At 31.8% G+C, this 43,562-nt stretch carries 46 protein-coding genes, 2 pseudogenes and 1 other annotated feature; of the genes and pseudogenes, 29 read left to right on the top strand and 19 right to left on the bottom strand.

Annotated elements, in window-relative coordinates:
• Positions 1–440 precede the first annotated feature (440 nt).
• The 3 genes and pseudogenes from B5E92_RS08690 to B5E92_RS08680 all read right to left on the bottom strand — a co-directional run.
• Positions 441–776 (bottom strand): annotated as a pseudogene (locus B5E92_RS08690) (relaxase/mobilization nuclease domain-containing protein); the annotation flags it as partial.
• Positions 737–1,066 carry a plasmid mobilization protein gene (locus B5E92_RS08685; RefSeq protein WP_002584958.1) on the bottom strand — a complete coding sequence of 110 codons (330 nt, stop codon included), beginning with the start codon at positions 1,064–1,066 and terminating at the stop codon, positions 737–739. The pseudogene B5E92_RS08690 and the gene B5E92_RS08685, both read right to left, overlap by 40 nt.
• Before the next feature lie 201 nt (positions 1,067–1,267).
• The gene (locus B5E92_RS08680) at positions 1,268–1,624 is read right to left on the bottom strand and encodes a helix-turn-helix transcriptional regulator (protein WP_002584957.1); all 357 of its coding nucleotides are present in this window, start codon (positions 1,622–1,624) and stop codon (positions 1,268–1,270) included.
• Positions 1,625–1,870: 246 nt separating this feature from the next.
• Here B5E92_RS08680 and B5E92_RS08675 point away from each other — a divergent pair, with 246 nt between their 5' ends.
• The 6 genes from B5E92_RS08675 to B5E92_RS08640 all read left to right on the top strand — a co-directional run bounded on the left by B5E92_RS08675 (position 1,871) and on the right by B5E92_RS08640 (position 6,573).
• Complete coding sequence (locus B5E92_RS08675; protein ID WP_003431289.1) at positions 1,871–2,056, top strand: cysteine-rich KTR domain-containing protein; 186 nt, start codon at positions 1,871–1,873, stop codon at positions 2,054–2,056.
• 16 nt (positions 2,057–2,072) lie between these two features.
• Positions 2,073–3,056 (top strand): 23S rRNA (adenine(2503)-C(2))-methyltransferase RlmN, encoded by a 984-nt coding sequence (gene rlmN, locus B5E92_RS08670; protein ID WP_052802844.1) that lies wholly within the window; start codon positions 2,073–2,075, stop codon positions 3,054–3,056.
• Between the two features lie 473 nt (positions 3,057–3,529).
• Positions 3,530–3,967 carry a sigma-70 family RNA polymerase sigma factor gene (locus B5E92_RS08665; protein WP_003502131.1) on the top strand — a complete coding sequence of 146 codons (438 nt, stop codon included), beginning with the start codon at positions 3,530–3,532 and terminating at the stop codon, positions 3,965–3,967.
• A complete protein-coding gene (locus tag B5E92_RS08660) occupies positions 3,951–4,193 on the top strand; it encodes a helix-turn-helix domain-containing protein (protein ID WP_002604473.1) in 243 nt (80 codons plus the stop codon). The genes B5E92_RS08665 and B5E92_RS08660 overlap by 17 nt, the downstream gene beginning before the upstream one ends.
• Positions 4,194–4,648: 455 nt before the next feature.
• The gene (locus B5E92_RS08645; RefSeq protein ID WP_002604472.1) at positions 4,649–4,822 is read left to right on the top strand and encodes a transposon-encoded TnpW family protein; all 174 of its coding nucleotides are present in this window, start codon (positions 4,649–4,651) and stop codon (positions 4,820–4,822) included.
• A gap of 77 nt (positions 4,823–4,899) precedes the next feature.
• Complete coding sequence (locus B5E92_RS08640; RefSeq protein ID WP_069989194.1) at positions 4,900–6,573, top strand: recombinase family protein; 1,674 nt, start codon at positions 4,900–4,902, stop codon at positions 6,571–6,573.
• Here the strand turns inward: B5E92_RS08640 and B5E92_RS08635 are convergent.
• From B5E92_RS08635 to B5E92_RS08615, 5 genes are all read right to left on the bottom strand, one after another.
• Entirely contained in the window at positions 6,566–7,168 is a 603-nt protein-coding gene (locus B5E92_RS08635) for a PTS transporter subunit EIIB (RefSeq protein ID WP_087301321.1), read from the bottom strand. The two genes, B5E92_RS08640 and B5E92_RS08635, sit on opposite strands and share 8 nt — an antisense overlap.
• A 138-nt stretch (positions 7,169–7,306) precedes the next feature.
• Positions 7,307–7,891, bottom strand: a complete 585-nt coding sequence (gene rbr / locus B5E92_RS08630) for a rubrerythrin (protein WP_087301319.1) — start codon at positions 7,889–7,891, stop codon at positions 7,307–7,309.
• A gap of 21 nt (positions 7,892–7,912) precedes the next feature.
• Complete coding sequence (locus tag B5E92_RS08625) at positions 7,913–8,302, bottom strand: transcriptional repressor (RefSeq protein ID WP_087301317.1); 390 nt, start codon at positions 8,300–8,302, stop codon at positions 7,913–7,915.
• 317 nt (positions 8,303–8,619) lie between these two features.
• Positions 8,620–9,477 (bottom strand): Cof-type HAD-IIB family hydrolase, encoded by an 858-nt coding sequence (locus B5E92_RS08620; RefSeq protein ID WP_087301315.1) that lies wholly within the window; start codon positions 9,475–9,477, stop codon positions 8,620–8,622.
• A 119-nt stretch (positions 9,478–9,596) separates the two neighbouring features.
• Complete coding sequence (locus tag B5E92_RS08615; protein WP_087301313.1) at positions 9,597–10,505, bottom strand: nucleoside recognition domain-containing protein; 909 nt, start codon at positions 10,503–10,505, stop codon at positions 9,597–9,599.
• A gap of 49 nt (positions 10,506–10,554) precedes the next feature.
• Here B5E92_RS08615 and hflX point away from each other — a divergent pair, with 49 nt between their 5' ends.
• The 3 genes from hflX to argF all read left to right on the top strand — a co-directional run bounded on the left by hflX (position 10,555) and on the right by argF (position 13,033).
• Entirely contained in the window at positions 10,555–11,781 is a 1,227-nt protein-coding gene (gene hflX / locus B5E92_RS08610) for a GTPase HflX (protein ID WP_204245251.1), read from the top strand.
• A 13-nt stretch (positions 11,782–11,794) separates the two neighbouring features.
• Positions 11,795–11,983: a hypothetical protein gene (locus B5E92_RS08605; protein WP_087301309.1), complete on the top strand. Its 189-nt coding sequence runs from the start codon at positions 11,795–11,797 to the stop codon at positions 11,981–11,983.
• A 63-nt stretch (positions 11,984–12,046) separates the two neighbouring features.
• Positions 12,047–13,033, top strand: a complete 987-nt coding sequence (argF, locus tag B5E92_RS08600) for an ornithine carbamoyltransferase (protein ID WP_087301307.1) — start codon at positions 12,047–12,049, stop codon at positions 13,031–13,033.
• Positions 13,034–13,119: 86 nt separating this feature from the next.
• Here the strand turns inward: argF and B5E92_RS08595 are convergent, their stop codons facing one another.
• Complete coding sequence (locus tag B5E92_RS08595; protein ID WP_087301305.1) at positions 13,120–13,743, bottom strand: hypothetical protein; 624 nt, start codon at positions 13,741–13,743, stop codon at positions 13,120–13,122.
• A gap of 161 nt (positions 13,744–13,904) precedes the next feature.
• Between B5E92_RS08595 and B5E92_RS08590 the strand changes: the two genes are divergently transcribed.
• Both B5E92_RS08590 and B5E92_RS08585 read left to right on the top strand, forming a co-directional pair.
• On the top strand, positions 13,905–14,678 hold the full coding sequence (locus B5E92_RS08590; RefSeq protein ID WP_087301303.1) for a metallophosphoesterase: 774 nt from the start codon (positions 13,905–13,907) through the stop codon (positions 14,676–14,678).
• The gene (locus tag B5E92_RS08585; protein ID WP_239404202.1) at positions 14,656–15,480 is read left to right on the top strand and encodes a MurR/RpiR family transcriptional regulator; all 825 of its coding nucleotides are present in this window, start codon (positions 14,656–14,658) and stop codon (positions 15,478–15,480) included. Before B5E92_RS08590 ends, B5E92_RS08585 begins: the two co-directional genes overlap by 23 nt.
• A gap of 65 nt (positions 15,481–15,545) precedes the next feature.
• On the opposite strand, the gene B5E92_RS08580 is transcribed toward B5E92_RS08585, so the two are convergent.
• The 4 genes from B5E92_RS08580 to vanR form a co-directional block, all read right to left on the bottom strand.
• Positions 15,546–16,262 (bottom strand): C39 family peptidase, encoded by a 717-nt coding sequence (locus B5E92_RS08580; protein ID WP_087301301.1) that lies wholly within the window; start codon positions 16,260–16,262, stop codon positions 15,546–15,548.
• Between the two features lie 113 nt (positions 16,263–16,375).
• Complete coding sequence (locus tag B5E92_RS08575) at positions 16,376–16,888, bottom strand: VanZ family protein (RefSeq protein ID WP_087301299.1); 513 nt, start codon at positions 16,886–16,888, stop codon at positions 16,376–16,378.
• A 97-nt stretch (positions 16,889–16,985) separates the two neighbouring features.
• Positions 16,986–18,086: a cell wall metabolism sensor histidine kinase WalK gene (locus B5E92_RS08570; protein WP_239406433.1), complete on the bottom strand. Its 1,101-nt coding sequence runs from the start codon at positions 18,084–18,086 to the stop codon at positions 16,986–16,988.
• Positions 18,067–18,759: a VanR-ABDEGLN family response regulator transcription factor gene (gene vanR, locus B5E92_RS08565; protein WP_087301295.1), complete on the bottom strand. Its 693-nt coding sequence runs from the start codon at positions 18,757–18,759 to the stop codon at positions 18,067–18,069. Before vanR ends, B5E92_RS08570 begins: the two co-directional genes overlap by 20 nt.
• Positions 18,760–18,915: 156 nt before the next feature.
• Here vanR and B5E92_RS08560 point away from each other — a divergent pair, with 156 nt between their 5' ends.
• From B5E92_RS08560 to B5E92_RS08525, 8 genes are all read left to right on the top strand, one after another.
• Positions 18,916–19,101, top strand: a complete 186-nt coding sequence (locus B5E92_RS08560; protein ID WP_087301293.1) for a MerR family transcriptional regulator — start codon at positions 18,916–18,918, stop codon at positions 19,099–19,101.
• A 227-nt stretch (positions 19,102–19,328) separates the two neighbouring features.
• A complete protein-coding gene (locus B5E92_RS08555; protein WP_239406432.1) occupies positions 19,329–19,688 on the top strand; it encodes a hypothetical protein in 360 nt (119 codons plus the stop codon).
• Between the two features lie 108 nt (positions 19,689–19,796).
• A complete protein-coding gene (locus B5E92_RS08550) occupies positions 19,797–20,420 on the top strand; it encodes a hypothetical protein (RefSeq protein WP_087301291.1) in 624 nt (207 codons plus the stop codon).
• Positions 20,414–21,034, top strand: a complete 621-nt coding sequence (locus B5E92_RS08545; protein WP_087301290.1) for a LytTR family DNA-binding domain-containing protein — start codon at positions 20,414–20,416, stop codon at positions 21,032–21,034. Before B5E92_RS08550 ends, B5E92_RS08545 begins: the two co-directional genes overlap by 7 nt.
• Positions 21,035–21,350: 316 nt before the next feature.
• Positions 21,351–24,161: a cation-transporting P-type ATPase gene (locus B5E92_RS08540; RefSeq protein ID WP_087301288.1), complete on the top strand. Its 2,811-nt coding sequence runs from the start codon at positions 21,351–21,353 to the stop codon at positions 24,159–24,161.
• An 11-nt stretch (positions 24,162–24,172) separates the two neighbouring features.
• A complete protein-coding gene (locus tag B5E92_RS08535) occupies positions 24,173–24,820 on the top strand; it encodes a TrkA family potassium uptake protein (protein ID WP_087301286.1) in 648 nt (215 codons plus the stop codon).
• Positions 24,821–24,834: 14 nt separating this feature from the next.
• Complete coding sequence (locus tag B5E92_RS08530) at positions 24,835–25,497, top strand: TrkA family potassium uptake protein (protein WP_087301284.1); 663 nt, start codon at positions 24,835–24,837, stop codon at positions 25,495–25,497.
• A 58-nt stretch (positions 25,498–25,555) separates the two neighbouring features.
• Entirely contained in the window at positions 25,556–26,404 is an 849-nt protein-coding gene (locus tag B5E92_RS08525; protein WP_087301282.1) for a S66 peptidase family protein, read from the top strand.
• A gap of 20 nt (positions 26,405–26,424) precedes the next feature.
• On the opposite strand, the gene argH is transcribed toward B5E92_RS08525, so the two are convergent.
• Both argH and B5E92_RS08515 read right to left on the bottom strand, forming a co-directional pair.
• Entirely contained in the window at positions 26,425–27,810 is a 1,386-nt protein-coding gene (gene argH, locus B5E92_RS08520) for an argininosuccinate lyase (protein WP_087301280.1), read from the bottom strand.
• Between the two features lie 37 nt (positions 27,811–27,847).
• On the bottom strand, positions 27,848–29,059 hold the full coding sequence (locus tag B5E92_RS08515) for an argininosuccinate synthase (RefSeq protein ID WP_087301278.1): 1,212 nt from the start codon (positions 29,057–29,059) through the stop codon (positions 27,848–27,850).
• A 155-nt stretch (positions 29,060–29,214) separates the two neighbouring features.
• On the opposite strand from B5E92_RS08515, the gene B5E92_RS08510 reads away from it, so the two are divergent.
• The 6 genes from B5E92_RS08510 to argB all read left to right on the top strand — a co-directional run bounded on the left by B5E92_RS08510 (position 29,215) and on the right by argB (position 36,295).
• Positions 29,215–30,366, top strand: a complete 1,152-nt coding sequence (locus B5E92_RS08510) for an AI-2E family transporter (RefSeq protein WP_087301276.1) — start codon at positions 29,215–29,217, stop codon at positions 30,364–30,366.
• 131 nt (positions 30,367–30,497) lie between these two features.
• Positions 30,498–31,211: an ABC transporter ATP-binding protein gene (locus tag B5E92_RS08505; protein ID WP_087301274.1), complete on the top strand. Its 714-nt coding sequence runs from the start codon at positions 30,498–30,500 to the stop codon at positions 31,209–31,211.
• A complete protein-coding gene (locus tag B5E92_RS08500; RefSeq protein ID WP_087301273.1) occupies positions 31,204–32,814 on the top strand; it encodes a hypothetical protein in 1,611 nt (536 codons plus the stop codon). The genes B5E92_RS08505 and B5E92_RS08500 overlap by 8 nt, the downstream gene beginning before the upstream one ends.
• Positions 32,815–32,876: 62 nt before the next feature.
• Positions 32,877–33,089 (top strand) — a binding site (T-box leader).
• A 48-nt stretch (positions 33,090–33,137) separates the two neighbouring features.
• Positions 33,138–34,175 (top strand): N-acetyl-gamma-glutamyl-phosphate reductase, encoded by a 1,038-nt coding sequence (argC, locus tag B5E92_RS08495; RefSeq protein WP_087301271.1) that lies wholly within the window; start codon positions 33,138–33,140, stop codon positions 34,173–34,175.
• 11 nt (positions 34,176–34,186) lie between these two features.
• Positions 34,187–35,404, top strand: a complete 1,218-nt coding sequence (gene argJ, locus B5E92_RS08490; protein ID WP_087301269.1) for a bifunctional glutamate N-acetyltransferase/amino-acid acetyltransferase ArgJ — start codon at positions 34,187–34,189, stop codon at positions 35,402–35,404.
• A gap of 18 nt (positions 35,405–35,422) precedes the next feature.
• On the top strand, positions 35,423–36,295 hold the full coding sequence (gene argB / locus B5E92_RS08485; protein WP_087301267.1) for an acetylglutamate kinase: 873 nt from the start codon (positions 35,423–35,425) through the stop codon (positions 36,293–36,295).
• A gap of 22 nt (positions 36,296–36,317) precedes the next feature.
• On the opposite strand, the gene B5E92_RS08480 is transcribed toward argB, so the two are convergent.
• From B5E92_RS08480 to B5E92_RS08470, 3 genes are all read right to left on the bottom strand, one after another.
• Positions 36,318–37,136, bottom strand: coding sequence for a metallophosphoesterase (locus B5E92_RS08480; protein WP_087301265.1), 819 nt, complete (start codon positions 37,134–37,136; stop codon positions 36,318–36,320).
• Positions 37,136–38,896 (bottom strand): ribonuclease J1, encoded by a 1,761-nt coding sequence (gene rnjA, locus B5E92_RS08475; protein WP_087301263.1) that lies wholly within the window; start codon positions 38,894–38,896, stop codon positions 37,136–37,138. Before rnjA ends, B5E92_RS08480 begins: the two co-directional genes overlap by 1 nt.
• Positions 38,897–38,977: 81 nt before the next feature.
• On the bottom strand, positions 38,978–39,844 hold the full coding sequence (locus B5E92_RS08470; RefSeq protein WP_087301261.1) for a DegV family protein: 867 nt from the start codon (positions 39,842–39,844) through the stop codon (positions 38,978–38,980).
• 178 nt (positions 39,845–40,022) lie between these two features.
• On the opposite strand from B5E92_RS08470, the gene B5E92_RS08465 reads away from it, so the two are divergent.
• Genes B5E92_RS08465 through B5E92_RS08450 form a run of 4 tightly spaced genes read left to right on the top strand, consistent with a single transcriptional unit; the run spans position 40,023 to position 43,413 of the window.
• Entirely contained in the window at positions 40,023–40,385 is a 363-nt protein-coding gene (locus B5E92_RS08465) for a GntR family transcriptional regulator (RefSeq protein WP_087301259.1), read from the top strand.
• Between the two features lie 2 nt (positions 40,386–40,387).
• Entirely contained in the window at positions 40,388–41,290 is a 903-nt protein-coding gene (locus B5E92_RS08460; RefSeq protein WP_087301257.1) for an ABC transporter ATP-binding protein, read from the top strand.
• Entirely contained in the window at positions 41,265–43,154 is a 1,890-nt protein-coding gene (locus tag B5E92_RS08455) for a hypothetical protein (RefSeq protein WP_087301255.1), read from the top strand. The genes B5E92_RS08460 and B5E92_RS08455 overlap by 26 nt, the downstream gene beginning before the upstream one ends.
• On the top strand, positions 43,147–43,413 hold the full coding sequence (locus B5E92_RS08450; RefSeq protein WP_087301253.1) for a hypothetical protein: 267 nt from the start codon (positions 43,147–43,149) through the stop codon (positions 43,411–43,413). The genes B5E92_RS08455 and B5E92_RS08450 overlap by 8 nt, the downstream gene beginning before the upstream one ends.
• Here B5E92_RS08450 and B5E92_RS15660 read toward each other — a convergent pair.
• Positions 43,347–43,562 (bottom strand): annotated as a pseudogene (locus B5E92_RS15660) (hypothetical protein); the annotation flags it as partial. The gene B5E92_RS08450 and the pseudogene B5E92_RS15660 overlap by 67 nt on opposite strands.

Raw genomic sequence — 43,562 nt, 5'->3', positions numbered from 1 at the left:
CAGGAAGGTCATATCGAACAAAGGATAAGATATCCATGATTGAGGATGATGATCATAACAACCAGAACTGGTGAAAATTAAACTAACACTTTTGGTAAATTTTATATTGACATTAACAATACATACGGGCTGCACATCGGTTTCGCTCCTGCCAGTCATCTTTTCTGGCGGAGATGCACAGCGCAGCGGATATAGCTGTCTTCCGCTGCGACCACCACAAATGTCCCTCGGACTGCCGTTCAACCAGTGTAGGCTTTATCCTCATATGAACTTTGGTCTTGCTGCTCAGTCGTGGCATGACAACTTGCCAACTCACAGCGTTACGGTCGTGCTATTGTCCCCTTTGGGTTTCCCCATCCAGGTTAGCCGTTGACCACAGGCATGAAACCTCACGCCTGCCGCTTGCTAAGCGGATTTACTCTGCCCCTTATGGGCGCACAAATCAAGTGATTATGCAGATGGTCTTTATCGACGTGAGTTGTCAAAACAAACTCATACTTGCCGCCTAATACCGCCCCGGCAAGTTCCATGCCGATTTTGTGCGCTTCTTCCGGTGTGGTTTCTCCCACCGCAAAGGATTGTATCAAGTGCCGCCCTAAATGTGTGCCGCGATCTCCGGCAGCTTCCCGCGTCCATGCAAACTCAATATCGGCGGTTTCCAGCCCGCAGCCGAAAGAGGACGCAAGCAGCTTCCCGTCTGTCTTTTCGGGATTTAAGATATAGTCTATCGCAGCCTTTAAGGTTGATTTAATAGGGTGCGTCTTTGTAACCGCCATATCTCGTCCACCGCCTTTTTAATGTCCTCTATATCCTGCCTGTAAACCGTCCCCGTCGCATTGGCGCGTTTTGCAATTTGGTTGATGTTCCGGCTCACCGCTTGCAGTTCCCGGATATATGCTTTTGTGTCGCTTCGGTCAACGACAAGAATATACCCGTCTATCGCCATTTTACGGAAGTATGCCCCATACTGCTTTATGGGAAGCTGCTTCATCTTCTCGTCGATCAGCCGCTTTTCTTCTTCCGTAACGTAAAACTTCATCTGTATATTTCTCTTTCGGTTTTCCATTTCCGCACCGCCTTTCGGTATAAGGGTTTGGGATTATCCCAACAAGCATTTTCCGCAAACGGGTACTCGTTTGCTGTGCTTGCTATCTACTCCATACCCCCACCGAAAGGCGGTATTTGTTGCGCGTTCCTTTGATTTTGGACGCAAAAAAAGATTGCAGCCGCCATGCGCTGCAATCTCCCGATTTCTCATATTGTGAGGTTAATCCTCTGCTTTTTCGACTTCCGTTATCTCCCTTGCTGTTGCGGTTACAATCCGTATGCCTTTATCGCTCATACCGTCCAGCAGCGCGTCAAGCTGCCGCCGCCCGGTGGATTTCTCCGCATTGCTGTTCGGGAAGAAAAATTGATCTACCGAAATATGATACCGGGTTACAAGGTCATAGAATACCTGTAAACTCGGCTGTTGTCCCTTGTTCTCGATATTCGCAAGGTAGCGCGGGGAAATATATAACTCGTCGCTTACCTTTTTGCGGCTCTCGCCGTATTCATTTCTCGCGGCTTTTATAGCTGCCCCGAAAGCCTTAAAGTCGTACAATGGTACGGGTCTTTTTGCCATTTTCATTCACCCTGTTACATTTTACAGTTCACCTTTCTTTTTGGATATGTCCACACAATTCATATCATTAGGTTAAATACTTCCTGTTGTGTATTGACAGTAGACTGATTTTCTGATAAAATAAAATTTATGTAAAAGGAGGCGGCGTTTATGTTGCATAGCATGCGTATTAGATAAGCATTGAAAAAAAGGATTTTCCCATTTTCAACATGGGCTTTTTTGTGTAAAAAGGACGAGTGAAATATAATGCTTAAAAAATATTGGATAAAATGTCCGATTTGTAACGGAAAGACGAGAGTTCAAGTATTTCATAATACTGTATTAAAAGATTTTCCTCTTTTCTGCCCTAAATGCAAATTGACGCATATCATTGATGTAGAAAAATTAGAGATTGTAATCAAAAATACAGAAAAACAAACTTTTATTATTTAGAAGAAAGGATATAAAAATGAAACGTTTACCTAAATATACGCCTGCGGAAGTACGGAATGATCCATACGGATTTACTTACAAAGAAATGTCGGAAGTTATTGGCGAGAATGAAGCAAAAGCCTTATATGAAGAATTATATAAGCAATTACCACGCAAAAAAAATCTATCAATGTTGGTAAAAAATATTTGCAAAAGCAGTGATACTGAAAAGTATGTTTACGAACTGAAAGACAACAAATACATTGAAACGGTTTTTATCAAGCGGCGAGATGGTGGAACTGTTTGCGTGAGCACACAAGTCGGTTGTCCTGTTGGTTGTATTTTTTGTGAGTCCGGGCGAAATGGCTTTGTTCGTAATCTAACATCGTCAGAAATCGTACAACAGATTATATTGTTGCGTCGAAAAGTAAACCGTATCGTTTTTATGGGTATGGGAGAGCCTTTATTCAATTATGACAACTTGATAAAAGCAATCCATATTCTCCGAGATAGATATGGGCTCAACTTTCCAACCGACGGCATTACCATATCAACAGTTGGTCCGGTCGATCAATTAAAAAAATTGCGCGAGGAACATCTTAAAATTCAGTTGACAATATCTTTACACGCAGCAACACAATCTGCAAGAAATCGTATTATTCCTCACATGCGCATATATGCTATTGAAGATGTTGTTAAGCAAGCCTTATCCTATTCTGAAAGGCATAATCGCAAAATTGTCTTTGCGTATTTGCTTTTACCGGGTATAAATGACCGGCCCTCAGATGTAAGACAACTTGCAAAATGGTTTCGGGGCAAAAAAGTTATGATTAACGTGTTACAATACAACCCAACAAGCAATTCAAGAATTAAAGCACCACAGAAACGGGAAATAGTTGCATTCAAACATCAATTAGAGCAAGCAGGACTTGAAGTTACTATAAGAGTTTCTCATGGCAGAGAGATTAACGCGGCTTGTGGACAGTTAGCTAACACATATAATAAATTCAAAAAAAAATGATTAAAAGTGCCAGACGCATAGACGCAGAGCCGATAACGCATTAGGTCAAAAAACCTATGTGTTATCGGCTTTTTTATTTAATATTGCGCAAAAGCCGCTGTTCCCTATTATAGAATGGATTGCGGGTAGTGTATTAAAGTCGCCCTTTTTTAAGGATACGGCGGTATCGGGGAGGTATCGCCGTGTCCATTTTTATTTACTGTAACCCGCCTAATGCTTTGCGGTCAAAAAAAGCTATGCTCCGCAAGCGGGATATTCCGGCTATGAGTATGAACTGTCAATACATCTAAATACTTCTTACATTTCCTTTGCGCTCGTCCGCGTCTTGCGGACGGGCGCATTTTGCTTTTTTCAACTTTTTTCTGAAAAACGCACTCAAGAGCCATCTCCCGAACGGGTACGGAGCGAAAGGGGCAGAGAGGACAAGCCCTTAACTCCCGTCCTCTACTCCACGCGGGAAGGAGGTGAACTCTATGGAGCTATCTTCTTCCGACAAGGAAAGAATACAACATCAGTACGACGCATTAGCAAAGAAAACTTTGGTTGGCGAAGCGAAAAGCCACCGCCGCACTCTTGCGAAACGCGCAGCACGCGAAGTACCTTTTTCGGATTTGAGCGAAAGCGAACTCGCGCAGCTTTTCACAACGGACGAATACAAAAGCGATTATTTCCGTTTTCAAGTGTCCGGCTTTGATGTACTCGTCAAAAATGAACTGCTTGCCGAAGCCCTTAACGCTTTGCCCGAAAGGAAACGCGACATTATCCTTTTGTCCTACTTCTTGGACATGAGCGACGCGGAAATTGCTGAACTGCTGAATGTTGTACGCACGACGGTTTTCCGGCACAGGAAATCCGCGCTTGCGAAAATCAAACAGTATTTGGAGGGAAAAGCAGATGATGAATACCGTTAGGAAATCTGAAAATCTGTTGCCGTTCCCTGTCATTTCCGCAGCGGCAAACGGCGACACAACCGCCATGTGCGCGATCTTGAAGCATTACGAGGGTTACATAGCGAAACTTTGTACCCGCACGCTGAAAGACGACGCGGGCAATACCTATTCCTATGTGGACGAGGAAATGCGTAACAGGCTGCAAGTGCGCCTTATTACCCGCACCCTTGCTTTTCATGTAGGATAATCTTTTAGCCCATGCGGGGAGCGTGTCCCCTTTCCACGCTTCCCGTTATGGGCTATTTGTCGTTCCGTAACAGCACATCGGAAACGGTGTACTGTTACAGGCCGACAAAGCCTATTGTTCCTTGACAAAGAAAGCGGCCTTTGGTGCGCAGCATAACAGGCAACGGGTACATTCCGTCTGTACCGAGCCGGGCGGCGGGTACGCCATGACCGCTTTTCCCCGTTGGGGAAAAGTCGAGCGAGAACTACCGCGCCGTAAAACAAGTTTAGCAGCTTGTGGGCGACGACATACAAGGCGGCACAATGATACTCCCGCGTTGAACACCCTCAAAGTATTGCGCGGCGCACCCATAAGCATGGGCCGGGGTGAAACTCCCGTGAGGTTGCAGCTAACAACCGCCCGTTTTGCCTTTTGACGAATATAGTTTATCCATACAGGAAAAGGAGGTTTTTCTAATGGATAAAAAACAGACAATTACAACCGAACGCAAAATAGGGAAAATCACCTATCTTGTTCAAGCGTTGCCGAGTGAAAAGGCAACCGATACAATCCATAAAAAGATTGAAAAACTCATTGTAAAGGATTTGCAGAAAAAGCCCGGAAATCCGGGCTTTTTAGCGTCCGAGTAGTGCATTAGGCGGCGGGATATGGTATAATGATAGCAACACATTATACCTGTTTATTCGGCTGTCGGAAAGGAGGACTAATGTTACAGTCGAATAAAATCACCGCCCTTTACTGCCGTTTAAGTCAAGAGGATATGCAGGCCGGAGAAAGCGGAAGCATACAGCACCAAAAAATGATACTTCAACGCTATGCGGACGAACACCATTTTTTGAACACAAAGTTTTTTGTGGACGACGGATTTTCCGGCGTGAGTTTTGAGCGCGAGGGGCTGCAAGCGATGTTGCAGGAAGTGGAAGCCGGACGAGTGGCGACGGTTATTACCAAAGACCTCTCCCGTCTTGGCAGAAACTATCTGAAAACGGGCGAACTCATAGAGATTGTATTTCCCGAAAACGGAGTGCGCTATATCGCGATTAACGACGGAGTTGACACAGCGCGGGAGGATAACGAGTTTACCCCCTTGCGGAACTGGTTTAACGAGTTTTACGCCCGCGATACAAGCAAGAAAATCCGTGCAGTTAAACAGGCACAGGCGCAAAAAGGCGAGCGTGTCAACGGGGAATATCCATACGGCTATATCCCAGACCCGAACAACCGCCACCACCTTATACCCGACCCGGAAACCGCGCCGATTGTCAAACAGGTTTTCGCTATGTTTGTTAGCGGCGTGCGTATGTGCGAAATCCAAAAATGGCTTGCGGAAAACAAAGTCTTGACGATTGGAGCGTTGCGCTATCAGCGCACAGGACAGGCGCGGTATCAGCGGGCAATGATCGCCCCCTATACTTGGCCGGACAAAACGCTCTATGACATATTAGCAAGGCAGGAATATTTAGGGCATACCATAACCGCGAAAACTCACAAGGTATCCTACAAGTCGAAAAAGACCCGGAAGAACGAAGAAGAACAACGCTATTTCTTCCCAAACACCCATGAGCCGCTTGTTGACGAGGAAACCTTTGAACTTGCGCAAAAGCGGATTGCTACCCGCCACCGCCCGACAAAAGCAGCGGAGATTGATATTTTTTCCGGCTTGCTGTTTTGCGCTGGTTGCGGACATAAGATGTATTACCAACAGGGCGTAAATATCGAGCCGCGCAGGTTTTCCTATTCTTGCGGCGCATGGCGCAACAGGGCAAGGACAGGCAGCGAGTGTACCTCTCATTATATCCGCAAAAACGTACTTCTTGATTTAGTGCTGGAAGATATGCGGCGGGTTTTGCAGTATGTTAAGGAACACGAACAGGACTTTATCTGTAAAGCTACCGAGTACGGCGACATGGAAGCGAGAAAGGCATTAGCGCAGCAGCAAAAGGAACTTTCCAAAGCACAGGCGCGTATGACCGAACTTGACACGCTTTTCCGCAAGCTGTACGAGGACAACGCATTAGGCAGACTGACAGATGAACGGTTTGTGTTTCTAACTTCCGGCTACGAGGACGAAAAGAAATCCCTTGCCGCAAGGATAGACGAGTTACAACAGCAGATCGCAACCGTTACCGAGCGAAAAAGGGATATATCAAGGTTTATTCAGATTGTCGGGAAATACAGCGACATACAGGAATTGACCTATGAAAACGTCCATGAGTTTATCGACCGTATTTTGATACATGAATTAGACCGGGAAACCAACACCCGGAAAATCGAAATCCATTACAGCTTTGTCGGACAGGTTGATACCGAGCAGGAGCCGACGCAAGTTGTCAACCATGACCGCCGTAACATGGTAGATGTAAAAAGTATCGCTATCTAACCCCAGCAAAAGTTAGACCTAATATAATTCCTAATATTTGTGTGGTTTCCATTTTTTTAGTTATTGACCAGACAATTCCTACTGGAAGTAATGGGAATATTGCTTCACTAATTAACCATAGAAAATGATCAAAGCTAGCTAAAAATGGATAAATATCTGTTAAGCTTTGAGTGCCATTATTAAAAAAATTAATTTCACTAATAATGTTTCTAAAACCTAAAATTAAACCGCCACAAATTAAAGCCGGAATTAATGGGGCAAAGATTTCACCGAGTATCGCAACTATTCTTTGAACATGGTTTTGTTTAGAATCATTATTTTTTATTGTTTCTTGGTCATTTTTTTCAATATTACTTATTTTAATAAAATCATTATAGAAATTAGCTACTTCATTACCAATAATTACTTGAAATTGTCCAGATTGATTAAATGTCCCCTTAACAGATGGAATAGATTCAATTTTAGAGATATCAGCAACACTTGAATCAATCAAGACAAAACGCATCCTAGTTACACAATGGGTTACAGCACGAATATTTGCTGTTCCACCAATATATTTTAATAATTCTTGAGCGTCATTTTCAAACTTACTCATTTTTCCTCCTAATAAAAATGAATTTCTTTACTAATATTATACATAATTTTAGTAAAGAAAAAAGGTCCTGTAAAATAGGACAATCGTTATTAATGATAGCTTATTTTACAAAGACCGTTTATTTAGCCATTATAGTTATTACCCTAAAAAGAAAGTATTAACTTCAAAATGTGCTTGAGGATGATCACAAGCTGGACATCTTTCAGGTGCTTCTAAACCTTCATAGATGAATCCACAGTTATTACATTTCCATACTACTGGTGCTTCACGTTTGAAAGTAGTACCATTTTCTAAAGCTTCTAATAATTTTAAATATCTAGCTTCATGATGTTTTTCAGCAATTGCAATACTATCTAAAACAGAAGCGATTTCTTCAAATCCTTCTTCACGAGCAGTTTTAGCAAAGCTTGGATACATTTCGCTATATTCTTCGTTTTCACCAGCAGCAGCTGCTTTTAAATTTTCAGCAGTGTTTCCAAGTAATACTGGGAAATTTCCTTCAGTATATACTGTTTCACCAGCTAAATCTTTATTTAAGAATTTCATTAATCTTTTAGCATGTTCTTTCTCTTGATTTGCTGTTTCTAAGAAGATATTTTGAATTTGTACATATCCTTCTTTTTTAGCGATTGAAGCATAGTAAGTGTAACGATTACGAGCTTGGCTTTCTCCTGCAAAAGCATGCATTAAATTATTTGCAGTTTTTGTTCCTTTAAGTGTCATAAGTAAATTTTCCTCCATATCCTAATTTTCTTTTTTTAAACAACATTCACATGTACCGCTGAAAACAATTTCTATTTTTTCAATTCGATGGTTTGTTTGTTGTTTTACAACATTACTAATTTTTTCATCCTGGTAATTAATATCAAAAACTTTTTTACAATTATTGCAGATAAAATGATAATGGTCACTTAAGTCCCCGTCGAAATGGACTATGTTTTGGCCAACATCAAGTTTTCTGATCATTTGGGCATCCGCTAAAAAGTTAAGGTTTCTATATACGGTACCTAAACTTAATTCAGGGTGATCCTTTTTTAAATCACTATAAATTGCTTCAGCAGTTGGGTGGTCATGTCTTGCAATTAAATTGTTGTAGATAAGTTCACGTTGCTTGGAATATCTAGTTTTTGGCATTGTTACCTCCTTTACATAAATAGTAATGGTTACTATTATAATATATTCTTTTGTTGGTTTAGTCAACTGTTTTGCATAAGTTAGAAACTTTAATCAATTTTAAAAAAGATATTAATATTAATGTTTATTTTATTAAATTTATAAATAACCCATTTGAAAAATAGTAATGTCTAAGAAAAGATACTTATTTTGCTCCTTTCGTTCGTTTATATTTTACATAAATAAGCATTATAATACAACTTTATGTATATAATAATGCTTTTAAAAATAAAAACAGATCAAAAACTATATCAAATAGTCTTTAATCCTGCTTTATTTTAATCATTTAATTCTGGGATAAATTTATATAATGCATCAGCAATACCATCTTCATCATTTGAACCAGTGATATATTGACTGATTTCTTTTAATTCATCAACAGCGTTAGCCATTGCAACACCTAAACCAGCATATTTAACCATAGAGGCATCGTTTTGACCATCACCAAAAGCAATCATTTCTTCTTGTTTATAACCCATTGGTTTTAAAACTGCATCTAATGCTTTAGCTTTATCAATTCCTTGAGCAGTAAATTCAAAATAGAAAGGACCAGTAAACATACAGCTTAGAGTATCTTTAAATGGTGCCATCATTTCTTGATAATTAGCTTGTAAATATTCAGGGTCGCTTGTAGTTAAAATTTTATTAATTTCAAAATCAGCGAACTTAGCTAAATCATCTACTTCACATAATTTATATTTACCACCACGTGATTCATATTCAAAAACATTGAATGGTTTACCATTAAAATTGATATAATTGTCATATACATTTGTTACATACATATATTCACCTTTATCAATCATTGGACGAACTCGATCAAATTTTTTCATATGTTCTAAGACTGCTTTACCTTCAGCAACTGATAATGGCTGATTAAACAATGTTTCCATTGTCTGACAATCAACGACCTTACTTCCGTTATAACAAACAAATAAACCATGATAACGATCCATTTCTAGTTCTTTTCCTAAATCAACTAATCCTGAAGTTGGCCGTCCTGAAGCCAAAATCAATTTAATTCCTTTTTCTTCTGCTTTAATTAATGCTTCTTTTGTTTTTGGCGTAACAATTTTTTCACTATTTGTTAAAGTGCCATCAACATCCATAATAATTACTTTATAACTATTTTCCATAATTCCACCTCGCTGTATCCATTATACTAAATTTCACAAATAAAATAATTGCTTTTATCAAAAATGAAAATATAAGTCAATTTTTCTGATATATAATAAAGTAATTTGATAAAATTATATCAAATACTCAAATATAAATAACAAAGTATAAACGAAAAAATACCATGGTATAAACGAGCTAGGAAATATTTTTTAAAACTATAATCGATTTCATCTAATAAATTATCAGTTTGCATCATTACACTTAACCCGCTAAATGATAAATTAAAACAAATCAAACTATAGACTAATGGCGTATGTTCAAACTGTAATAAACCAAGACTGCCGGAGCTAAATTCTAAAATTCCTAAAATAACAGCATTGATAAAGGAATCATTGATAAAGTGACTAATTGCATAACCTATAAATTGAAATACTAACATGTATCCTAAAATAAAAATAAATGCATAACATGATGATAAGATACTTTTTTTTAGGGCATCAACGAAATTTAAATGCGGTTGTTTTATTTTAGCGATTGCTTCTTGTAAACTTAAAAAAGAATAATGTTGACGATAGCATAGGGCTTTTATTATACTAGGTATTAAATGACAGATATAAATAACTAGTGGTATTTCTAAATTTAAAGATACAAAGATAAAAGAAATAGAGGCAAAAGAAGCAATGGATAATAAATGCTGCAGTTCTTGAAGGTTAATGTATTTTAGTTCATAGGCTTCTTTGATCATTTTTACATTGGTTGGATAACCACAAAAAAAAGAAATAAAGTATATTGAAGACATGATTGGTGATAATTTAAATAATGGTTTAAAAAACCATTGAATTATATAACTAAAGAAGTTCAATAAGCCAAGTAAAAGGCATAAGGAAATAAGAATCATAAATGGTAATAATGAAGGTAGTAGATTATTGATAACAATTTTAATTACGTTATTTGATAGTGCGACAATTTGAAACATATTAAAAAAAGAAAATAAAGTAATAAAAGCAACTAAAATCAAAGTAAAATAGTAATTAATTTTTTTCATAAGCTTTCCTTCTTGATTTTGATAATGTAAAATATAGTAGGGTGAAATAATGAAGGCATTAATTGTAGGTGTAAAATATTATAATATGAGCTATGATATCGATAAGTCTTTAGACGAGCTAGTCGAATTATGTAAAGCTTGTAATATCGAGGTAGCTAAAAAAGTTGTTCAAAATTTAGATAAAATTAATCCTTCTTTATATCTTGGAACTGGAAAAGTCCAAGAAATCAAAAATGATTTAGATGATATTGATATAGTTATTTTTGATGAGGAGCTTTCACCACTTCAAGTTAAAAATTTAACGGATATTTTAGATACTGAAGTAACTGATCGAACTGATTTGATTTTAAGGATCTTTGAAGTTCGGGCTCAAAGTAAAGAAGCTAAACTTCAAGTTGAAATTGCGAAAGGACAATATTTATTACCACGACTTGCGGGAATGAAAGAACATTTATATAGTCAACAAGGTGGTTTTGGATTTCGAGGTAGTGGTGAAAAGCAGATTGAATTAGATCGCCGTTTGATTGCTAATCAGATTACACAAGCTAAACGACAATTAGCTAAAATTGTCAAACAGCGTCAAACTCAAAGACGAAAAAGAAAAGATAATGAACTACCAGTAATTGCATTAGTTGGTTATACAAATAGTGGTAAAAGTACATTATTGAATGCTTTTTGTAATAATTCATCAAAACATGTTTTACAGAAAAATATGTTATTTGCAACTTTACAGACTGCTACTAGATATATTGAAATAAATAAATGTCCTTGTTTAATGAGTGATACAGTTGGTTTTATAAATCGTTTACCGCATCAATTGATTGATGCATTTCGTTCAACATTAGAAGAAGTATTAGAAGCTGATTTATTGATCCATGTTGTTGATGCTTCTAATGAAAATTATGACCAATGTATTGAAACTACTAATCAGGTATTAAAGGAATTAGGAATTAAGGATACGCCGATGATTTATGCTTATAATAAAATTGATTTAAATAAATATGGTTTAGTTATTCCTAAGGAGCCATACGTATTTATTTCGGCTAAGGAGCATATTGGATTAGATCAGCTAGAAAAAAACATCAGCGCTATCCTCTTTAAAGATTATGCTATTTATCAATTAAATATTCCATATCAAGATGGTGAAGTATTTAAGTATTTACATCAGCATTGTTTAGTGTTAGAATCTGAGTATTTAGAAAATAGTATTTATATGAAAATATCTGCTCATCCTGGTTTTATTGTTAGATATAAACAGTATTTATTAGAAAATTAAAGGAGGTCTTATCATGGATGATAAAAAACTCTTTCGTCTAGATTTATCAATTGCAGTGGAAGCTTCATCGGCTCAAGAAGCATTTGATATTCTAGTTACTGATGAAACATTGCATCAAATTAGAGAATTGGTAATTAAATCTAAAGATAACATTAAGGAAATGTTCGAAAAAGAAGAAGATAAACCGGCAATAATCAATTAGTTGATTATTGCTTATTTTTTTGCTAGAATTAAAAATATTATTAATGCCAAGGGAGGTTTTAAAGTGAATTTACACGGAAGAAGTTTTTTAACCTTAAAAGATTATAGTAAAGAAGAAATTAGATATTTACTAGACTTAGCTCATCAGCTAAAAAAAGAAAAAAAAGAAGGACGCTTAGGGGATCGTTTAAAAGGAAAAAATATTGTTTTATTGTTTGAAAAAACATCAACTAGAACAAGATGTGCCTTTGAAGTAGCTGGTCATGATGAAGGAGCTAATGTAACATTTTTAAGTAATTCACAAATGGGGAAAAAAGAATCAATTGAAGATACAGCTAAAGTATTAGGAAGAATGTATGATGGAATTGAATTTAGAGGTTTTGAGCAAAGTACTGTTGAAGCTTTAGCTAAACATTCAAAGATTCCAGTATGGAATGGTTTAACTGATGTTGATCATCCAACACAGACATTAGCTGACTTTTTAACAATTGAAGAACATTTAGACAAACCATTAAATGAAGTAAAATTTGTTTTTACCGGTGATATTCGTAATAATGTATGTTATGGATTAATGTATGGTGCTGCTAAAATGGGAATGCATTTTGTGGCATTAGGTCCAAAAGAATTAGAAATGGATCCTGAAGTAGTAGCATATTGTCAAAATGAAGCTAAAAAATCAGGAGGATCTTTTACAGTTAGTGATAATGTCGATGAAGCTGTTAAAGATGCTGATGTTATTTATACAGATATTTGGGTATCAATGGGGGAACCTGAAGAATTATATCCAAAACGAGTTAAAATGTTAACGCCATATAAAGTAACTAGAGAAATGATGGCTAAGACAGGTAATCCTAATACTTTATTTATGCATTGTTTACCATCTTTCCATGATTTTGAAACAACATTAGCTAAAGAAAAATATGAACAAGGTATCGATATTCGTGAAGTTGAAGACGAAGTCTTTAGAAGTGAAAATTCGGTAGTATTTGATGAAGCTGAAAACCGGATGCATACTATTAAAGCAGTTATGGTAGCAACTTTAGGAAAATAAAAGCGGGACATTGAAATGAACCCTGTTATTTGGACATACAAATAATGGAGGTTTATTTCGTTCCGCTTTTTTAGAGGAGTCAATTATTATTTAGAGAAGTCTTCTTTTGTAATCATATCTAATAAACCACGATAATTATACGTTGCATAGATACTAGCTGAAATAGTGCGGACAGGAACTTTATTTTTGACAATATTCATTGCTTTAGGTTCTAAAAATGAAATCTGTGGTGCTAAATATAAGGCATCACAGTCTAAATAACTGCTGTCTAACTGATAGAAACCAATCGGAATGATTTCATAATTTAGATGTTTCAAGGAGATTAATTCAGCAAGTTTAGTTGCAAAGAATGTTGATGATAGACCACCAGAACAACAAAGAACAATTTTTACTGGAAATTGTTTTTGATGTTTTGTTAAGGCTTCATAGAAATCATAAAATAATTTTTGTCCTTGTGAGAGATTTACTAGTTGATAATGGAGATAAAATAACATATTTTCATCTTCATCGACTATTTGTTCTTCAATAATTCCGCTAGTCCAAATGACGATGGCACCTTTAATGTTATGGTAAATGAAATTAATTTTTTTACCACGATCATCAATATCAGTAGTAAAACATTCCATTTTCTGATCATATTTATTTTGATTACCAACTATCCATTGAAAAAACAATTCTAAATTGATATCTGAGTAAAATTCATCAACCATATTAACCCCTCCTTTAAAAATAAGTATAAACAAAAATTAAGAAAAAATGTGATTTTTTCCAAAATAGAAACCGCTTTCATTAAAAACCATAAACTAAAACCAATGACAGTTACTATAATTAGTTGTATAATTTTAAATATCAATTATAGTTAGGTGAGAAAATGTCAAAAAGAATCTATGTAGTAAGTGATATCCATGGATATTATGATTTATTTATTAAATTATTAGAAAAAATTAACTTTAATCAAGATGATTTATTATATATAATCGGTGATATTTGTGATCGTGGGCCAGATACATTAAAACTTATATTTTATATTCAAAAACATGATAATATAATTTTATTAAAAGGAAACCATGAATACATGATGCAAGAAGCTTTGTATTATGGTATTTATTATAATGATTTCGATTATCCTAGTAAAGCTTTAAAAATATGGATGGCAAATGGCGGTAATACGACGATGCAAAGTATTCGCAGCTATTTACAAAAAGATAAGTTAACCCACGATGATTATCGAGTAGTTAGAGATGCTTTTTTAAAACAGCTTTATGAATATTTAGTCAATTTACCAAATTATTTAGAAATAACGGTAAATAAAAAAAGATTTATTTTAGTACATGCCGGAATTAATCCACGTTATCCTCTAGAAAAACAACGGGTTCAAGATTTATTATGGATTAGAAATGATTTCTATTATGCTCGTGGTGATTTAACTAAAGTATATATTTTTGGTCATACACCGACAGTTTTATTAAATGAAGATCGTAGTTTTAATATCTGGTTTGATACAGTTAATCAAAATAAAATCGGAATTGATGGTGGATTGGCTTGTGGCAGTATTTATGGCCAGTTAAATTGTTTATGTTTAAATGATGGTAAAATTACAGTTATTAAAAAGGAGGGAGCGAATGATGAGGGGAGCTTTTTATAATTTAATTAATTTTATAAATACAACTAATGTAAATGATGTTTATGCTAATGCAGCTAGAAAGATCTTACAAAATATTTATTTAATACCTGAATGTACAATTACAGATGTTGCGGATTTATGTTTTGTTTCAACTGCTACGATATCCAGGTTATGTCGAAAGTTGAATTATGAGTCTTTTGCAGATTTTAAAATGGATGTTACGATGAATTTAAATTATTTTAATCGTGATACTTTAAGATTACAATTTGATCATCAGTTACCAAAAAGGGAATATTTACATAAAGGGAAAGAAGTTTTTAAAGCTCATTTTGATAATATTTTAGATAATCTACAAAAAACATATGATAGTGTTTCATATGATGACTTAGATTTTATTGTTGATAAAATTCATGAAGCTAATAATGTGTGTTTCGCTGGTAATTTTTTTACCCAATCAGTATCAATGCAGCTGCAAATTGAATTATCATATTTAGGAAAAGAATGTAGCGGAATGTATCCATTAGAACAGCAGGTTGTAATAATTGAAAGCTTAGATGAAAACGATGTTATTATTGTTTCTAGTATTGCCGGAGGATTTATGATTGATCATCCGGATGTTATGAGAGTTATTTCTAAAAGTCCAGCTTATAAAATTGTTATTTCACAATTAGATGATTTTGTTTATAGTGATAAAGTAGATATGATCTTAAAAGTAGGCACTGATCATCATTCATTGATTGGGAAGTTTTCAATAACTTATATTTTTGAAGTATTGGAAGCATTATATCATTTAAAATATGGAACTGAAGCAAAAGGAAAGTAAACTAAAATACAGCATTAATACATACCTTGTCAAGTAGATAAGATATGTATTACATGCTGTATTTTTTATAATAAAGAATAAGACCACATAGCTTTGATTTGCCATGATAATCGTTCATAACTCCATTGTCGCTGGCTGTTTTCACGACTATTTGGATCATTGACGATAAAATTATTATCTTTAACTTTAGTAATAACGATAAAATGACCAGTATCGGTAAAATCTCCAGGACGAACACTACAAATAATTGGGTGTCCCTGATTAAGTTCGTTGATCATAGCAGCTTTATTTAAAGTAACTGGAGTTGCTTTTAAACCAAAATCACGACAACCTTCCTGCATTAAAGACCATGATGTCTTACTGCCTTCAAGATAATTATTATTTTGTGCATAGTTAGCAATATAACGGGGATTATATTCGATGTTGCCAGTCAAACCAACACTAACCATAGCTAGACAAGTAGGTCCACATCCGGCAGTACCGATTATTTCATCACCATATTTGTTAAAAGCCCAGCGTGAATCCCATTGGATATATAAAGGAATTCCATCAGGACTTGCCAATTCAATAGGTTCATTATTTTGTTTAGTAGTATAATTATCTTTTAATTCGCTAGCTTGTGGATTTTTAGCGACAAAATCTATTATGTATTGGGGACAATCAGTTGTTTGGGTTATATCATTATCATTTTGATAAAGTAGTGGTGGGATTATTTGAAGAAATAAATAGCCAATCAATAATATAGCGATAAACCCAATAAACGCTGGAATTTTTTTGATCATAGATTCATTGAGAAATATTTTGTGATAATTGAATAAATGATGATTGTCCCCAAAGCTAAAATAATTAGTAAGATATTTTTATAATTTGTTTTCTCTGTCATAATAAAGCTCCTTTACATCATGATAAAACGTGGATAATACGTGTAAACAGATAAGATACTCATTGTAGTAAAACTAGATAAAAATAAAGTTGTAACTAAATTAGAACTTTTTAATTTTTTAATTACTATATAAATCAAGATACCGAAGATACAGCCAATAGCATTTAAAATAATATCATTGATATCAAAAATACCCCATCTAGTTGCTAACTGGATTAGTTCAAACGATAAACTAGTACATGTTCCAATAAAAATAATATGCCCATTACTTAAAAAACTAAAATAATATTTTAGAATAATACTTAAAGGGATAAATAGAACAATGTTACCTAAAACATTAACAATTAAATTAAATGTCAATCCTAAATGCTGGTATTCACGAAGAAAAGAAAATAATTGTAAATTAATATTATTATGATAAATAGCTCCGTTTTTTAAAATTATAATTTTTATCAATAAAGCTAGATAAAGGATTGAACATAGAAATATAAGTATTTGATATAGTTTATTCTTTTTATTTTCCAAATTATTCCCTCCTAACAAAAAAACTATTCGACATGATTATAATATCAAAGTCGAATAGTTAATGTTTTTTTATTCTCTAAAGAAATTCTTACAAAAATCATACAGTGGGCAATTTGATAGTAAAAGTAATTCTACCATCATCAATAGCAGCGCTTATAGTACCATGATGTAATTCAACAATTTTTTTTGTTATTGCTAAACCTAGTCCAGAACCACCAGTTTTACTATTACGAGACTCATCAAGCCGTACAAATGGTTCGAAAATGTGGTCAATGTTATAGGTTTTATTTTTATCAATTGCATTGGAAACAGTGATGATGATATCATCATTTTCCTGTCTAGCACCGATTATAATATCAGAATTTTCAATGCTATAATTTATGGCATTTCGAATTAGATTATCAAAAACTCGTTCAAATTGATTAATATCAATTTGGACTTTTAAATTTTCAGTAATTTGAGTAAGGCAATTCAAATTTTTTTCTTGATATAAAGGCATAAATTCATATGAAATCTGTGCTAACATAATTGATAAATTAACGGTTTCTGTTTCAATTACCGTATCACTAAGATTATATTTAGCGATTGAAAAGAATTCTTCAATTAATTCTTCTAAGCGAATTGCTTTATCATAAGCAATTTTAGTATAATCAGCTCGTTCTTTAGCTGATAACTCTGGTTGATTAACTAATAAGTTAAGATAACCAATGATTGATGTTAGTGGTGTTTTTAAATCATGGGCTAAATATAATAACAAATCATTTTTTTGTTGTTCAGCTTGTTTAATAGCGTGTTTGTTTTGTAATGATTCGCGCTTGATTTGATTCATTTGATCTTCAATTTCTTTTAATTCATATGGTAGTTTGATCATAGTATCATTATCAGCAACTAATATTTTACCAGCTTCAAGCATTTTTTCGATATATTGCATTGATTCACGATAACGAAATGAAAAGATAATGATTGCATTAACAGCAATCATAGTAATAAAAATAGTGACTAAATTATCTTTAATTACTTGTGCTAATTGATAGACTAAATCATATTCCTGCCAAATATATAAGTGATATACTTCATAAGAATATAATAATAAAATAATAAAAGCGATGGATGTAATACTTACAGTAATAGCTATTTTTTTGATTAGACTAGCAGTTAAACTTTGTTTAAAATGAGAATTATTCAATTGTGTATCCAACACCCCATACAGTTTTTACAAACTTTGGTTTACGAGCATTCTCGTGCATTTTTTCGCGTAGTCTTGCAACATGGGCCATTACAGTATTATTGTTATCTAAATATTTCTCTTGCCAAACAGCTTCAAATAACTCTTCAGAACTTACTACAGTGCCACGTTTTGAACATAAATACCATAAAATGGAAAATTCAATTGGTGTTAAATTTAACGGTTGATCATAAAGGGTACATTTATGAGTATCATTATTGATCATTAACCCATTAAAATCATATACTTGCTGATTAGTAGATATATCATTTGTATTATAGCGCGTATAACGACGAATTTGAGTTTTGATACGGGCAACTAATTCTAATGGATTAAATGGTTTAGTTAGATAATCATCAGCACCTAATGTTAAACCGTTGATTTTATCCATATCATTACTCTTAGCCGTTAACATAATAACTGGGAAAAAATATTTTTGTCGTATTTCTTTTAATAAACTAAACCCATCTAAATCAGGCATCATCACATCAAGAATAGCTAAATCATAGTGATTTTTATCTAAACTATCTAATGCCTTTTTACCATGATAATATTTATACACCTGATAACCTTCGTTTTGTAAATATAATTCAATTAAGTCAGCAATAGACTGTTCATCATCAACAACTAAAATATTATAAGCCATAATACCACCTCGATTTCATCTTAGCTTAATTTACTAAAAAATACAAATAATTAAAAAATATTTAAGAAAATTGTAAGAAATAAAAAAATAACATGAAAAACTATTGACGATATAGTTACTATATAGTGTTAAATATGGTTAAAGGAGATGAATATTATGAAAGCACATGATGTAGAATTAATGGTAGGAATTCCTAAACAGACTTTATTGTATTATGAAAAAGAGGGATTGATTACAGTAGCAAGGGATGATAATAATTATCGTAATTATAGTCAAAATAATATTGAAATTTTAAAGTTAATTAAGCTGTTACGAGAAAGGAGATATCAATTGATGAAATAAAGTTAATATTGGATAATAAACTTTCAATTAGAGAGGCTTTAGAAAAGAAAAAATAATTTATTGAACATAATAAAATAGAATTAGATAATATTGATCAAAAGATCAATGATTATATAAAAAGAAATCGGGTTAAAGTTAGTTTTAATAATCAATCAATTACTAATTGGGTTGATAAAGAAACATTATTTTGTAATCAACGTAGTATCGATTAAAACGGTATAAAGATCATGATTGATGAAATAAAAGAAATTGATTTATCAATGTGTAGTGAATTAAGACCGTTAGATATTATTCGGGTTTATTTAAATTATTATGTTGATATTGATATTCGTACTAGTTATGATACCTATTCATTTCAAATATTGAATAATGATAGTATAGTTATGTTATTCAAATATTTTAAAAAGAATAATTTAAAAATAAATGATCCATTAGATTTAGTAACTCTTTATCAAAATAAAGATGCAGTAGCGTTAAATAAGTATTTAGATATTCATTTTAAAAAGTGGGCTAAAAAATATCATTTAGATAATCCAAGAAATACCGATTCTCTTTTTTCTAGGTTTAAAAAAGATGATGAAAATTAATGTATTTAATTTTTTATAACGTTGATGTCATCAAAATCGCCGTTTATGCCTAAGTCATTTTCTTTAGTTTTTTAATGAATATAATGAAGGTGTAAGGAGGGATTTAGGATGAAAGAAAAAGTTATTATTGGTGAAAGGATTGGAATCAAAACTATTTTAGCGGGATATGTAGAATGGAGCATATTTGGCTTGATGGGGGCTGTTGGATTTTATAATTTGGTTGGACGTTATTTTATTAGTGATTCTAGAGTTAATTTGTTAGTATCATTGATTATTTTTATAGTAGTTGTGTTATTAGCAACCCCACTTTTTGGAGCAAATGAGTATTTAGAGTTTTCTAATGAAGAGGTATGTCATTATCGAGCTGGTAGTTATTTACAAAAGTGGTATCGAGCTATTATGATAATAATGAAAAAACCTGATTTGTGTAATTTGGAAATAAAAACTAGTGAAATTTATAGTGTACAATTATCTTATGTACGTTTTACGATGCTTTATGGACAAGCTGGTTATCAGTTAAAAATGACATTTTTATTAAAAGATGGTAGTTTGTTTTCTGTTTTACCAGCAGGTATTGATGATATGAAAAAAGGAAGATTTGAACAGGCATTTTCATTATTAGAGGAAAATGGGGTAATAATTGTTGATAAATTTAATTTAAGAAGTGTTTTAAATGATAAAAACAGTTTCTATTTGCATATTAAAGAAATTGAGGATTTGAAAAAGTGTTAAAGGTATTGTTAGTTTGTCAAAAGGAAAGTAATGAAATGTTGAAATCATTACTTAAAAATAGTTTAGAAACTGTTGAGTTTATCGATGAAGAAATGGTAGATAATAATTGTATTATAATAAAAGAAATAGATGATAATATTGATGGAATTTCTAATTTAGTTAATTATCAGGGGCTTGTTTTTATGGTTAGTGATGGTAAGTATATGTTTGAATTATTAGAGTATAAACCGCTAGCATTTATTCGTAAGGATCATTTGCAAGAAGATATTGATTTTATTAGAGGTCAGTTAGAATATTTTAAGCAAGGATTAGAGTCCTATATTGATTTTAAATCAAGCTATCAAACGGTAAGAATGAAAATTGATAATATTGTATATATTGAATCTTTTGCTCATTATTTAATTATTCATAGTAAAAGTGCTAATGTGCGAGTAAGAGAAAAGCTCTCTACAACGTTAGATAAGTTAAAACCATATGGTTTTATTCAGGTTCATAAGTCATATTTAGTTAATAAGCATTATTTAAAACAAAAAAATAATCGTGAATTGAAATTAGAAAATGGGATAACTATTCCTGTTGGAAAGAAATTTCAACAAGTAATTAAAGATCTTTAGTACTAACAAAATGTTAGTACTTTTTTAATATTAAAGTTTCAATCTTTATACATTCTTAATATCTTGCGTGCTAAGATATGGTTCGTTGAATAAGTGGTGGAGTCTGTCATAAAGCGATTGCTTTATTTATTCAATGTAAGATTACTTAAATAACGGTATTTAAAGTTAAAAGAATTCAGGTAAATTACTATTAGTATATGTTAAATCTTTTATCTTTGACAGACCTTGAAAGGGGGAAGAATTTTATTTAGTGGTAATTTAAGTTAGAAATTTTTAAATATTTATTTAGTTATTATAGTAATTAGGAGAGTTTTATATGGTTTTAAATAAAAAAGACGAATTAGTTGAAAGCCAAATTATTTACATGACACCGGTCGAAGCATACAAGTCAATGGAAACTAGTATGGAAGGATTGTCAGATATTCAAGTAAGTCAACGATTAGAAAAATATGGTAAAAATGTAATCACCAAGAAAAAGCAGGATTCATTATTTAAAAAGTTTATATCGAACTTTACAAGTTTGATGGCACTGCTTTTATGGTGTGGTGGAATCATTGCAATTATATCTGGTAGTGTTGAACTTGGGATATCTATTTTCTGTGTCAATTTAATAAACGGCTTTTTTTCATTTTTCCAAGAATTTAAAGCAGAAAAGGCTACTGGTGCTTTGCAAAAAATGATGCCTTCATATGCAAGGGTAGTTAGAAATAATCAAGAGGTAAAAATATTAGCGGAGGATATTGTCCCTGGCGATATTATGATTTTAGAAGAAGGGGATCGGATTAGTGGTGACGCTAGAATTTTACGTTGTAGTGATTTTAAAGTTGACCAATCAACTTTAACCGGTGAAAGTAATCCGATTCGAAAAAATTATGAAGCTTTAAAAGAAGAAACTAGTTATCTTGAAGCTGCAAATATGATTTTTACAGGAACGACTGTTTCTTCAGGAACTTGTCATTGTGTTGTAGTTAAAACTGGTATGGCAACTGAATTTGGTAAGATTGCCGATTTAACACAAAATACTAAAAAGACATTATCCCCATTACAAAAAGAACTTAATATTTTAACTAAACAGATTGCTGCAATTGCTTTAAGTGTTGGGATTGCATTTATGTTGATTGCTGTTTTCATTATCCAAGATCCAATCATGGAATCATTTATTTTTGCTTTAGGAATGATCGTAGCTTTTATTCCTGAGGGTCTTTTACCAGCGGTAACTTTATCACTAGCACTTTCAGTTCAAAGAATGGCTAAAGAAAATGCTTTAGTTAAAAAATTATCAGCAGTAGAAACTTTAGGTTGTACCAATGTGATTTGTTCAGATAAGACCGGTACTTTAACTCAAAATGAAATGACGGTTAATCATTTATGGACGTTTGAAAGCAAATTAGATGTTAGTGGTGAAGGATATAGTAGTGAAGGTAATATTCATGATGGTGATAATATCATCACAGTTAATAAAAGTAACACTTTAAGATTATTATTAAGTGGAGCTGCATTATGTTCAAATGCTAAGTTGGTACCACCAAGTAAAAACAGTGCTAATGCTCGTTATACTGTTTTAGGTGATCCTACAGAAGCATGTTTGGGTGTTGTCGCTAAAAAAGGTGGCATTGACTATAAAAAGTTAAATCAAGAGTATCCTCGAATTTTAGAGTTGCCATTTGAGTCAAATCGTAAGAGAATGACAACAATTCATCAATTAAAGGAACCATTTGAAGGAAGTAACCGGATTGCTTTTATTAAAGGGTCTCCAAAAGAAGTGATGGAACTTTGTAATAAATATTATAGTGGTGGTAAAGCTAATCAAATAAGTGAAGATGATCGTCAAAAAATTATGGCAGCTAATGATTCATACGCTAAACAAGGTTTAAGGGTATTAGCGGTTGCCTATCGATCTTTATCACACAACGATCCAAGTTTGCCAAGTGCAATTAGGGAATATACCCCAGAAAATATTGAACGTGATTTAACATTTCTTGGTTTAGTTGCGATGCAAGATCCACCTCGCAAAGAGGTTAAAGAAGCAGTTGCTTTATGCCGTAGCGCTGGAATCAAGATTATTATGATAACTGGTGACTATGGATTAACAGCAGAAAGTATTGCTCGTAAAATTGGGATTATTCAAAGTGAAGACGCTAAAATTATTTCTGGTGTTGAACTTGCAAAAATGGATGATGACCAGTTAAAAGAAGTATTAAAAGGTGAAGTTGTATTTGCACGTATGGCTCCAGATCAAAAATATCGAATTGTTTGTGCCTTACAGGAATTAGGAAATATTGTTGCGGTAACTGGTGATGGAGTTAACGATTCACCAGCATTAAAGAAAGCTGATATTGGTGTTGCAATGGGTATTTCTGGTACAGATGTAGCTAAAGAAGCAGCTGATATGATTTTAACAGATGATAACTTTGCTTCAATTGTTAGTGCTATTAAAGAAGGACGGACGGTATATAATAATATTAGAAAATTCTTACGTTATATTTTCGATAGTAATACGCCAGAAGCTGCTGCTCCTGCGTTATATCTATTTTCTGGTGGTTTAGTTCCTTTACCATTAACGATCATGCAGATTTTAACGATTGATATTGGTACTGACATGGTTCCTGCTTTAGGACTAGGTGCAGAGCATGGTGAAGATAATATCATGAATCAGCCACCACGTTCATTAGATGAGCGGTTATTAAATAAATCAGTAATTATTAGAGGATTTCTTTGGTATGGATTATTGCTTACTGTATTTGCTTTAGGTGGTTATTTCTTAGTCAATTACTTATATGGCTGGCCAAATGTTTCATTGGCTCCTGAAGGAACTTTTGTTTATCAAAAAGCAACGACAATGATGTTAGCAGGTGTTGTTTTTGGACAAATTGCAATGGCTTTAAACAATCGTACTGAAACAGAGTCAGTTTTAAAGCGGGGTATTTTTTCTAACCATTATATAAATCTTGGTTTTGTAGTTGAAATAGTAATTTTACTATTAATTGTTTATGTGCCTTTTTTTAATGGTGTTTTTGGTACAGCACCACTAGGAATTTATGAATGGTTATATTTAATCCCAATTCCATTTATTCTATTTGGAATTGAAGAATTAAGAAAGAAAATTGTGAGAAAAAGAAAAAAATAAAGGAGAAGAATATGAAAATAATAATTGTTGGCTGTGGGAATTTTGGAACCCGTTTAGCGAAATATTTAAATGGATTAAATCATGATGTTGTTATTATTGATAACCGTCAGGAAACGTTTAATAATTTAGATGATAACTTTACTGGGAAAACTATTTTAGGTATTGGTTATGACAAAGATATTTTAGAAAAAGCGGGTATTAAAACAGCAGATACTTTAGTTAGCTGTTCAAGCAGTGATGCAGTAAATGCAGTAGTAAGTCATATTGCTCATAATATTTATCATGTTCCTAATGTAATTGCCCGTATGTATGATAATAAAAAAGCTCGAATTTTTAGATCAATGGGAATCCACATTATTTCAGTAACAGGATTAGGTGTTGAAAGAATTATGGATTATATTGATACTAGTCGTTTGCAGGTAATTAAAAAAATCGGTGATGATAGTGAAATTAGAGTTGTAAAAATCAAAGCTGGTTTATCAATGATTGGTAAAACAGTTTTAGAAATTACTAGTCATGGCGAATTTGAAGTAATTGCTATTGAACGCTATGGAACAACTATGATTCCTTTAAAAGATACTAAAATTATGGAAAATGATGTTGTCTATTTTACTGTATTAGAAGAATCAATCAATGAATTTAAACAAGCTATTTTATAATTATGGAGGATAATATGAGAGTAATTATTATAGGTGGTGGCCAGGTAGGAACTTATATTGCTGGTTTGCTATATGAAAATCATGATGTTAAAGTAATTGAAAATCGTCCTAAATCAATTGAAAATTTTAAAAACTATAATCTACCAGAAGAATTACTAGTTGTTGGTGATGGTACCGATGTTGATGTTTTAGAAAAAGCTGGTATTAGAGAATGTGATGCTTTGGTCTGTGTTACTGGTCTTGATGAAATAAATTTAACAGCAGCAATGGTTTCTAAATTTGAATACGATGTACCACGAGTAATTGGACGTGTTAATAATCCTAAAAATGTCTGGTTGTTTAACTCAGGAATGGGAATTGATACTAAGATTAATCAAGCAGATATTATTGGTCATATGATTGCTGATGAAATGAATTATCAATCTTTAATGACTTTATTAAAATTATCAAAAGGTGATTATTCAATTGTACGTATTCGAGTAGATTATCATTCTAGTTACGTTGGAAAAACAGTATCTCAACTTGATATGCCTAATAACGCTTTATTGATCGCTATCTACCAAGACGATGAATTATTAATTCCTCATGGTGATACAGTAATTGAAGCGGGACAGAATATTTTAGCTTTTGGTGATGATCAGGCAATTGAAAAATTGAATCAAATTTTTACTAGTTAATATAATCTTAAAAAATTAGTTTTTATGCTATAATAAAGGTTCAAGGCAGGTGGATAAAATGTTACAACAAGGTGATAAAATAAATATAATTGCCTGTTCTAATGGCCTTTTAGATAGCCAAAGCAAGCAGATTGAAAACCTATATATGATTTTAAAAAAAGCTGGATTAATACCGGTGTTAAGTCCATATCTTTACCGTCAAGAATCAGTATTTGCCACTGATGCTAAAAATCGTGCTAAAGTGCTTATGGATAGTTATAATGATAATGAAATCAAAGCAATATTTGACGTTTCTGGAGGAAATATTGCAAATGAAATACTGGATTTACTTGACTATGATTTGATTAAAAGAAACCCGAAACCATTCTGGGGTTATAGTGATTTAACAACTGTTATTAATGCTTTATATCATCAAACTGGTCAATGTGAATATTTGTATCAAATTAGAAATATTCTTTTAAAACAGCAATATGATGATTTTAATAATAGTGTATTTTTAAATCAAAATGATTTATATGATTTTTCATATTGTTTTATTCAACAGACCCAGATGTCAGGAGTTGTAGTTGGTGGTAATATTCGCTGTTTTTTAAAGCTGGCTGGAACTAAGTATTTACCGGATTTTTCTAATCGAATTTTATTTTTAGAAAGCTATAGCGGTGATGTTGCGTTAATGACTACTTATTTAACCCAGCTAAAACAAATGGGAGTTTTTCAAAAAATTTCAGGATTGTTATTAGGAACCTTTACTGAGATGGAAAGAAATAATGAATATCCTGATATTGTAGCTTTAGCAACTAGAATTATTAATGATAAAAATCTAGCGATTGCTAAAACGGATGATATTGGACATAGTCGAAATTCAAAGTGTTTAATTATTGGTAAAGAATATCGATTAAAAAAATAGGTCAAGAAATATTTCTTGACCTATTTGCTTGCAAATTCAGCTAAAAATTGTTCATTTAAAGCAATTACTTTTTTCATAGCCTCAATTCCTGGGGCACCGATTGTATTTCGTTTATTAACACAAGTTTCAACGCTTATTGCTTCATAAATATCTTCATCAAATACATCACAAATAGCTTTAAATTCATCAATAGTTAAATCATCTAAATCTTTATTTTGTTCAATGGCATATAAAACTAATTTACCAATAATACCATGAGCATCTCTAAATGGAACGCCTTTATTAACTAAATAATCAGCGGCATCAGTAGCATTAGTGAAACCACCAGTAGCTGATTTACGCATTTTTGTTTTATTAAATGTAGTTGTTTTTAACATATCATTTAATAATTGTAAACATCCTTTAGTAGTTGTTAGGGCGTCGAAAAATAACTCTTTATCTTCTTGCATATCTTTATTATATGCAAGTGGTAGACCCTTCATTGTTGTAAGTAAGCTAGTTAAAGCACCATAAACACGTCCAGTTTTTCCTCTGATTAATTCAGCAATATCAGGATTTTTTTTCTGTGGCATGATTGAAGATCCAGTTGAAAAAGTATCATCCAGTTCAACAAATTGATATTCATTAGTATTCCAGATAATTATTTCTTCACTAATTCTTGACATATGCATCATCATTGTCGCCATGGCACTTAATAATTCGATTAAATAATCACGATCACTTACGCCATCAATACTATTTAAACATGGACCGTCAAATCCTAATAATTCAGCAGTATATTCGCGATCTAGAGGATAAGTTGTTCCCGCTAAGGCTCCAGATCCTAATGGACAGACATTCATACGTTTATATATATCTTCTAAACGACTGCTATCACGTTTAAACATTTCAAAATATGCGCCCATATGATGAGCTAAAGTAATTGGCTGGGCTTTTTGTAAATGAGTAAAGCCAGGCATTATTGTATCGATATGTTCTTTCATGATGTCATTAATAGTAATTAATAAATCATGAATTAAAGTATTTAACATCAAAATTTGATCGCGGGTATATAAACGCATATCCAAAGCAACCTGGTCGTTACGACTACGACCAGTATGTAATTTTTTACCAGTATCACCAATACGATCAATTAAAGTTGATTCTACAAAACTGTGAATATCTTCTTGAGTATTGTCGATTTTTAATGTGCCATTTTCAATATCGGCTAAAATCTGTTGTAATGCTGTTTCAATTTGTTGACCTTCTTTTTTAGTTAAAATCCCTTGTTTGGCAAGCATCTTAACATGAGCGATACTACCTTGAATATCTTGACGATAGAATGTTTGATCAAAACTGATTGATGCATTAAAGTCATAGACTAATTGATTGGTAGGTTTAGTAAAACGTCCACCCCATAGATTCATAAATTTCCTCCTTATAATAAAAGGGCATTAGCCCTTTTTATTTTTTATTATTTAATTTCATTGCTCTAACTTTAGTTGAAAGTCCATATAAAGTAATGAATCCTTCAGCATCATGATGATCATATAAATCACCAGTAGCAAAGCTTGCGATATCTTCATCATATAATGAATATGGTGAAGTAGTACCTTCTTTAATAATATTACCTTTATATAATCTAAATTTAGTTGTTCCGCTAACAACTTCTTGAGTTTTATCAACAAAAGCAGTTAAAGCTTCTCTAAGTGGTGAAAACCATTTAGCACCATAAACTAATTCTGCAAACTCTACAGATACCAAGCGTTTATATTTTAAAGTTTCACGATCAAGAACTAATTCTTCTAATTGGCGATGAGCTTCCATTAAAATAGTTCCCCCTGGAGTTTCATAAACACCACGAGATTTCATACCAACAACACGGTTTTCAACGATATCTACAATACCAATTCCATGTTTTCCACCTAATTCATTTAATTCTTCTAAAATAGCAGTTAGTGATTTAGCTTTACCGTTAATTTTAACTGGGACCCCTTTTTCCCATTCAAGTACGACATGTTCTGCTTCATCAGGTGCTTTTTCTGGTGAATTAGATAAAACTAATAAATGGTCATAATTTGGTGTATTTTCAGGATTTTCAAGTTCTAATCCTTCATGAGAAATATGCCAAATATTACGATCACGTGAATAACTTGAATCAGCTGAGAATGGTAAATCAATACCATGTTCTTTACAATATTCAATTTCAGATTCTCTAGAATCCATTGTCCATTTTGGATCACGCCAAGCAGCAATGATTTTTAAATCAGGTGCTAAGGCTTTGATACCAAGTTCAAAACGAATCTGGTCATTTCCTTTACCAGTAGCCCCATGACAAATTGCAGTAGCCCCTTCTTGTCTAGCTACATCTACTAATACTTTAGCAATTAAAGGTCTTGCAGTAGCAGTTCCTAATAAGTATTTATATTCGAAGACAGCATCAGCTTGAACAGTAGGCATAATATAGTCTTTAACATATTCATCAACTACATGTTTTACATATAATTTAGTTGCGCCACAAGCTTTTGCTCGTTCTTCAAGGCCGTCTAATTCATCGCCTTGTCCAACGTCGATACAACAGCAGATTACTTCATAGTCATAATTTTCTTTTAACCAAGGAATAATTGCAGTTGTGTCTAATCCGCCAGAGTAAGCAAGAATAACTTTTTCTTTCATCTAAAATTCCCCCTTAAAGTAACATTAAATTATCATTATAATAAACTAAAGTGTTTAAAATTGCAATGCTTTATCGTAATAATAACCATTTTATTAATTGTTCATATTATAGTAATAATGATAAAATAAAATTATCTAAAAATCGGGAGGGCTTTATGAATAAAATAGAAATAGATTATAAAAAAACATTAAAACTTGTCATAATTGCCATTATTGCATATTGGATTTTGAATCATTATCAAATAGTATTATCTTTGTTAAGTAAATTACTATCAGTTTTAATGCCATTTATTATTGGGTGCATGATTGCTTTTGTTTTAAATGTTTTAATGATAAGAATTGAAAAACAATTATCAAAAGTTATTGTAAATCCTAAGCTTAAAATCCTTAAGCGGGTTTTAAGTATTCTTGGTTCAATTGCTCTGGTTGTCGGAGTAGTGGCCATTATCATTATTTTAATTATTCCAGAACTTGTTAGCGCTATTAAAGTGATTGCTCTTTCTTTACCGGAAGTAATTGATAATTTACAAAACTGGACGGATAGTCATAGCATCTATTTACCACAACTAGAAAATCTGATTAATCAAATAGATGTTGAAAGTCTAGGAAATGAGTTATCAAAATTTGCTAAAACAGAATTTAGTGGTGTGCTTGATTCGACCATTGATATATTAGCTGTTATCGTAAATGGGATTGTAAATTTTGTTTTAGGACTAGTTTTTGCAATATATATCTTAATGTCTAAAGAAACATTAAAGGATCAGACTAAAAGATTAATTAATGCTTATCTACCAAGCAAAGTAGCTGATAATATATTTGAAGTAGCACGACTTTCTAGAACTACTTTTTCTAATTTTATTATTGGACAAACAGTAGAAGCTTTTATCTTAGGAGCGCTATGTACAATTGGAATGATTATTTTAGGATTGCCATATGCTCCAATGGTGGGTTCTTTAGTAGGAATTACAGCCTTTATTCCAATTATCGGTGCTTTTATTGGTGGGGCAATTGGAGCATTTATGATCTTTACGGTTGATTATATGCAAGCTTTTATCTTTATTATTTTCCTAGTTATTTTACAACAATTAGAAGGTGATTTGATTTATCCACGAGTAGTTGGGTCTACAATTGGCTTACCTTCAATTTGGGTTTTATTTGCAGTAACGGTTGGTGGTAGTTTATGGGGGATTACCGGAGTTTTATTAGGAGTACCAATAGTATCTGTAATTTATTCTTTAGTTAAAATACAAGTAAAAAATAGAGAGAAGCGACTGAAAGTTAAGGAGAATGTAGAGGTTATCGAATGATAACCTCATTTTTATTAAGATTCTATTAAAGTATATATTGGGGTGTTCTAAATGATATTTTAATGTGCTATAATCTATTTAGAAAATAATCTAAATAGATTTTTAGATTTGATAATTTGAGGGGGACTTATATGTTAAAAATTGAAAATTTAAGTAAGACTTTTGGTAGTAAAAAAGCAGTTGATAATTTATCACTGCATATAAAAAAGGGGCAAATATATGGCTTCATTGGTCATAATGGGGCTGGGAAAACTACAACATTAAAAGCAATTGCCGGAATACTACAATTTGATCAGGGTGATATTTTTATTGATGGTAAATCAATAAAAAACCAGCCGCTTGAATGTAAAAAAATCATGGCTTATATTCCTGATAATCCTGATTTATATGAGTATTTAACAGGGATTAAGTATTTAAATTTTATTGCGGATGTTTATGGTGTTAGCCAGCAAGATCGTCAAGAAAGAATAAAAAAATATAGTGAGATGTTTGAAATTGCTGATTCATTAAAAGAACCTATTAGTGCTTATTCACATGGGATGAAACAAAAATTAGCAGTTATTTCAGCATTGATTCATGATCCTAAATTGATTATTATGGATGAACCGTTTGTTGGTCTTGATCCTAAAGCTTCTCATTTGTTAAAAGAATTGATGCATGATTTATGTCAAGCAGGTGGCGCAATCTTTTTTTCAACCCATGTATTGGAAGTTGCTGAAAAACTATGTGATCAAATTGCAATCATAAAAAAGGGAAAATTAATTGTTTCTGGAAATACTCAAGAAGTCATTGGTGATGATTCGTTAGAAGAAGTATTTTTAGAGTTGGAGGATGACCATGCTTAAAACATTAGTGAAAATTCGTTTTCAGGGCTTGTTTTTAAAGTCAATGATGGGAAGTAAAAAGAAAAAACTTAGTATTGGAAAGATGATTTTATTTTCGTTGCTTTTTATCTATTTAGGAATTGTCCTGGTAGCTGTTTTTGGATATTTTTTTGATTTAATAATCGAACCATTTATTGCAAGTGGTTATGAGTGGTTGTATTTTGGATTAATGGCTTTGGTTGTTATTTTGTTTTGTTTTTTGGGGAGTATTTTTTATACTCAACAGGAAATATATGGGGCTAAAGATAATGATTTGTTGTTATCGATGCCAATTAAAACAAGAGATATTTTATTAAGTAGAATTTTAGTAGTTTTACTTTTGAATTATGTTTATGAAGCTTTAATTGCTTTACCGGCAATTATTGTTTATTATTTACATCAGCCTTTTAATGGTTTGCAAATGCTTATTTTTATAATTGTTTTTGTAACTTTGCCATTATTTGTTTTAGCATTAAGTTGTGTTTTTGGCTGGTTAATAACAATGATTTTAAAGAAGATACCTAGTAAAACTTTTATTACGATGGTTTTATCATTAGGAGTATTGGTAGCGTATTTTTATTTAGTAAATAAAATGCCTGAATATCTAGCTTCTTTAATAACAAATGGTGAAACGATCGGTGAAATTGTAGAAAGTAAATTATATCCAATTTATCACTTAGCTAAAGCTATTAGTGATATGAATTTATTTAGCCTGATTGTCTATTTATTAACGGCTTTAATACCGTTTGTACTTGTGATTTATTTATTGTCATTAAATTTTATTAAATTAACGACTTCAAAATCAGGAGTAAAGAAAGGAAAATTAAAACAAACAGATATTAAAACTAATGGTTTGAAAAAATCATTATTTATGCGTGAGTTAAGACATTTTACCTCTAATCCAATGGTAATGATGAATTCAGCTATTGGAATTGCTTTTACAATTTTTTTAGCTGGGGCTTTAATTGTAAAAAGCAATGATGTAAAAATTATTGTTCAATCAATATCTCCTTTATTACAAGGAACATTAAATGAGTGGCTCGTTGCTGGTTTGTGTTTAGTAATTATAGGGGTTAGTTCTTTTAACTATATTAGTGCTAGCTTGATTTCCTTAGAGGGAAATCGATTATGGATCATTAAATCATTACCACTTAAAACTAAAGATATATTAGATAGTAAATTGTTATTGCATATCGTACTTTGTATACCACCAGCAATTATCTTCTCTTTAGCGGGAATATATGTTTTTTCGCTTAATATTGTTGATGCATTAATAGTGATTTTGGTACCAGTGATCTTTATCGTTTTTGAAGCAATTTTTGGTTTATTGATAAATTTATGGAAACCAAAATTTGATTGGGTAAATGAGACAATTGTTGTTAAACAAAGTATGGCTGTAATGATTGCAATGCTTGGAACAATGGCTTTTGTTGTCTTGGTTGCCGGTGGTTATATTCTATTATTTAATGAGTTTATTAGTGCTATTAATTATACGTATTTAATTGCAGTAATTCTAATTGTTTTGGATATCTTTGGCTATTATTTATTGAATACCTGGGGTGCTAAACAATTCGCTAAATTTTAAGCTTGTAAATAAGAAATGTTAAAATTTGTTTGACAAAATCATTTTCCGTATTATAATATTAGTCAAACTCGATGACTAAAAGAGTAGTCTTAATGATGGTTTTAGCGAGCTAGCGTTGGTGGAAGGTTAGTAATCTAGTTAAGATAAAGCGCATTTACGAGAGGAAAGTGGGAAATAATAGTATCACTTTCGGGTTATCGCCCTTATCGATGAAAGTGGTCATAAGGTCAACTTATGATAATTAGAGTGGTAACGCGGTTAATTTCGTCTCTTGGTTCAAGAGACGTTTTTTATTTATATTAAAGAAATGGGGGACTAACAAAATGATTAGAGTAGGTATAGTAGGGGCAACTGGATATGGTGGTTGTGAACTAGTACGATTTTTATTAACACATAAAGACGTTGAGATTAAATGGGTTTCATCAAGGACATACACTGATCAAGAGTATAGTTCTGTTTATTCAAGTTATTTTAAATTATTAGATCAAAAATGTGTTGATGAAAATATTGAAGATTATTTAGATGATGTTGATGTTGTATTTTTTGCAACACCACAAGGGGTATGTGCTAAAACAGTTAATGAAAATGTCTTGAATAAAGTCAAGGTGATTGACTTGAGTGCTGATTATCGTATCAAAGATGTTGCAACATATGAAGCCTGGTATGGAATTAAGCATGCTTCACCACAATTTATTGATGAGGCTGTTTATGGATTATGTGAGATTAATCGTGAAAAAATAAAAGCAGCTCGTTTAATTGCTAATCCAGGATGTTATCCAACTTGTTCAATTTTATCAATATATCCACTTGTAAAAGCAAATTTAATTGAAACAGATACGTTGATAATTGATGCTAAAAGCGGAGTTAGCGGTGCTGGTAGATCTGCCAAAGTTGCTAATTTATATTGTGAAGTTAATGAAAGTATCAAAGCTTATGGGGTAACAACACATCGCCATACACCAGAAATTGAAGAACAGCTAGGCTATGTAGCTAATAAAACTGTTTTATTGAATTTTACACCACATTTAGTACCGATGAATCGTGGCATTTTAGTAACAGCTTATGCTAAATTGAAACCAGGTGTTAGTAAAGAAGATGTTGAAAAAGCTTATCAATGTTATGATGATGAATATTTTGTTAGGGTATTAAAACCAGGAGTTGTTCCTGAAGTAAGAAGTGTTAAGGCAAGCAATTTTGTTGATGTAAATTATCAAATTGACCCACGTACTAATCGCGTTATTATGATGGGAGCTATGGATAATTTAGTTAAAGGTGCTGCAGGGCAGGCTATTCAAAATATGAATATTATGTTTGGTCTTGATGAAAAAGAAGGTTTAATGTTAGCACCAGCAATTTTATAGGGGGAATAGAAATGAAAATAATTGAAACAGGAACTGTTACTTCACCAAAAGGGTTTTTTGGTGTTGGTGAACATGTTGGTATAAAGAAAGAAAAGAAAGATTTAGCTTTAATCTATAGTACTGTAGCTGCTAAAGCTGTGGGGACATTTACTCAAAACGTTGTTAAAGCGGCACCAGTATTATGGGATAAAATGATCGTTGAAAATTATGACCATGCTCGAGTAATTGCAATCAATAGTGGGGTTGCTAATGCTTGTACTGGTCAAGAAGGAATCGAAAATAATGAAGAGTTTGCTAAAATAGTAGCTGATAATTTTTCAATTAATAAAGAAGAAGTATTAATTTGTTCGACAGGAGTAATTGGTAAACAATTACCAATGGAAGTTATTAAAAATGGGGTTGAACAAGTTAAACCGTTATTAAAAGAAGATGGTGGGATGGATGTAGCAACAGCTATTTTAACTACAGATACTAAAGCTAAACATCTTGCTGTGGAAATTGAATTAGGTGGTAAAACAGTAACTATTGGGGCTTGCTGTAAAGGTTCTGGAATGATTCATCCTAATATGGCAACAATGCTTGGTTTTATTACTACTGATTGTAATATCTCTAAAACTTTATTAAATAAGGCTTTAAAAGAAATTATTCCTGATACATTTAATATGATTTCAGTTGATAGAGATACTTCAACTAATGATACGGTATTATTATTAGCTAATGGATTGGCTGATAATCCGGAAATTAATGAAGAAAATACTGATTATCAAGTATTTAAAGAGGCTTTATATTATGTTAATGAATTTTTAGCTAAAGCAATTGCTGGTGATGGAGAAGGGGCTACTAAATTATTAGAAGTACAGGTACATGGTGCTAATAGTATTAATCAGGCTAAAGTGATTGCTAAAAGTGTTTGTACATCACCATTAGTTAAAACAGCAATCTATGGTAATGATGCCAATTGGGGAAGATTGCTATGTGCAATGGGTTATTCAGGGGAACAATTTGACCCATATAATGTTGATTTAAAAATTGCTAGTGAGTTTGGAACATTACAATTAGTAGCTATGGGGATGGCAACTGATTATAGTGAAGAATTAGCAACAAAAATCTTGTCGAGCAGTGAAGTAAAAGCAATTATTGATATTCATAATGGAAATTATCAAGCGACAGCATGGGGTTGTGATTTAACATATGATTATGTAAAAATCAATGCTGATTATCGCTCATAGTTAATAAGGGGGAAATATATGGTACAAACAAGAACGATTGAACAAAGTAAAGCCCAAGTATTGGTTGATGCTTTAAGTTATATTCAAAAATTTAATGGGAACATTGTTGTTATCAAATATGGTGGCAGTGCCATGACTAATGAAGTAATAAAACATAGTGTTTTAAAAGATATCGCGGTATTAAAATCAGTAGGGATCAAACCGGTTATCGTTCATGGTGGTGGTAATGATATTAATAAATGGTTAACAAAAGTAGGGATTAAAAGTAATTTTAAAAATGGTTTACGGGTTACTGATAAAGAAACTTTAGAAGTTGCTGAAATGGTTTTATCAGGTAAAATTAACAAAGGGTTAGTTCAGCATATGGAACGAATTGGAACTCATGCTGTTGGTTTGTCAGGGAAAGATGGTAATTTAATTACAGTAAAAAAAGCATTGCCTAAAGGTGAAGATATAGGTTATGTTGGTGAAATTATTAATGTTGATATTAATTTAATTGAAACATTATTAGAAAAAGATTATACGCCAATAATTTCAACTATAGGTTTAGATAGTAAATATAATGCTTATAATATTAATGCTGATGATGTAGCGACAGCTGTTGCTCGCGGCTTGAAAGCAAGTAAATTAGTATTTTTGACAGATATTGAAGGAGTTTTAAAAGATCCAAATGATCCAAGTACTTTGATATCGGTTATTGATACTAAGTCAGCTAAAGAGTTGTTTGAACAAGGGGTAATTACTGGGGGAATGATTCCTAAGTTGAAGAATTGTCTAGATGCTGTTCAAGAAGACGTAAAAAAGGTTCATATTTTAGATGGTCGTCTTGAACATAGTTTATTGATAGAAATTTTTACAACTAATGGTGTTGGAACAGAAATTAAAAAATAACGAAGTGATTTTCATCATTTCGTTATTTTTTTAATGTAACAATATTAATTTGATTAGGACAAAATAAACGATATTCATAACCATTTTCCATTCCTAAACCATTAGAAATAATTAGTTCACTATCATCGATAGTATGTCGACCACTTACATAAGTAGATCCATTTGTTTTAGTAAACAAACCACCAATTATTGGTAATCGAATATAACCGCCCATAGTATGCCCTGATAGCTGTAATGCAATAGCGCTTTTAGCAGTTGTTGTAAAATAATCTGGTTCATGAACGACAGCTAGTTTATAGCTATCTTTGTTGTTATCGTTTAATAGACCACTAATATCACCATTGCTTTCTAAACCAAATAAGCTAATCGAAGCATTTTTGTAATAGATTGGTCGATATTCATTGTGAAGAACTTCAAAACCACCTTCATTTAATATGGCGGTAACATCAGTAGCAATTGTTAAATCTTTTTCACCTAAAACCGCAAATTTACCGAATTTAGAATTAATGTTTGATAAAGTACTGATTACTTTTTCAGTTTCAAAAGCACTACTTTGGAATAAATCACCACCAAATATCACCATATCAACATTTTGATCATTAAGCGAAGCCACAATTTCTCCTAATCGTTCAATATCACTACTATCTTCAAGATTAATATCACTTATAAAACCAATTTTAAAATTATTAAATTCTTCAGGTAAACTATCATTAGTAATAGTTGATTCTTGAATTTCATAGCCCTCTGGGGCAATAGAATGACTGTAATAATAAGTAAATCCAGCCAAGAGAATAATAATTACTAAAATTAATACTTTAATTATTCTAATCTTTTTTTTCATCATACCTTTTTATTCATGATTACTGGAATAATCATTGGATTACGTTTGGTTTTACGATAAAAATAAGAAGATAAAATATCACGGGTAGTATTTTTAATTTCTCCAAAAGTAGTTTTGCCCTGTAATAATTTTGATAAATTGACTTCAACTAAATGTTCAGCTTCCCTGATCATTTTAAAACTATCTTTCATATAAACAAAACCACGAGAAATAATAACTGGTCGACTTAATAATTTGCCACTACGAGAATCCATGCTAATCAAGATTGAAACCATACCATCTTCAGATAAAATCTGACGATCTCGTAATACAGCAGTTGATAAACCGCTAATATCATTACCATCAACATAAATATCTTCAACATGAATTCTTGGACCTAAACGTGCTGTTCCATTGTTTAATAATATAGTATCCCCGTTTGATAAAACAAAAGTATTTTCTGGTGGAATACCAACATCTTGTGATAATTCAGCATGAATTTTTAACATTCGATATTCACCATGAACTGGGAAAAAGTATTTTGGTTTTGTAAGTAGCATCATCAATTTCTGTTCTTCTTGTGAAGCATGCCCTGAAGTATGTAAATTATTAAAAGCAGTATTAGTTAAAACTCGAGCACCAGCTCTAAATAGTTTATTAACAACGACATTTACGCTATAGGCATTACCAGGGATCGGATTTGATGAAAATACTACAGTATCACCAGGTTTGATTTTAACAAATTTATGAGTTCCATTGGCAATTCGACTTAAGGCTGCCAAGGCTTCACCTTGGGAACCAGTACATAATATTAAAATTTCATTATCAGGTAATTTTTTAGCTTGATCATTTTTAATGAAAAAACGATCAGGACATTTAATGTATCCCATTGCTCTAGATACTTGAATATTATTTTCCATAGAACGTCCATAAACTAAAATTTTACGATTAAATTTTACAGCTGCTTCAACAATTTGTTGAACTCGATGAACGTTAGAGGCAAAAGTTGCTACAATCAAACGCCCCTCAGTTTTTCTAAATTCTTCTTGAACACTGTTAGCAACTATTTTTTCACTGATCGAAAAAGTTGGTACTTCAGCATTTGTCGAATCACTCATTAATAAGGTTACACCTGTTTCTCCTAAAAATGACATTTTTTGATAATCAGCAGGATCACCTACAGGTGATAAGTCAAATTTAAAATCACCAGTTTCAATAATTCGTCCATTTGGTGTATTAATAATAATTCCTAATGATTCAGGAATTGAGTGATTGGTTTTGAAAAAACCAATATTAAAATAACGTGAATGAATTTGATATTCATCATCAATTTCAATTATCTTAGTTGCATTAGTTAAACGTCGTTCTTCAAGTTTCCTTTTTATCATTGCACTAGCTAAAGGAGTTGCATAGATAAATGGTATTTTTACTATTTGTAGTAAAAAAGGAATACCACCAATATGATCTTCGTGACCATGAGTTATTAATAAACCACGAATTTTCTTTTCATTTCTTTTTAAATAAGTGTAGTCAGGAATAACATAATCGATTCCTGGTAAGCCTTCTTCTGCAAATTTAACCCCAGCATCAACAATAAAAATTTCATTATCATGTTCAAAGCAGTAGGTGTTTTTTCCAATTTCATTTAAGCCACCTAACGCAAATACTTTAGTATCGATGTTATTATTTGTTTTTTGATTATTGTTTTTTTTAGAATAGTTCTTTTTTCTTATCTGTGATTTGCCAGTTTGTTTATTATATGTCTTTGGCCTTTCTTGCATAAATTTCCTCCTTGTTTTATTTTGTCTTCTTTATTAAATAATTATAACATAAAATAAAAGACAAGAAACAAAGTTTCTTGTCTAAATAATCTTTTTACATGCAGCAATTGCTAATGCATGTGGTCCAATGTGACATGAAACACTTAATGATAACGGATCGCAAAAAATTATTGAATCATGATAGAGAGCTTCTAATTCTTGTTTTAATTCTAATCCTTGTTGACGGTCAAAAGTATAAGCTACACATAAATGAACATTTTTACCATGACCTTCAGGATCGATTCGTTCTTCAATGTCTTTTTTAATAGCATCAATCATGATCTTAGTTGCTTTTGACATTGTTCTACTTTTTGAAAAAGTATCTAATTTTTCGCCTTGGATTTGAAGAATTGGTTTGATTTTCATCATTCCACCTAAAATTGCTACAGCAGGTGTAATTCGCCCACCTTTACGAAGATACTCTAATGTATTTACAGTAATATAAATAGAAGCATTAAATTTATTAGCTTCAAGAATTTCTTTAATTTCTTCGGCTGATTTACCATTTTTAGCCATTTCAATAGCATCTAAAACATCCCATTTTTGAGTTACAGATATTCTTTGAGAATCAACTACTTGAACCTTACCGTCATATTCATTAGCTAACATGATTGCTGTTTGACAAGAACCGCTTAAGCCGCTAGACATTGGAATATGAACAATTTCATCATATTCTTGTAGTACTTCATCCCATAGTTTACTAACATCACCAACTAATGGCTGACTTGTAAATACTTCAGCACCATTCATCAGCTTTTCATAAAATTCATCTTGGGTTAAGTTGATATCTTCATAATATGTTTTGCCATCAATAGTAAAGGGCATTGGTAAAACTTTAATGCCTAATTTTTTACCTTCATCTTGGCTTATTCCAGAATTACTATCGGTAATAATTGCAACTTTACTCATAAAAAGCCTCCTATCTATAAACCATATTTTACTTAAAATCATAAAAAATGCAAACTATTTAATAGATTTATGATAATTAATAGACATATTATTGAATATGTCTATACTGTTCTATTTCTTGTAATACAGTTGTAACTTTGTTATACTACAATTAGAATCATAAAGAAAGGGGCTTTTTATGCAAATTGATCATAATAGTAATATTCCAATTTATGAACAGCTTTATCATCAATTATTAAAATATATTACAACTGGATTGTTACGCCCTGATGATAAGTTACCTTCTGTAAGAGAACTTTCATCATCATTACATATAAATCCTAATACTGTTGTTAAAGCATATCGTTTATTAGAAGAGCAGGGATTTATCCACTCTTTACCTGGTAAAGGGAGTTTTGTTAGTCGTAAGCAGACATTACAAACGGAGCTTTTTAAAAATCAGATTGATGAACTTATCAAGGAAATCGTCGTAAAAAGCAAATATGTTGATCTTTCTTTTGAACAATTATGTCAGCTTTTAGAGCGAGCATGGGAGGAATAGCAATGTTAGTTGTAAAAGAGTTATCGAAAAAAATTGGTCATAAACAAATTTTAAATAATATTAATTTAAATATACCTAAAGGTTCTATTTATGGCATTATTGGTGAAAATGGTGCTGGTAAGACTACTTTGATTCGTCACTTAGTAGGTGTTTATCAAGGTGATACTGGTTTTGTAGAATTAGATGGGATGCGTGTATATGAAAATCCAGAAGCTAAAGCTAGGATGGTATATATTCCTGATGAGTTTTTTGATGTCTTTGGAAGAAATATTAATGATATAAAAACTTTGTATCAAGGAATTTATCCTAATTTTGATGAAATTCGATATTTAACATTAATGAAGATGTTTAAGTATACAGGACGGGAAAATTTCAGTAAGTTTTCAAAAGGAATGAAAAAGCAAGTAATGTTTATTTTAGCACTATCTATTACTCCTGATTATTTGATTATGGATGAACCATTTGATGGTTTAGATCCTCACATTCGTAAAGTTATTTGGGATATATTGATAAAAGATGTTAGTGAACGTGAGATGACAATTTTTATTTCTTCACATCATTTAGATGAGTTAGATAGTATGTGTGATCATATTGCTTTAATAAGTAAAGGGAAAATAGTTTTTGGAGAATCATTGGAAAAATTAAAAGAAGGGTATCATAAATTACAGGTTGTTTTAGAAAATGGTGATGAAATGTATGCTTTGGAACAAGAATTAAATGTTTTGTCACATCAAATGATGGGAAGAGTTCACACATTGATCATAGTTGGAAATATTGAAAAAATTAATAAGACGGTCGCTAAATATCATCCAATTATTAGTGAAGTTTTACCTTTATCATTAGAAGATATCTTCTTGTATACTTTAGGAGGAAAGTATGATGAACTTAAGGAAGTCATGGGTTAATGTTTCATTATTAAAACTAATCATCAAAAACAATCTTTTCCCAGCTAAAATATCATTAATTATTTTTACCGCTGTTTATTTATTATCGCTGTTAGTGATCAACAGTGATTTTAATGTGATTTGTTTAATAGTTTTTGCTTTTAGTGCTGTAATCTTGACATTCATCTACCCTTGCTATTTACAAAGCTATCTGGTCGATAAAAATAAATCAGCATTGATTGTTTCATTACCATTAGATACTAAAACAGTCTGGCTAACAAATTATTTAGCAGGTTATTTAATAGCTTTAGTTACCTTATTATTAGAAGGAATAATGTTAGTTATAATGATGTTTGTTTTAAAACTTGATTATATTCCTAATAATCTTTATTTACGTTTTTTACTAACGATAATTATTTTATTATTTATTTACTATACTATTACCTTTTTAGTTTGTTGTATGTCTGGAAAAAGATTAGGGCAGGTTGCTTTTAGTATTATGTTTTATTGTATGCCGTTAATTTTAATTGCTGGTTTTACTTATATTAGCCCTAGATTAGTACCGATGACTATCGAAAGTGTTGATTCCTGGTATTATTTTATGATGATACCTTTAGCTGCAGGAATTGGTTTTATTCAAAATGGCAGCCATTACCTTTTAATACATTTTTTAACAGCTGTTTTGTTATTAATACTTAGTTATTATGTTTATAAACATCGTGAAAATGAATATGTTGGTGAACCGCTAGTATTCTTTAAAATTAGTATCTTTTTAAAAATGGGATTGATTATTGTTGGAACGATATTGTTTTTTTGTTTGATTCTAATAGCGACTAAATTTGATCTTAACTATGGAATATCTGGAATATTGATGATGTTTTTAATCTATATGATTATTGGTATTCTAGTATCTTTAATAGTAGAGGTTATTTTTAAAGGAAATCATATTTATCGTAATTTAGCGATCTATATCCCGGTTATTGCAATGGTATTTGGATTAAATTACTTGATTGTTAATGAAAGATATCTTAATTTTTATAAAAATGAAGAAAATCTTTTAGGCAGTATTAATAATATTTATCTTAGCGATTATAATTACTCATTGGAATTAGATACTGAAATGGTTAGAGACGTTCAAGATTATTTAAGTAAACATCGTAATAAGGTATATGTTGATGAGTATTTTGAAAAACAAAAAGAACGAATGTCTGTGCATATTTATAATGATAATGTAAGTTATGATATATTTGCTGATACTGATTTGATCGTTGATTTTTTTGAAAATGAAGGAAACAAGTATTTTGATGAGCTTTTTGAATATGATGATCTTGTGGATGAAAAATATGTATCAACGTATATAAATTTTGATGAATATCATGGGATAAATTTTTATTTTAATCAAGATGATATCAATAAATTAATGGCTTCTATCAATAATCAAAAAATTGTACCAAAAGATTTAATAGAAAAAGACTTTATTGAATTTTATGGTAGTCATGATAAGTGGATCATTCCATTAGATGATCAGCTTTTTGATATTATTAAGGATGAGGCATTTTTAAAACGTAGTATTTTTGTCGGTGAAGCTAATACATATTTATACGATTTGACATCAGAAATTGCTAGTACTAGTTATGCTCCACAGTTCCAAGCAGTTTTAGAAAATGTTGTTGGTGAAAAAATCAGTTTATATTATTTAAGTACAGAAACTGAATATGATTTTGGTTTAGAGGAATTTTCTGATACTCAGGTAATTTATAGTAGTTTATACAACGTTGTTACTCGAAGTGATGAAGAACACTCTATAGTTGTAAAATATACAGCAGAAAAAAATGGAGATACCTTTGCCGTAACTTCAATCGAGGCAGGTGAATTGGATGAATAACTTATATAAAAATGATTTGAAGCAATTAAAAAATGTCTTTATTATTTATAGTGGTTTTATTTTACTCGATTTGGTTTTATACTTTACTTCTTATCAAGACGATTTTCCAGTTACGATGTTAAAAGCAATAGTATTTATTGCTTCAATCATAGTTCCAGCTTTTAATTTACGTTATTTATTTGATTCAGGAAATTATTCACAGTATTTATCATTACCAATTACTAAAAAACAATCATTTATAAGAGCAATTAGACTATAAAATACAAGTGGCAATAAAAGAACGGTTAATCCACTAAGATATTTGATTATAAATGATTGTTTTTTAGTAATTGGTAATGATAAATACTGTGAATAATTTCCTGAATCAAATAAATAACGTAAATTAAAAGCTGGAACTATGATTGAAGC

Source organism: Erysipelatoclostridium sp. An15 (assembly GCF_002160675.1).
Classification (GTDB): Bacteria; Bacillota_I; Bacilli_A; order Erysipelotrichales; family Coprobacillaceae; genus Thomasclavelia; species Thomasclavelia merdavium.
Note: the sequence above shows the minus strand (reverse complement) of the source record. Positions and strands in the feature narration are given on the sequence as shown.

Coding starts and splice junctions, on each gene's coding strand:
- rnjA (WP_087301263.1), bottom strand. CDS start 38,896: ATGCAAGAAAGGCCAAAGACATATAATAAACAAACTGGCAAATCACAG.
- B5E92_RS08560 (WP_087301293.1), top strand. CDS start 18,916: ATGAAAGCACATGATGTAGAATTAATGGTAGGAATTCCTAAACAGACT.
- argH (WP_087301280.1), bottom strand. CDS start 27,810: ATGAATCTATGGGGTGGACGTTTTACTAAACCTACCAATCAATTAGTC.
- rbr (WP_087301319.1), bottom strand. CDS start 7,891: ATGACACTTAAAGGAACAAAAACTGCAAATAATTTAATGCATGCTTTT.
- vanR (WP_087301295.1), bottom strand. CDS start 18,759: ATGGCTTATAATATTTTAGTTGTTGATGATGAACAGTCTATTGCTGAC.
- B5E92_RS08465 (WP_087301259.1), top strand. CDS start 40,023: ATGCAAATTGATCATAATAGTAATATTCCAATTTATGAACAGCTTTAT.
- B5E92_RS08510 (WP_087301276.1), top strand. CDS start 29,215: ATGAATAAAATAGAAATAGATTATAAAAAAACATTAAAACTTGTCATA.
- B5E92_RS08580 (WP_087301301.1), bottom strand. CDS start 16,262: ATGATCAAAAAAATTCCAGCGTTTATTGGGTTTATCGCTATATTATTG.
- B5E92_RS08680 (WP_002584957.1), bottom strand. CDS start 1,624: ATGGCAAAAAGACCCGTACCATTGTACGACTTTAAGGCTTTCGGGGCA.
- B5E92_RS08615 (WP_087301313.1), bottom strand. CDS start 10,505: ATGAAAAAAATTAATTACTATTTTACTTTGATTTTAGTTGCTTTTATT.
- B5E92_RS08480 (WP_087301265.1), bottom strand. CDS start 37,136: ATGAAAAAAAAGATTAGAATAATTAAAGTATTAATTTTAGTAATTATT.
- B5E92_RS08685 (WP_002584958.1), bottom strand. CDS start 1,066: ATGGAAAACCGAAAGAGAAATATACAGATGAAGTTTTACGTTACGGAA.
- B5E92_RS08555 (WP_239406432.1), top strand. CDS start 19,329: ATGATTGATGAAATAAAAGAAATTGATTTATCAATGTGTAGTGAATTA.
- B5E92_RS08470 (WP_087301261.1), bottom strand. CDS start 39,844: ATGAGTAAAGTTGCAATTATTACCGATAGTAATTCTGGAATAAGCCAA.
- B5E92_RS08625 (WP_087301317.1), bottom strand. CDS start 8,302: ATGCCAAAAACTAGATATTCCAAGCAACGTGAACTTATCTACAACAAT.
- B5E92_RS08525 (WP_087301282.1), top strand. CDS start 25,556: ATGTTACAACAAGGTGATAAAATAAATATAATTGCCTGTTCTAATGGC.
- B5E92_RS08455 (WP_087301255.1), top strand. CDS start 41,265: ATGAACTTAAGGAAGTCATGGGTTAATGTTTCATTATTAAAACTAATC.
- B5E92_RS08605 (WP_087301309.1), top strand. CDS start 11,795: ATGGATGATAAAAAACTCTTTCGTCTAGATTTATCAATTGCAGTGGAA.
- B5E92_RS08460 (WP_087301257.1), top strand. CDS start 40,388: ATGTTAGTTGTAAAAGAGTTATCGAAAAAAATTGGTCATAAACAAATT.
- argJ (WP_087301269.1), top strand. CDS start 34,187: ATGAAAATAATTGAAACAGGAACTGTTACTTCACCAAAAGGGTTTTTT.
- B5E92_RS08540 (WP_087301288.1), top strand. CDS start 21,351: ATGGTTTTAAATAAAAAAGACGAATTAGTTGAAAGCCAAATTATTTAC.
- B5E92_RS08645 (WP_002604472.1), top strand. CDS start 4,649: ATGGATAAAAAACAGACAATTACAACCGAACGCAAAATAGGGAAAATC.
- B5E92_RS08535 (WP_087301286.1), top strand. CDS start 24,173: ATGAAAATAATAATTGTTGGCTGTGGGAATTTTGGAACCCGTTTAGCG.
- B5E92_RS08595 (WP_087301305.1), bottom strand. CDS start 13,743: ATGGTTGATGAATTTTACTCAGATATCAATTTAGAATTGTTTTTTCAA.
- B5E92_RS08620 (WP_087301315.1), bottom strand. CDS start 9,477: ATGGAAAATAGTTATAAAGTAATTATTATGGATGTTGATGGCACTTTA.
- B5E92_RS08530 (WP_087301284.1), top strand. CDS start 24,835: ATGAGAGTAATTATTATAGGTGGTGGCCAGGTAGGAACTTATATTGCT.
- B5E92_RS08500 (WP_087301273.1), top strand. CDS start 31,204: ATGCTTAAAACATTAGTGAAAATTCGTTTTCAGGGCTTGTTTTTAAAG.
- hflX (WP_204245251.1), top strand. CDS start 10,555: ATGAAGGCATTAATTGTAGGTGTAAAATATTATAATATGAGCTATGAT.
- B5E92_RS08450 (WP_087301253.1), top strand. CDS start 43,147: ATGAATAACTTATATAAAAATGATTTGAAGCAATTAAAAAATGTCTTT.
- B5E92_RS08590 (WP_087301303.1), top strand. CDS start 13,905: ATGTCAAAAAGAATCTATGTAGTAAGTGATATCCATGGATATTATGAT.
- B5E92_RS08585 (WP_239404202.1), top strand. CDS start 14,656: ATGATGAGGGGAGCTTTTTATAATTTAATTAATTTTATAAATACAACT.
- B5E92_RS08550 (WP_087301291.1), top strand. CDS start 19,797: ATGAAAGAAAAAGTTATTATTGGTGAAAGGATTGGAATCAAAACTATT.
- B5E92_RS08660 (WP_002604473.1), top strand. CDS start 3,951: ATGATGAATACCGTTAGGAAATCTGAAAATCTGTTGCCGTTCCCTGTC.
- rlmN (WP_052802844.1), top strand. CDS start 2,073: ATGAAACGTTTACCTAAATATACGCCTGCGGAAGTACGGAATGATCCA.
- B5E92_RS08505 (WP_087301274.1), top strand. CDS start 30,498: ATGTTAAAAATTGAAAATTTAAGTAAGACTTTTGGTAGTAAAAAAGCA.
- B5E92_RS08635 (WP_087301321.1), bottom strand. CDS start 7,168: ATGAGTAAGTTTGAAAATGACGCTCAAGAATTATTAAAATATATTGGT.
- B5E92_RS08675 (WP_003431289.1), top strand. CDS start 1,871: ATGCTTAAAAAATATTGGATAAAATGTCCGATTTGTAACGGAAAGACG.
- argC (WP_087301271.1), top strand. CDS start 33,138: ATGATTAGAGTAGGTATAGTAGGGGCAACTGGATATGGTGGTTGTGAA.
- B5E92_RS08515 (WP_087301278.1), bottom strand. CDS start 29,059: ATGAAAGAAAAAGTTATTCTTGCTTACTCTGGCGGATTAGACACAACT.
- argB (WP_087301267.1), top strand. CDS start 35,423: ATGGTACAAACAAGAACGATTGAACAAAGTAAAGCCCAAGTATTGGTT.
- B5E92_RS08665 (WP_003502131.1), top strand. CDS start 3,530: ATGGAGCTATCTTCTTCCGACAAGGAAAGAATACAACATCAGTACGAC.
- B5E92_RS08640 (WP_069989194.1), top strand. CDS start 4,900: ATGTTACAGTCGAATAAAATCACCGCCCTTTACTGCCGTTTAAGTCAA.